53 protein-coding genes (2 of these 53 cut by a window edge) are annotated in these 55,267 nt (G+C 67.6%); 24 read left to right on the forward strand and 29 right to left on the reverse strand.

Going from position 1 to position 55,267, the window contains the following annotated elements; translation table 11 throughout:
- The 5 genes from ACSYAO_RS12310 to ACSYAO_RS12330 all read right to left on the reverse strand — a co-directional run.
- On the reverse strand, nucleotides 1–280 hold the 5' portion of the coding sequence (locus ACSYAO_RS12310) for an amidohydrolase (protein WP_180844381.1). The gene continues 1,568 nt to the left of window position 1, outside the view; the window shows 280 of its 1,848 coding nt (coding positions 1–280); its start codon is at nucleotides 278–280; the stop codon falls past the left edge of the window.
- Nucleotides 281–399: 119 nt separating this feature from the next.
- The gene (locus ACSYAO_RS12315; RefSeq protein WP_049398467.1) at nucleotides 400–825 is read right to left on the reverse strand and encodes a DoxX family protein; all 426 of its coding nucleotides are present in this window, start codon (nucleotides 823–825) and stop codon (nucleotides 400–402) included.
- Between the two features lie 2 nt (nucleotides 826–827).
- Complete coding sequence (locus tag ACSYAO_RS12320; RefSeq protein ID WP_014037536.1) at nucleotides 828–1,484, reverse strand: hydrolase; 657 nt, start codon at nucleotides 1,482–1,484, stop codon at nucleotides 828–830.
- Complete coding sequence (locus ACSYAO_RS12325) at nucleotides 1,481–1,924, reverse strand: helix-turn-helix transcriptional regulator (protein WP_053091059.1); 444 nt, start codon at nucleotides 1,922–1,924, stop codon at nucleotides 1,481–1,483. Before ACSYAO_RS12325 ends, ACSYAO_RS12320 begins: the two co-directional genes overlap by 4 nt.
- A 50-nt stretch (nucleotides 1,925–1,974) precedes the next feature.
- Nucleotides 1,975–2,307 carry a hypothetical protein gene (locus ACSYAO_RS12330; RefSeq protein ID WP_032128091.1) on the reverse strand — a complete coding sequence of 111 codons (333 nt, stop codon included), beginning with the start codon at nucleotides 2,305–2,307 and terminating at the stop codon, nucleotides 1,975–1,977.
- A 96-nt stretch (nucleotides 2,308–2,403) separates the two neighbouring features.
- On the opposite strand from ACSYAO_RS12330, the gene ACSYAO_RS12335 reads away from it, so the two are divergent.
- Both ACSYAO_RS12335 and ACSYAO_RS12340 read left to right on the forward strand, forming a co-directional pair.
- Entirely contained in the window at nucleotides 2,404–5,433 is a 3,030-nt protein-coding gene (locus ACSYAO_RS12335) for a sensor histidine kinase (RefSeq protein ID WP_049462859.1), read from the forward strand.
- Nucleotides 5,426–6,079, forward strand: coding sequence for a response regulator (locus ACSYAO_RS12340; protein ID WP_049462858.1), 654 nt, complete (start codon nucleotides 5,426–5,428; stop codon nucleotides 6,077–6,079). The genes ACSYAO_RS12335 and ACSYAO_RS12340 overlap by 8 nt, the downstream gene beginning before the upstream one ends.
- A 726-nt stretch (nucleotides 6,080–6,805) precedes the next feature.
- On the opposite strand, the gene ACSYAO_RS12345 is transcribed toward ACSYAO_RS12340, so the two are convergent.
- A complete protein-coding gene (locus tag ACSYAO_RS12345; RefSeq protein ID WP_049463082.1) occupies nucleotides 6,806–7,999 on the reverse strand; it encodes an MFS transporter in 1,194 nt (397 codons plus the stop codon).
- A gap of 93 nt (nucleotides 8,000–8,092) precedes the next feature.
- On the opposite strand from ACSYAO_RS12345, the gene ACSYAO_RS12350 reads away from it, so the two are divergent.
- Nucleotides 8,093–9,022, forward strand: coding sequence for a LysR family transcriptional regulator (locus tag ACSYAO_RS12350; protein ID WP_049463083.1), 930 nt, complete (start codon nucleotides 8,093–8,095; stop codon nucleotides 9,020–9,022).
- A gap of 89 nt (nucleotides 9,023–9,111) precedes the next feature.
- On the opposite strand, the gene ACSYAO_RS12355 is transcribed toward ACSYAO_RS12350, so the two are convergent.
- The gene (locus tag ACSYAO_RS12355) at nucleotides 9,112–10,569 is read right to left on the reverse strand and encodes an amidohydrolase family protein (RefSeq protein WP_049463084.1); all 1,458 of its coding nucleotides are present in this window, start codon (nucleotides 10,567–10,569) and stop codon (nucleotides 9,112–9,114) included.
- Between the two features lie 51 nt (nucleotides 10,570–10,620).
- Nucleotides 10,621–11,322 carry an ankyrin repeat domain-containing protein gene (locus tag ACSYAO_RS12360; RefSeq protein WP_049463085.1) on the reverse strand — a complete coding sequence of 234 codons (702 nt, stop codon included), beginning with the start codon at nucleotides 11,320–11,322 and terminating at the stop codon, nucleotides 10,621–10,623.
- A 122-nt stretch (nucleotides 11,323–11,444) separates the two neighbouring features.
- On the opposite strand from ACSYAO_RS12360, the gene ACSYAO_RS12365 reads away from it, so the two are divergent.
- Entirely contained in the window at nucleotides 11,445–12,326 is an 882-nt protein-coding gene (locus ACSYAO_RS12365; RefSeq protein ID WP_149908553.1) for a LysR substrate-binding domain-containing protein, read from the forward strand.
- A gap of 131 nt (nucleotides 12,327–12,457) precedes the next feature.
- Nucleotides 12,458–12,895, forward strand: a complete 438-nt coding sequence (locus ACSYAO_RS12370) for a DUF3806 domain-containing protein (RefSeq protein WP_149908554.1) — start codon at nucleotides 12,458–12,460, stop codon at nucleotides 12,893–12,895.
- Between the two features lie 77 nt (nucleotides 12,896–12,972).
- On the opposite strand, the gene ACSYAO_RS12375 is transcribed toward ACSYAO_RS12370, so the two are convergent.
- Nucleotides 12,973–14,133: an amidohydrolase family protein gene (locus tag ACSYAO_RS12375; protein ID WP_049463087.1), complete on the reverse strand. Its 1,161-nt coding sequence runs from the start codon at nucleotides 14,131–14,133 to the stop codon at nucleotides 12,973–12,975.
- A 182-nt stretch (nucleotides 14,134–14,315) separates the two neighbouring features.
- On the opposite strand from ACSYAO_RS12375, the gene ACSYAO_RS12380 reads away from it, so the two are divergent.
- Entirely contained in the window at nucleotides 14,316–14,957 is a 642-nt protein-coding gene (locus tag ACSYAO_RS12380) for a hypothetical protein (RefSeq protein ID WP_049463088.1), read from the forward strand.
- A 29-nt stretch (nucleotides 14,958–14,986) separates the two neighbouring features.
- Here the strand turns inward: ACSYAO_RS12380 and ACSYAO_RS12385 are convergent, their stop codons facing one another.
- Entirely contained in the window at nucleotides 14,987–15,613 is a 627-nt protein-coding gene (locus ACSYAO_RS12385; RefSeq protein WP_049463089.1) for a hypothetical protein, read from the reverse strand.
- A gap of 110 nt (nucleotides 15,614–15,723) precedes the next feature.
- Complete coding sequence (locus tag ACSYAO_RS12390) at nucleotides 15,724–18,450, reverse strand: TonB-dependent receptor plug domain-containing protein (RefSeq protein WP_049463090.1); 2,727 nt, start codon at nucleotides 18,448–18,450, stop codon at nucleotides 15,724–15,726.
- A gap of 219 nt (nucleotides 18,451–18,669) precedes the next feature.
- Here ACSYAO_RS12390 and ACSYAO_RS12395 point away from each other — a divergent pair, with 219 nt between their 5' ends.
- Entirely contained in the window at nucleotides 18,670–19,269 is a 600-nt protein-coding gene (locus ACSYAO_RS12395; protein WP_049463091.1) for a GNAT family N-acetyltransferase, read from the forward strand.
- Here ACSYAO_RS12395 and ACSYAO_RS12400 read toward each other — a convergent pair.
- Together ACSYAO_RS12400 and ACSYAO_RS12405 are read right to left on the reverse strand one after the other, a co-directional pair.
- On the reverse strand, nucleotides 19,266–20,042 hold the full coding sequence (locus ACSYAO_RS12400; protein WP_049463101.1) for a CDP-diacylglycerol diphosphatase: 777 nt from the start codon (nucleotides 20,040–20,042) through the stop codon (nucleotides 19,266–19,268). The genes ACSYAO_RS12395 and ACSYAO_RS12400 overlap by 4 nt on opposite strands.
- 67 nt (nucleotides 20,043–20,109) lie before the next feature.
- Nucleotides 20,110–20,766, reverse strand: coding sequence for a hypothetical protein (locus tag ACSYAO_RS12405; protein WP_049463092.1), 657 nt, complete (start codon nucleotides 20,764–20,766; stop codon nucleotides 20,110–20,112).
- 171 nt (nucleotides 20,767–20,937) lie between these two features.
- On the opposite strand from ACSYAO_RS12405, the gene ACSYAO_RS12410 reads away from it, so the two are divergent.
- Nucleotides 20,938–21,234 carry an I78 family peptidase inhibitor gene (locus ACSYAO_RS12410; RefSeq protein WP_006373100.1) on the forward strand — a complete coding sequence of 99 codons (297 nt, stop codon included), beginning with the start codon at nucleotides 20,938–20,940 and terminating at the stop codon, nucleotides 21,232–21,234.
- 95 nt (nucleotides 21,235–21,329) lie between these two features.
- On the opposite strand, the gene ACSYAO_RS12415 is transcribed toward ACSYAO_RS12410, so the two are convergent.
- From ACSYAO_RS12415 to ACSYAO_RS12460, 10 genes are all read right to left on the reverse strand, one after another.
- Nucleotides 21,330–22,214: a hypothetical protein gene (locus ACSYAO_RS12415; protein WP_049463093.1), complete on the reverse strand. Its 885-nt coding sequence runs from the start codon at nucleotides 22,212–22,214 to the stop codon at nucleotides 21,330–21,332.
- Between the two features lie 117 nt (nucleotides 22,215–22,331).
- A complete protein-coding gene (locus ACSYAO_RS12420; protein WP_258013837.1) occupies nucleotides 22,332–22,610 on the reverse strand; it encodes an SMI1/KNR4 family protein in 279 nt (92 codons plus the stop codon).
- Complete coding sequence (locus ACSYAO_RS12425) at nucleotides 22,528–22,941, reverse strand: SMI1/KNR4 family protein (protein ID WP_258013836.1); 414 nt, start codon at nucleotides 22,939–22,941, stop codon at nucleotides 22,528–22,530. Before ACSYAO_RS12425 ends, ACSYAO_RS12420 begins: the two co-directional genes overlap by 83 nt.
- Before the next feature lie 92 nt (nucleotides 22,942–23,033).
- A complete protein-coding gene (dld, locus tag ACSYAO_RS12430; RefSeq protein WP_049463094.1) occupies nucleotides 23,034–24,740 on the reverse strand; it encodes a D-lactate dehydrogenase in 1,707 nt (568 codons plus the stop codon).
- Nucleotides 24,737–25,876 carry an FMN-dependent L-lactate dehydrogenase LldD gene (gene lldD / locus ACSYAO_RS12435; protein ID WP_014037557.1) on the reverse strand — a complete coding sequence of 380 codons (1,140 nt, stop codon included), beginning with the start codon at nucleotides 25,874–25,876 and terminating at the stop codon, nucleotides 24,737–24,739. The genes dld and lldD overlap by 4 nt, the downstream gene beginning before the upstream one ends.
- A 4-nt stretch (nucleotides 25,877–25,880) precedes the next feature.
- The gene (gene lldR, locus ACSYAO_RS12440; RefSeq protein ID WP_005410034.1) at nucleotides 25,881–26,645 is read right to left on the reverse strand and encodes a transcriptional regulator LldR; all 765 of its coding nucleotides are present in this window, start codon (nucleotides 26,643–26,645) and stop codon (nucleotides 25,881–25,883) included.
- A 53-nt stretch (nucleotides 26,646–26,698) separates the two neighbouring features.
- Nucleotides 26,699–28,357, reverse strand: coding sequence for an L-lactate permease (lldP, locus tag ACSYAO_RS12445; protein WP_049463095.1), 1,659 nt, complete (start codon nucleotides 28,355–28,357; stop codon nucleotides 26,699–26,701).
- A 221-nt stretch (nucleotides 28,358–28,578) separates the two neighbouring features.
- Nucleotides 28,579–29,031: an MgtC/SapB family protein gene (locus ACSYAO_RS12450; protein WP_005410036.1), complete on the reverse strand. Its 453-nt coding sequence runs from the start codon at nucleotides 29,029–29,031 to the stop codon at nucleotides 28,579–28,581.
- A gap of 159 nt (nucleotides 29,032–29,190) precedes the next feature.
- On the reverse strand, nucleotides 29,191–29,949 hold the full coding sequence (locus ACSYAO_RS12455; RefSeq protein WP_049398446.1) for an SDR family NAD(P)-dependent oxidoreductase: 759 nt from the start codon (nucleotides 29,947–29,949) through the stop codon (nucleotides 29,191–29,193).
- A gap of 95 nt (nucleotides 29,950–30,044) precedes the next feature.
- Nucleotides 30,045–30,338 (reverse strand): hypothetical protein, encoded by a 294-nt coding sequence (locus ACSYAO_RS12460; protein ID WP_125894599.1) that lies wholly within the window; start codon nucleotides 30,336–30,338, stop codon nucleotides 30,045–30,047.
- Between the two features lie 57 nt (nucleotides 30,339–30,395).
- Between ACSYAO_RS12460 and ACSYAO_RS12465 the strand changes: the two genes are divergently transcribed.
- The gene (locus ACSYAO_RS12465) at nucleotides 30,396–31,349 is read left to right on the forward strand and encodes a helix-turn-helix transcriptional regulator (RefSeq protein ID WP_049463096.1); all 954 of its coding nucleotides are present in this window, start codon (nucleotides 30,396–30,398) and stop codon (nucleotides 31,347–31,349) included.
- 220 nt (nucleotides 31,350–31,569) lie between these two features.
- Here the strand turns inward: ACSYAO_RS12465 and ACSYAO_RS12470 are convergent, their stop codons facing one another.
- The 3 genes from ACSYAO_RS12470 to ACSYAO_RS12480 form a co-directional block, all read right to left on the reverse strand.
- The gene (locus tag ACSYAO_RS12470; protein ID WP_049463097.1) at nucleotides 31,570–33,480 is read right to left on the reverse strand and encodes a CocE/NonD family hydrolase; all 1,911 of its coding nucleotides are present in this window, start codon (nucleotides 33,478–33,480) and stop codon (nucleotides 31,570–31,572) included.
- A gap of 219 nt (nucleotides 33,481–33,699) precedes the next feature.
- Complete coding sequence (locus tag ACSYAO_RS12475) at nucleotides 33,700–34,086, reverse strand: DUF4440 domain-containing protein (protein ID WP_049463098.1); 387 nt, start codon at nucleotides 34,084–34,086, stop codon at nucleotides 33,700–33,702.
- Nucleotides 34,086–35,444, reverse strand: coding sequence for an MFS transporter (locus ACSYAO_RS12480; protein WP_049463099.1), 1,359 nt, complete (start codon nucleotides 35,442–35,444; stop codon nucleotides 34,086–34,088). Before ACSYAO_RS12480 ends, ACSYAO_RS12475 begins: the two co-directional genes overlap by 1 nt.
- Before the next feature lie 105 nt (nucleotides 35,445–35,549).
- Between ACSYAO_RS12480 and ACSYAO_RS12485 the strand changes: the two genes are divergently transcribed.
- Nucleotides 35,550–36,446 (forward strand): LysR family transcriptional regulator, encoded by an 897-nt coding sequence (locus ACSYAO_RS12485; RefSeq protein ID WP_049463100.1) that lies wholly within the window; start codon nucleotides 35,550–35,552, stop codon nucleotides 36,444–36,446.
- A gap of 99 nt (nucleotides 36,447–36,545) precedes the next feature.
- Here the strand turns inward: ACSYAO_RS12485 and ACSYAO_RS12490 are convergent, their stop codons facing one another.
- Nucleotides 36,546–39,341 carry a beta-glucosidase family protein gene (locus ACSYAO_RS12490; RefSeq protein ID WP_080356546.1) on the reverse strand — a complete coding sequence of 932 codons (2,796 nt, stop codon included), beginning with the start codon at nucleotides 39,339–39,341 and terminating at the stop codon, nucleotides 36,546–36,548.
- A gap of 337 nt (nucleotides 39,342–39,678) precedes the next feature.
- On the opposite strand from ACSYAO_RS12490, the gene ACSYAO_RS12495 reads away from it, so the two are divergent.
- Both ACSYAO_RS12495 and ACSYAO_RS12500 read left to right on the forward strand, forming a co-directional pair.
- The gene (locus tag ACSYAO_RS12495) at nucleotides 39,679–40,113 is read left to right on the forward strand and encodes a VOC family protein (RefSeq protein WP_021204492.1); all 435 of its coding nucleotides are present in this window, start codon (nucleotides 39,679–39,681) and stop codon (nucleotides 40,111–40,113) included.
- Nucleotides 40,114–40,420: 307 nt separating this feature from the next.
- A complete protein-coding gene (locus ACSYAO_RS12500; RefSeq protein ID WP_049461584.1) occupies nucleotides 40,421–41,140 on the forward strand; it encodes an AraC family transcriptional regulator in 720 nt (239 codons plus the stop codon).
- Between the two features lie 9 nt (nucleotides 41,141–41,149).
- On the opposite strand, the gene ACSYAO_RS12505 is transcribed toward ACSYAO_RS12500, so the two are convergent.
- Entirely contained in the window at nucleotides 41,150–42,040 is an 891-nt protein-coding gene (locus tag ACSYAO_RS12505) for a sterol desaturase family protein (RefSeq protein WP_049461585.1), read from the reverse strand.
- A gap of 131 nt (nucleotides 42,041–42,171) precedes the next feature.
- Between ACSYAO_RS12505 and ACSYAO_RS12510 the strand changes: the two genes are divergently transcribed.
- The 7 genes from ACSYAO_RS12510 (at nucleotide 42,172) to ACSYAO_RS12540 (ending at nucleotide 50,943) form a co-directional block, all read left to right on the forward strand.
- Nucleotides 42,172–43,122: a LysR family transcriptional regulator gene (locus ACSYAO_RS12510; protein ID WP_180862776.1), complete on the forward strand. Its 951-nt coding sequence runs from the start codon at nucleotides 42,172–42,174 to the stop codon at nucleotides 43,120–43,122.
- 92 nt (nucleotides 43,123–43,214) lie between these two features.
- Nucleotides 43,215–43,865, forward strand: a complete 651-nt coding sequence (locus tag ACSYAO_RS12515; RefSeq protein ID WP_049461586.1) for a DsbA family oxidoreductase — start codon at nucleotides 43,215–43,217, stop codon at nucleotides 43,863–43,865.
- A 35-nt stretch (nucleotides 43,866–43,900) separates the two neighbouring features.
- A complete protein-coding gene (locus ACSYAO_RS12520) occupies nucleotides 43,901–44,908 on the forward strand; it encodes a cyclase family protein (protein WP_121503546.1) in 1,008 nt (335 codons plus the stop codon).
- A gap of 296 nt (nucleotides 44,909–45,204) precedes the next feature.
- Nucleotides 45,205–45,819 (forward strand): translesion DNA synthesis-associated protein ImuA, encoded by a 615-nt coding sequence (gene imuA, locus ACSYAO_RS12525; protein ID WP_012511391.1) that lies wholly within the window; start codon nucleotides 45,205–45,207, stop codon nucleotides 45,817–45,819.
- Nucleotides 45,820–45,828: 9 nt separating this feature from the next.
- Entirely contained in the window at nucleotides 45,829–47,238 is a 1,410-nt protein-coding gene (locus ACSYAO_RS12530) for a Y-family DNA polymerase (RefSeq protein WP_049422826.1), read from the forward strand.
- 6 nt (nucleotides 47,239–47,244) lie between these two features.
- On the forward strand, nucleotides 47,245–50,355 hold the full coding sequence (locus tag ACSYAO_RS12535) for an error-prone DNA polymerase (protein WP_149908555.1): 3,111 nt from the start codon (nucleotides 47,245–47,247) through the stop codon (nucleotides 50,353–50,355).
- Between the two features lie 81 nt (nucleotides 50,356–50,436).
- The gene (locus ACSYAO_RS12540) at nucleotides 50,437–50,943 is read left to right on the forward strand and encodes a hypothetical protein (protein WP_012511394.1); all 507 of its coding nucleotides are present in this window, start codon (nucleotides 50,437–50,439) and stop codon (nucleotides 50,941–50,943) included.
- Between the two features lie 134 nt (nucleotides 50,944–51,077).
- Here ACSYAO_RS12540 and ptsJ read toward each other — a convergent pair whose 3' ends face one another.
- Nucleotides 51,078–52,364, reverse strand: coding sequence for a MocR-like B6 salvage transcription factor PtsJ (gene ptsJ / locus ACSYAO_RS12545; RefSeq protein ID WP_149908556.1), 1,287 nt, complete (start codon nucleotides 52,362–52,364; stop codon nucleotides 51,078–51,080).
- A gap of 76 nt (nucleotides 52,365–52,440) precedes the next feature.
- Here ptsJ and ACSYAO_RS12550 point away from each other — a divergent pair, with 76 nt between their 5' ends.
- From ACSYAO_RS12550 to ACSYAO_RS12570, 5 genes are all read left to right on the forward strand, one after another.
- Nucleotides 52,441–53,214 carry a YggS family pyridoxal phosphate-dependent enzyme gene (locus tag ACSYAO_RS12550; RefSeq protein WP_149908557.1) on the forward strand — a complete coding sequence of 258 codons (774 nt, stop codon included), beginning with the start codon at nucleotides 52,441–52,443 and terminating at the stop codon, nucleotides 53,212–53,214.
- Nucleotides 53,211–53,912, forward strand: a complete 702-nt coding sequence (locus tag ACSYAO_RS12555) for a glutamine amidotransferase (protein WP_049398431.1) — start codon at nucleotides 53,211–53,213, stop codon at nucleotides 53,910–53,912. Before ACSYAO_RS12550 ends, ACSYAO_RS12555 begins: the two co-directional genes overlap by 4 nt.
- Nucleotides 53,909–54,133, forward strand: coding sequence for a hypothetical protein (locus tag ACSYAO_RS12560; RefSeq protein ID WP_149908558.1), 225 nt, complete (start codon nucleotides 53,909–53,911; stop codon nucleotides 54,131–54,133). Before ACSYAO_RS12555 ends, ACSYAO_RS12560 begins: the two co-directional genes overlap by 4 nt.
- Nucleotides 54,134–54,231: 98 nt before the next feature.
- Nucleotides 54,232–54,738, forward strand: a complete 507-nt coding sequence (locus ACSYAO_RS12565; RefSeq protein WP_149908559.1) for a hypothetical protein — start codon at nucleotides 54,232–54,234, stop codon at nucleotides 54,736–54,738.
- Between the two features lie 127 nt (nucleotides 54,739–54,865).
- Nucleotides 54,866–55,267: the 5' portion of an RNA polymerase sigma factor gene (locus tag ACSYAO_RS12570; RefSeq protein ID WP_149908560.1), read on the forward strand. Its footprint extends 108 nt past the window's final position; the window shows 402 of its 510 coding nt (coding positions 1–402); it begins with the start codon at nucleotides 54,866–54,868; its stop codon lies beyond the right edge, outside the window.

Below are 55,267 nucleotides of genomic sequence, written 5' to 3' on the forward strand. Positions count from 1 at the left end.
TGTCCAAGGCATCGCCCAGCGAACGCAGGCCGTCCCAGCGCAGTTCCAGGTTGTAGTTCAGGCCACCACGTATCAGGTGGGTATGGCTGTCGTTGAGGCCGGGCAGCAGGCGCCGGCCTTGGGCGTCGATCAGGGTCGCTTCATTGCCCCAGCCACGCATGATCTCCTCGTCGCTGCCGACGGCGACGATGCGCCCTTCCTGCACGGCCAGTGCCTGTGCATGCGGCTGCTGTGGGTCAAGGGTGGTGATGCGGGCATTGCGGATGACCAGCGTGCTCATGCGACGCTCCTTGGAAGTGGAATCGAGTGCGGCACCGGCACGGCCGGCCAGGCCCAGCGCCACCGCGGCGCTGCCGGCCAGCACCACGTTGCGGCGGCCGTGATCGAGTGGATCGTGACTCATGCGAGATCTCCCGGAAGGCGTTGGCCGTCCAGTGCCCAGGCGCCGGGCCCGGTCAGCGCGAGGGCCAGCAGTACCGTGGTCCACATCAACGGGTACTCACTGCCACCGCGCATCCAGAACCAGCCCTTGGGCAGGGCCAACAGAACGGTGAAGCCGATGAAGGCCGCCGCTGCAAGCGCGGCGACGCGGGTCTGCCAGCCCAGCAGCACGGCCAGCCCTGACAGCACCTGCAGCAGGGCCAGCAGCAGCGGCAGCGGTGCCACCGCTGGCAGGCCGAAGCCGCGCAGTTCGGTGGCGAAGCCGGCCAGCCCAGGACCGCCGAACCAACCGAACAGCTTGCCCAGCGCGTGTGGCAGCAGGAATCCCCCGGCTGCCACGCGCAGCATCAGCAGGGCCAGGTCGAGGCCATGGCCAGCCAGCATGCTCAGTGCCCGCCTTCCTGCGCGCCGAACATGCGCTTGGCGTACTGGATGCCGATGCCATAGCCACCGGCGTGGTCGCGGGCGATGCCGGTGGTCAGCTCGTAGGTCTCGCCACGCGCCCAGTCACGCTGCAGCTCCAGCAGGTACTGCACGCTGGTCATCGGCACCGCACCGGCCTGCACCATGCGGGTGATCGCACGCTCGTGCGCTTCTTCGCTGACATCGCCGCAGGCATCGGTGATCACATACACCTCGAAGCCCTGTGCCAGCGCCGACAGCGCCGGTCCCACGATGCAGACGCTGGTCCACAGGCCGGCAACAACCAGGCGACGCTTGCCGATGCGGTTGATCTCGTCGATCACCGCCTGGTCTTCCCAGGTGTTCATCGAGGTGCGGTCGAACACCGTCTGGCCCGGGAAGATCTCCGGCAGTTCCGGGAACATCGGGCCGGAGAACGACGCTTCGGCGACGGTGGTCAGCAGCACCGGCACGTTGAAGCCCTTGGCGCCCTTGCTGATCAACGACACGTTGTTGCGCAGCGCGGAGATATCGATGGTGTGGGTGGCGAATGCCATCTGCGACTGGAAGTCGATCAGCACCAGGGCATGGTCGGTGGGCGACAACAGGGCCGGGGCGGGCGTGGCGGTGGCAAGGCTCATGGTTGGACTCCGTTGGAAACACGATCAGGGGGAAGCAACAGGGCTGCATCGCCGGCCAGGTACTGGCCGGGGCTGCAGCCGGTCTCGGCGCGGAAGCTGCGGACGAAATGGCTCTGGTCGAAGAAGCCCAGCTGCTGCGCCAGGCAGGACATCGGCAGCTGCGCGACCGGCAACAACTGGCGCGCACGTTCGATGCGGCGACGGCGCACGTAGCGCAGCGGGCTGGCGCCGGTACCGGTCCGGAACAGGCGCACCAGATGGAAGCGGCTGACGCAGGCGGCTGCGGCCAGCTCGGTCACCCGCAGCGGCTGCGACAGGTGCTCATCGACATAGCGCAGGGCGCGCTGCAATGCGGCGGCCTGCTGCGGTGCCAGCGCCACGGCGGGCGGATCGGGCGAAAAGACGGTGGCCATGCGGGACGCCGCGAGGGGGTGCCCCATGGTGCGTGGCCGCCGTACGATGCCCTACCCCCGTCGGTCGAGGCCAGCACCTACCCGAATGGGGGAGGCCGACGCCCGAGCAGGCGACGACCGAACAACCGCGCATCCAGTGAATAGGCGCCAGGGCCCAACATCAACAGCGCCAAGGGCAGCACCACCTGTGACCACGGCGCCTGCTGCGCGAACAGGCCCACGGCCGCCATCAGCACGGCCAGTGGCGTCAACACACCCAGCGTGAGCATCGGCACTGCCAGCAGGCACAGCGCCGACCACCCGCCCGCATGCGTGCCGGGCGTGCACAGTGCCGCGGACAGGCACAGCCGCAGCCACAGCAGGCCGATGCCCGGCCCGCGGTCGGGGAACATCACGAACAGGCGCTGCATGGCCGGGCTCCACAGGACATGCCGGCGTGATAGCCGACCGCGGCGGCGACCGCCTACCCCGTTCGGGTCACCCCGGACTGCCCCGCACCTGCCAGAATGCGCGCCATGCGTGGCCGCCCCTTCCCGTTCCTGCGTCGCCTGCCGACGCTGCTGACGTGCCTGCTGCTGTGGACCGCCCTGCCCGCTTTTGCCGTGCAGCGCCCGTCGGTGAGCGGCGGGCTGCCCGGTTACGAGCACACCGCGTGGCGGGTCGGCCAGGGTGCACCCGGCGATATCTGGGACATCACCCAGGACCGCGACGGCCTGCTGTGGCTGGCCACCGGCTCGGGCCTGTACCGCTTCGATGGCCGTCGCTTCGAACGGCAGGCAGCGCCCGTCGGCAGCCAGTTCCCGTCCACCAACATGGTCACGCTGGCGCATGCCGCCGACGGTGCCCTGTGGATCGGCTACTTCCAGGCCGGCATCAGCCGGTTCGCGCAGGGGAGGCTGCACAACTACGGCCGCGAGCAGGGGGTACCGGTCGGCGTGGTCCCACGCTTCAGCCAGGATCGCCAGGGCCAGCTGTGGGCGGCGATCAATGGCGGGCTGCGCCGCTTTGATGGACAGCGCTGGCAGCCATTGCCGGCCGCAGCCGGCCTGCCCGAACGCCGTGTGCAGTGGGTGCTGCACGACAGCCGGGGCAGGTTCTGGGTGCTGGCCGACCTGAAGATCTGGATGCGTGCGCCCGGCCAGACCACGTTCGAGGACACCGGCATCGCGGTCTCGCAGATGGCAACGCTGGCCGAAAGCCCGCAGGGTGAAGTGTGGTTGGCCGACCGGGTGCGCGGCACCTCACCCCTGGCCAACGCGCAGGGCCTGTTGGCGGCCAGCGAACGTGAAGCGCGGCGTCTTCCGGAACTGGTTGCTGCACGCCTGCAGTTCACTGCCGATGGCGCGCTGTGGGCCACGATGAGCCCGCACGGCGGCGTCGCCCGCATCACCTTCGACGGCAGCCGCGCCGTGCGCATGGAGCGTTTCGATTCGCCGCACGGGCTGACCGCCACCTCCGCGGTGCCGATCATCGTCGATCGCGAAGGCAATCTCTGGGTCGGCACCAACCTCGGCCTCAACCGCTTCCGCGCACGCAGCGTGCACACCCTGGCAGTGGGCCCGAGTGATCCCTACCGCTCGCTGGTGCGGGCCAGCGATGGCCGCGTGTATGGCTATGGCGAAGACCTCAAACCCTACGATCTGCGGCGCACTCTGCTGGATGGCAGTGCCCCGCAGCTGCAGGCCGCCGCGCGCCAGGCGCCCACGCCGATCTGGCAGTTCGACTGGGTCAATCTTGCGCGCACGGTCGCCGGCCACACCTCGTTGATCCCGCTGCCGGCCCCGTTCACCGGGCAACCGCTGCACGCCCTGCTGTTCCCCGACGACGCGCAGGCCTGGGTATGCACGGGTGAACGCGGCGTCCTGCACTACCTGCATGGCCAATGGCAGCGCGAGGTCCGCCTGCCCGAGCAGGCCTGCTCATCGCTGGCGCTGGATGCCCATGGCCAGCTGCTGCTCGGCTATGCCGACGGCCGCCTGCGCCGGATGAGCGCGGGCCACATCGAGAGCTTCGATGCCAGCCAGGGCCTGTCGGTCGGGCCGATCACCGCAATGCTGCATCACCAGGACCTGCTGCTGGTCGCCGGCGAAGCCGGTCTGGCTGCGCGCGTTGGCAACGGTCGTTTCGTTCCGGTGCGTACCGACATGGCCGGCGTGCTGGAAGGCATCACCGGCATCGTGGCCGATCCGAACGGACACCTCTGGTTCAATGGCAGCCGTGGCCTGGTCCGGCTGGGGAGCCATCAGCTGCGACGGGCGCTGCGCACCGGGCAGCCGGTGACGCCACGCCTGTTCGATGCGGTCGATGGCATGCCGGGCATCGCCCTGCAGAGCGGACCGATCGCCACCGCCACGCTGGCCGATGACGGACTGCTGTGGCTGGCCACCAACCAGGGCCTGGCCTGGCTGGACACCACCCGCTCGCACGTCAACACCATGGCGCCCAGCGTGCGCATCGGCGAAGTACTGTATGGCAGTGAGCACGAGCCACTGCGCGATGGCCTGCGCCTTCCGGCCGGCACCAGCCAATTGCAGATCGATTACGTGGCGCTGTCGCTGGCACGTCCGGAGCGCAACCGCTACCGCTATCGCCTGTCCGGCGTCGACGACGGCTGGCAGGATGCCGGCAGCAGCACGCGGGCGTACTACACCAACCTCGCCCCGGGCAATTACCGGTTCGAGGTGGAAGCCGCCAACGAAGACGGCATCTGGAGCACTGCACCGGCCAGTCGCAGCTTCCGCATCGCCCCCACTTTCATGCAGACGGTGTGGTTCAAGCTGCTGTGTGCGGCCGCGATCCTCGCACTGCTGGTGATGGCGGTCCGCATCCGCAGCGGGCAGCTGGCCGCGCTGTTCCGCGCGCGCCTGCAGGAACGCAATGGCGAACGCGAACGCATCGCACGCGACCTGCACGACACCCTGCTGCAGGGCAGCCAGGGCCTGATCCTGCGCCTGCACGCGATCAGCCAGTCGCCGCAGACCCCGGAGCCGGTACGCGGCCAGCTGGAATCGGCGATGCAACTGGCCGAGCGCAACCTGGCCGAGGGCCGCGAGCGGGTCAATGCCCTGCGTGAGGGACCGTTCGCTGGCCGCGACCTCGCTTCGGCACTGGCCGATGTGCACGCCGAGTACGCCGGGCATGGCACCAACCCACTGCGCCTGACCGTGGAAGGTGCAACGCCACCGCTGCAGGCCGACGCGGCCGAAGAAGTGTTCCTGATCGGGCGTGAGGCGATCCGCAATGCGTTGCGTCACGCCAACGCCAGCGCCATCGAAGTGGAGCTGTCCTATGGCACGCGGTGCTTCCTGCTGCACGTGCGCGACGATGGCGTCGGCATCGCCGACGACAATGCCGGCCATGGTCATTGGGGCCTGCAGGGCATGCGTGAGCGCGCGCAGCGCCTCGGTGCGGAACTACAGCTGTGGACCCGCGCCGGACTGGGAACCGAAGTCGCGCTGGCGGTTCCCGCCCGGCGCCTGTATCACCGCCGCCCATCGCGCTGGCGCTGGCCCTGGAGTAAAGCAAACCATGACTGAGTCCCCTGCCCTGATCGGCGTGCTGGTGGTCGACGACCACCCGCTGCTGCGTGACGGCCTGGCGGCGCTGCTGGGCGCACAACCCGATCTGCGCCTGCTCGGCGAAGCCGCCGATGGCGAGGAAGCCATCGCCTGCTACCAGCAGCTGCAGCCCGACGTGGTGCTGATGGACCTGCAGATGCCACGGCTGGATGGCGTCGAAGCGATCGTGCGGATCCGCGCGATGGACCCGCGCGCGCGCATCATCGTGCTGACCACCTACCGTGGTGACGTACGCGCGGTAAGGGCACTGCAGGCCGGCGCCAGCGCCTATCTGCTGAAGGACATGCTGCGCCATGAGCTGGTCGATACGATCCGCATGGTCGCTGGCGGCCGCCGCGCACCTATTCCCCCGGCGGTGGCGGCCAGCATCGCCGCGCATGTGGTGGAAGACCGGTTGTCGCCGCGCGAAACCGAGGTACTGAGGCATGTGGCCGGGGGCCTGTCGAACAAGCGCATCGGCGAGCGCATGCAGATTTCCGAGCAGACGGTGAAGGCGCACATGAAGAGCCTGATGGACAAGCTGGGCGTGGGTGATCGCACGCATGCGGTGACCCAGGCGCTGCGGCGCGGGATCATCAGCCTGGACGACAGCGGTCACGATTAGGGAGTTGTTCGGCAGGGCTTGCAGCCTTGCACCTGCGGTAGTGCCGGCCGCTGGCCGGCAACCTCTACAGCAACAGCAAAAGCGGGGTTTCCATGGGATGGCGGGGTGGGGCCGGTTGCGGGGGGCGCTGCAAGTCCCCCTCCGGGGCCCGGCCCAGCCGCTGGCGGCTGTGCGTTCGGGCGCTTGCGAAGCAATGCTTCGCAAGCAAAGCGCCCTCACCCATGTAAGCTCGGTCGCCGCTTGCTCGTGTGCGCAGTCCTGCGCACACGGCAAGACCGGGGTTGGGCGTCCTGCCCAACCCGCCCAAGGCATGCCTCGGGCCCATGCGGCTCACGCCCCCGCAACCGGACCCACCCCGCCTTCGACAGTTGGCCGCGATCTGTCGGAACGGCGTATTGCCCTGGTGGGTGTCGACCTTGGTCGACACAGTAGATCCACGCCATGCGTGGATGACTCATTCGATATCTGACAGATATTTCGACCAAGGTCGACACCTACCAACAGCCACCGGAATCTGTCAGAGGTGGGGCGGTGTCGGAGTGCGGGGTGTCAGCCGCATGGATGCGGCTGCCAAGCCTACAAGGACGTACTTGCGGCGTCCCCGCACTCCGACACCGCCCCACCACCCCACAGGAAACCCGCCGTTGCTGTTGCTGTTGCTGTTGCTGTTGCTGTTGCTCCAGCTTCCAGCAGGTGCAGGGCTGCAAGCCCTGCCGAACACCATCCTTACCTCAAACGCAGCAGCAGGCTGCCACCCGCGCACACCACCGCCAGCCAGGCCACGCCGTTCCAACCCCACTGCGCCAGCGCCAGGCTGCCCAGCGCACCACCGGCGGCCATGCCGATGAACATGCCCGTGAACAGCAACGCATTGAGCCGGCTGCGTGCCGGCGGCACCAGTCCGTAGACCAACGTCTGGTGCGCCACCAGCGCCGACTGGAAGCCGAAGTCGAACAGCAGCGCGCTCACCACCAGCAGCGGTAGCAGCGCAGCGGCCGGCAGCCACGACTCGGTCAACAGCAGGCCAAAGCCCAGCAGCGCCACCGCGATCGCCAGCCGCGCCACGGCGTGGCAACCCAAGCGATCGGCGAATCGACCCGCAAACGGCGCGGCCAATGCGCCGGCCGCACCGGCAATGCCGAATGCACCCGCTGCGGCACTACCCAGCCCCAACCGTGCATGCAGCATCAGCGCGAGGGTTGACCAGAACGCGCTGAAGCCCACCGCCAGCAGCGACTGGCTGGCCACCGCACGGCGCAGCTGTGGCTGCTCCCGCCACAACGCCAGCAACGAACCCAACAACGCCGGATAGCGCAGTGTGCTGGTCGGTGCGAAGCGCGGCAGCGCACGCGCCATCACCGCGCCCATCGACGCCACTGATACCGCGGCCAGCACGAACTGCGTGCGCCAACCCCACGCTTCGGCCACTACGCCACTGACCACCCGTGACAACAGGATGCCGAGCAGCAGGCCGGTCATCACCCGGCCGACGATCTGGCCGCGCTGCACATCCGGCGCCAGCACCGCTGCAGCCGGCACGATGTCCTGCGCCAGCGTGGCCATCAGCCCGACCAGCAGGCTGGCCATCAGCAGGCCCGGCAGGTGCCCGGCCATCGCTGCGGCGCCCAGTGCCAGCGCCAGCAATGCGGACTTCAGCAGAATGAGGTTGCGGCGGTCGAAGCGGTCGCCCAGCGGTGCCAGCAGCAGGATACCCAGCGCATAGCCGAGCTGGGTCAGGGTCGGCACCAGGCCGGCGGCGCGCTCACCTGCGCCGAGGCCCTGGGCGATCAGGCCCAGCATCGGCTGGCTGTAGTACAGCGAGGCGACCGAGAAGCCGGCGCCGGCCGCCATCGCCAGCACCAACGGGGTGGAAGGCGCGGTCGTTGGTGCCGCAGCGACGGACAGCGAGGGGGTAGACATGGGAGAGTCCGATGGGGGAAGTGGGCGTATCCTGCCGGTATTCGCGAGGCGTCTGTAGTAGGCTTCCGCACATACACTTCATACGTAAAGCGCATGAATGACCTCGCCACCGGCGCCGATCGTCTGGATCTGCTTCGCACCTTCCTGCGCATCGTCGATGCCGGCAGCCTGTCTGCTGCGGCCGTGCAGCTGGGCACCACCCAGCCGACGGTCAGCCGCCGCCTTCAGGCCCTGGAGCGGCAGTTAGGCCTGCGCCTTCTGCAGCGCTCCACCCACGGCCTGCAGCTGACCGAGGATGGCCTGCGCTGCCAGCGCCATGCGCAACGCGTGGTCGACGAATGGGAGTCGCTACAGGCCGAACTGCACGGCGAACCGGAAACGCTGCGTGGACGCCTGCGGGTGATGGTGCCGCACGCGTTCGGCCAGGCGCAGCTGCTGCCGACCATGCTCGCGTTCCTTGCCCAGCACCCGCAGCTGAGCCTGGAGTGGATCCTTGAAGATCGTCGCCCGGATTTCATCGCAGAAGGCATCGACTGCGCGGTGCGGGTGGGTCCGGTCGACGAACCGCGCATGGTCGCACTGCCGCTCGCCGAAGTGCCGCGCATCGTCGTGGCAGCGCCCTCGTTGGTGGACGCCACAGCAGTCAGTACGCCGGAACAGGCGCAGACACTGCCGTGGATCTCGCTGGTCACCTACTACCGCGAACGCCTGCTGCTGCATGACGCACAGGGCCGCGCGCATACGCTGTCGATCAGCCCGCGCCTGCTCAGCGACAACCTGTTCGTGGTGCAGCAGGCCGCATGTGCGGGGCTGGGCGCAGCGGTGGTCTCGGCCTGGCTGGTGGCCGACGATCTCGCACAAGGGCGGCTGGTGCAGCTGCTGCCGGACTGGCAGGCGCCGGCACTGCCGGTACACGTGGTGTTTCCCGCCGCGCGCCAGCAGCCGCCGCGGCTGCGCGCCTTCATCGATGCGATGAAGGCCGCGCTGCCGCAATTGCATGGAATGCGGCCGGCGCCGCGTTAGGTCATCGGCCGCATCATCCACGCATGGCGTGGATCTACTGATGGTACGGGTAGATCCACGCCATGCGTGGATTCTGCCCCGCCCCGCAATCAGTTGGCCTTGGCCGCCTCGGCATTCCACGCTGCGACCCTGGCCTTGGTGTCGGCCAGCATCTTGTCCAGCGCGGCGCGGTCATACACGTTGCCGCGCAGGATCACGCTGTCGATCTTTTCGGTGGCAGCAATGTCCTGCAGCGGGTTGGCGGTCAGCAGCACCAGATCGGCGGCCTTGCCCTGCGCGACACCACCGTAGCGGTCCATCTGGCCGAACCAGGCCGGGCCGGAACGGGTTGCGGCCGACAGCGCCTGCGGTGCGCTCAGGCCTTCCTTCACGAACAGCTGCAGTTCCTGATGCAGGGCGATGCCCGGGAAGTTGAACGAGTTGAGGAAGCCCGCATCGGTGCCCGCAATGATCGTCACACCGGCTTCCTGCAGCATCGGCAGCACCGCCGCGACCTGGTGGTACTGCGCGTGACGCGCTTCGATCTGTGCCGGCGTGGCCTTCGCCGCGCGGTCCACGCGCCACTGGTAGGTCGCACGCAGGCCAGGGCCGATGTAGGCCAGGTACGGATCGTTGGCGTGGTCATCCTGGTCAAGGAAATCGAGGATGCGGCCACCGTTGAGGGTCGGGGTCACGAACACACCACGCTTGGCGAAATCACGGTAGGCGTGCATCGCCGTGTCGCGGTCGAAGCTGGCGTCGAGGCGCCGGTTGGCTTCGGCGCGGTCGATGCGACCGGCACCGAAGTCGGCGGCGATCTGCGCTTCGTCCTTGCTGCCGGCCTTGAATGCGTAATCCAGATGCTCGATCGAGGCCAGGCCCGCATCGACCGCCTGCTCCACGGTCAGTGCCATCGGAATATGCCCCGAGGCCTTGAAACCGGCCTTGCGCGTAGCACTGGCCGAGTACAGGAACAGGTCCGGCTTCAGCGTGCTGTCGGTGATCTTCACGAAATCAACCTTGTCGTGCTGCAGGCGGGTGATCGCCTTGTCGGCGTCAGCCTCGCTACCCACCTCGATCGTGCCCTTCCAGACCGGCTTGATGCCTTCGATCTTCGCGCCCGAGCTGAGCAGGCGCGGGCCGAACAGCGTGCCCTTGGCGATCTCGCCACGCCACTGCAGCACCTGCTCGGGCAGATCGCCGGAACAGTCACGCACGGTGGTGATGCCATGCGCGATGTACAGCGGCAGCAGCGCCTTGTTCTCTTCGATCAGCGCCGGACCACCACCGAAGTGCACGTGCATGTCCCACAGGCCCGGAATCAGGTACTTGCCCTTGGCATCGATCTGGCGGGCCGCACTCCATTGGCTGCGCAGCTGCGCGTCCGGGCCGACGGCGACGATGTCCTCGCCACGGATCACCACGCTCTGCCCGGCCAGGGTGCTGGCGTGCTCGACATCGACCACGGTGGCATTGCGGATCAGCAGGTCGGCGCGCTCAGCGGCAAACGCCGACAGCGGTGCCACCGCAAGGAGGATGGCAAGGGACAACGGACGGGAACGGAACATGGACAGCATCCTGATTGGCACGCCCAGCGTGCGGGTGGAAGGGAACAGTCTTCAGCGCACCGCGCCGTGCTGGCGCAGCAGGGTTTCAATTCCGGTATAGCCGCGCTGGCGCGCGTGCGCCAGCGGCGTCACACCGTCGCCGTCGGCCAGCTCGGGGTCGGCGCCGGCCTCCAGCAGCAGCTGCACGATCTGCACGTGGCGCGCGCCGCCGTCACCGAGCAGGATCGCTTCCAGCAGCGCGGTCCAGTGCAGGCGGTTGACATGGTCTACAGCGACGCCGGCACGCAGCAGCGTGCGCACGGTGGCGACGTGGCCGCGCTCGGCGGCGGGAATCAAGGCGGTGCCGCCGTAGCGGTTGGTGCTGCGCAGGTCGGCGCCATGCGCCAGGGTCATCGCCAGGATCTCGTCCAGTCCACGCGCGCCGGCGTACAGGTAGGCGCTGTCCTGCAACGCGTCCTTGGCGTTGACGTCTGCCCCGGCCTCGATCAGCTCACGCGCGGCATCCACGTTGTTGCCATGCGCAGCCAGCAGCAGCGCGGTGCGGCCCTGGCCATCGCGCGCCTCCAGCGTGGCGCCATCCTCAATCGCCTGTCGCACCGCATCGGCGTCGCCGCGGCTGGCAGCATCCCGCAGGCGCGCGTCTGCGTCGGCCCTGGACGTGGCGGTGCAGGCGGGGGTGACCATGGCCAGCAGGCACAACAGCAGCACGCGCGTGAACGGCGCAGGCCAGCCAGCGGAATGATGGACGCGCATGACAGTGTCTCCTCATGTCCGTCGCCACGGAACGCCGTGCGACGGTAGCAACAGCCGGGCATTGCCGGCCCCTGCCCTGCATGGTAGAAGTCGCCCTGGGTATCCAGAAGTGAAATGTTCAAATGCAAGACAGTGCCAAATCGAATAGAACCCTGTTCGAACTGGACCTGCTGCGGGCGCTGGTGATGGTGGCCGACTGCGGCAGCTTCACCACGGCGGCCACGCGCCTGCATTCGACCCAGTCCACGGTCAGCCAGAAGGCGCGCCGGCTGGAGGAACTGGCCGGGCATCGCCTGCTCGAACGCGGCCATCGCGACGTGCACCCCACTGACGCCGGCCACACCCTGCTCGGCTACGCGCGGCGCATGCTCGACCTGAACGAGGAAATGGCGCAGGCGCTGGCCGGTGCGACGGTGGAGACCGCGGTCCGCATCGGCGTGCCCGAGGATTTCGTCAACGCGCAGACCACGCGCATGCTGGCCGCCTTCAGCCGTCGCCACCCGCAGGTGAAGCTGGAGATCAGCAGCGGCCTCAGCCGCGACCTGGCGCAGGGCTTCGACCACGGTGAGCTGGACCTGGTGCTGGTCAAGCAACGCCGCAACAGCCGCCAGGCGGTGCATTGCCGGCGCGAGCCGATGCACTGGATCGACAGCCTGCGCAGCAGCTGCCTGCAGCAGGACCCGCTGCCGCTGGTCACCTTCCCGCCGCGCGGGCTGTACCGCGACGAGATGATCCATGCCGTGGAAGCGCTGGGCCTGCGCTGGCGCATCGCCTTCACCAGCTCGTCGCTGAGCGGCATCCAGGGCGCGGTGGCCGATGGCATCGGCATCAGCCTGCTGCCGCGCCGCGCGGTCAGCCGCGAGCACCGCATCATCGATGGAGAGCGCGAGCTGCCGGTGATCGACAACTACGAGATCGGCCTGCTGCATCGCGCGGACGCCGATGATGCCGTGCGCGCACTGGCCAGCGAGCTGTGGCGGCAGGTGCAGCGCGAACCGGACTGAGCACGGTAGATCCACGCCATGCGTGGATGCCTTTCGCGCATCAAGCATCGAAACTTGGCCAATCCGGCCGCACGGCGGGCAACATCGCCTCGTAGAGTGCCCGTTGTTTCCGTGCCCCACGGCGCCTCGCCATGTCCGATGAAATCCCCACCCGCTTCGATCCCCTGCCCGCTGCACTGCAGACGCATCTGCAGCACCAGCGCTCGCTGATCGCCGCGCGCGTGGCGGCCGGCTTCCCGACGTTGCCGGTGCAATGGCCGCTGGCGGCCAGCACACTGCAGCGCGTGGTCGATGCCGAGCTGATCGACCGTGCCGACTGCGATGGCTGGGAAGCGCTGGGCGTGGCGTTCGGTGACACCCTGGCCCAGCGCGTGCCGGGCCTGGCCTGGATGCAGGTCACCGATGCCTGGGGCATCGACGCGGTGCTGCGTTATGCCAACAGCAGCCTGCAGATCGGCGCCAGCACGCTGCTGCTCAAGCGCGTCGAGCAGGGCGAGATCATCGACATCGCCCACCTGCTTGCGTGGCTTGAGGAATTCGTCGCCACCCGCGCCGACGATTACGCCTGACGGCACATCGGGGTAGATCCACGCCATGCGTGGATGAATGAGACCACGCGATGGCGCATCCACGCCATGACGTAGATCTACAGCCAGCGGCCGTCGACCACCACGCGGCGCTCCACCGGCACTCCGGCCACGGCGGCCGGGCCGTGGTCGGCACGCACGGCCACGAACGTCGCCGGCCGGCCTTCGGCAATGCCATGCTGCGGCAGGCCGATCACCTGCGCGGCGTGGGTGGTGACCATGTCCAGCGCCAGCATCAGGTCGGCGTCGGTGTAGAACCCGGAACGGTAGCCCAGCAACATCGCGCGCTGCAGCAGGTCGCCGTTGCCATACGGCCACCAGCAGTCGCGGATGTTGTCATTGCCTGCGAACACGCGCACACCGGCATCATGCAGCGCGCGCAGCGGCGGGAACGGATGATCGCCCGGCGCGTTGCTCATGATCGCCACACCCGCCGTGGCCAATGCTTCGCCCACTTGAAGCGCGCGCGCCAGCGGGACGTCGCCCAGCGCATAGGCATGGCTGACCGCAACACGCCCCTGCAGGCCGGCGGCCCGGGTACGCGCAGCGATGCGCAGCAGCTGGGCCAGGCCGGTTTCGCCGGGCTCGTGCAGGTGGATGTCCAGCTGCACGCCGTAACGCTCGGCCAGGCCGAACAGCAGCGCCAGCTGGCCTTCGGCATCACCATCGAGCGTGGTCGGGTCAATGCCGCCGAGCACCTCCACGCCCGCAGCAAGCGCCTGCTCCAGTACGGCGGCGGTGCCGGAACAGGAGATCACCCCGGCCTGCGGAAACGCCACCAGCTGGATCCGCATGATGTCGGCGCAGCGCAGTGCCGCCTCGCGCACCGCTTCGAGATGGCCGAGACCGGTGCTGCCGTCGATATCGACATGGCAGCGCATCGCCACCGTACCGAAAGCACTGCATTGGCGGATCAGCGCCTCGGCACGGTCCACCATCGGTGCCGCACCCGCCACCGCCGCCTTCTCCACCGCCAGCCGCTCACGCAGGCTGTTCACCGGCTGGTGCGGGTGCCAACGGTCGCCGACGAAGCTCTTGTCGAGGTGAATGTGGCCGTCAACCAGCCCGGGCAGCACCGCGAAGCCCTGCAGGTCGACGCATTCCGCCCCGTCGACCGGCGCCGCCTCGCCATTAAACCCGCTGATGCGGCCATCACGGATATGGAAATGCAATGGCGCACCGTCGCGGTCGACACCGCCATGGACGAACTGGAGGGTCATCGGGAACTCCCGGAATGCCAAGAATGGCGCCATCGTGCGCCTCGCCGCAGCCATCGGCCAACGAAATATCTGGATGGCACGCATTCACCAGAACGATGACTGCCCTGCGACAACCGGTCGCAGCCACGCCGTGCACACCCCTGAACGGGTAACATGGGCGCCTGTTTCCGCTGTGATGCCGCATGGGCCCGTCCGACCGCCACGATCGTCTCCGCCGCTGGCAGGCCGCGTCCCTGCTTGCCGCCGCCCCGATCGCCAGCCTGTCCGCCACTGATGCGGCGGCCGCTGCGCCGCTGCAGTCGCCGCCGGGCCAGCAGCGCATTGCCCCGGCTGCACTGGTCGAGCGCCTGCACCAGCGCGTGCTGTCCGGGCAGAGCGCCACTGCCACGCTGGAACACTGGTGCGCCGAGCACGGCCTGGCCGAACAGGCGCGGGTGCGTGCAGTGCGCGTACACGGCCAGGACAAGCCTGCCCCCGCCGACGTGCTGCAGGCGCTGGGCGTGAAGCCGGGTACCGACCTGCGCTATCGCCGCGTGCAGCTGGTCTGCGGCAGCCGCGTGCTGTCCGAGGCCGACAACTGGTACCTGCCCGGCCACCTCAGCCCGGCCATGAACCAGGTGCTGGACAGCACCGATGAACCGTTCGGTCGCGTGGTCGGCCCGCTCGGTTTCCAGCGCCAGACCTTGGCTGACCAGACGTTCTGGCCGCCGCGGGGCGAAGGCGACCGCGGCGTGATCCTTGAAGTGCGCGCCCTGCTGCGCGACCGCCAGCAGCAGCCTTTCAGCTACGTCATCGAGTCATACCTGCAACAGGCGCTTCCGTAACGCGCCGTGGCGCCGGGCATCCGCCGGCGCTACGGGCCCGTGATGCCGTTGGCGGCCGGATCCACCGAGAACACGAAGCGCCCACCATGCTGGTCCCTGCCCCATGTCATCGGCGCCGTGGCCAGGCTGTAGACCGGGGCCGCCTTGTCCGTGCCGATCGCCTCGGACCAGGCACTGAAATCCTCATCGGTACGGCTTCGGATCTCGCCAACACACAGGCTGTAGCCACAGGCGAAAGACACCAGCGTGCCGTCGCTGCCGATGAGCCGGGACGCGGCCGTCCTGTAGAGCCGGGTCGGGTCCTGCACTTCCGGGTGGCCAGCCGCATCGCGCTCGAACTGGCTGATCGCCTGCGCGAAAGCCTTGTCGGAACCCAGCAGCGCCTCACTCTTCTGCACGGACACCGCACCCTCGCTCAGCAGCATGCGCTCGCCCTCGAGGAAGTGCCCCTCCGGTTGCGCGAGCCCAGCGGCAGCCGTCGTGGCACTCGATGCCGTTGCCGCGCGCGATGGCCCAGCGTGCTCCGCTGGCTGCGCGTGAGACTGCGCAGGCGCGGCATTGGCCACCTCCGCGGCATCCTCCACGCTGGCCGCCTGCCTGCCACTGCAACCTGCAATGGCCACCACTGCAATCACACTCCACACCCTGACATCCATGCGCATCCTCCTCCGGGTAGCGCCGCAGCATGCCACGCGCGCAGCGGCAACACGGGTGCACTGCATAAAGAAAAGCCCAGCAATGCTGGGCCTTTCGTTCGCCTGCGGAATCAGCGGAACCGGTAGTCCAGCTGCACCCAGTACTGGCGGCCATACGGGTCGTAGTTGCCGACCGGGTAGAACGGCCAGCCGCCACCGTTCTTGTCCGCCGGCGGGCGGCTGTCACGCAGGTTGTTGACGATCACACCCACCGACAGGTTCTCGCCGAACTGGCGGAACACGCTGGCGTTGTAGGTCATGTACGGCGCGATGCGGCCACTGCCATCGGTCTTCGGCAGCGAGCCGAAGCGGTTGCCGTACAGCGTGGTGGTCCAGTCACCCTGGTTCCAGGTGATGCTGCCGTTGGCCTTGCTGCGCCACTGGTAGTCATCCAGCGAATTGCGGATGTCACGCTCCGGATCATCGGAGAACTGTCGGTATTTGTGCTCCAGCACCACGGTGTAGGCCAGGCGCGTGGTGAAGCGGCCATAGCGGCCGGCATCGAAACGCCAGTTGCCCTTCAGGTCCAGGCCGCGAACCGATTCGGAGGCCGCGTTGATCGGATTGATCAGCACACGGGTCACCTGGTCTGGCTGCACGGTTGCATTGGACGGGTTGCGGATCACCCGCGACAGCGCGTCCTGGCACAGCGGCGAACCGATATCGCGCGCTTCGCCGCCCAGCGTCCGGCCCAGGCGGCAATCGGCCTCATCACGCAGGATGCGGCTGGTATCGAGGCTGGTCACTTCGTTGTCGATGCGGATGTCGTAGTAGTCAGCGCTGAAATCCAGGCCGGACAGCGGCGACCAGACCACGCCGAAACCATACGACTTGGCCGATTCCGGCTGCAGCTGCGCATTGGCGCGGTTGCTGTAATCAATCGACAGGCCGTTGTAATCGCAGTTGTCGTACGACTGGCCCGCAGTGCGGCAGCGCCAGTAATCGGTCATGCCCGGGTTGTAGCCGCGGGTTTCGGTGGCAAACACGTAGTTCATGTCCGGCGCACGGAAGCTGGTCGCCGCCGTACCACGGATCAGCAGGCTCTCGATCGGACGGAACTCGACGCCGAAACTCCAGGTGGCCTTGCCGATGTGCTCGCCACCGGCACGGTACTGGTCATAACGACCGGCCAGGGTGGTGGTCAGCGACTGCAGCAGCGGCAATTGCAGCTCCACACCTGCAGCGTAGCGGTCACGCTCGCCACCGGCGCCGACGCCTGCACTGGTGTTCCAGAACTCGCCGCTGCCCAGGCGCGGGTCCGGTCGGTTGCGATAGCCCTGGCTGCCGGCCTCGACCACCGCTGCCAACGCCGCATCGCCCCCAGGCAGCGCGAACAGGCGGCCATTGACGCTGCCGCTGAAGGTCTGCAGCCATGCCGCGTTACGGCTTTCCTGGTAGTCGGACAGCCCCTCGTACTCGTTCGGGGTCAACGGCTGGAACAGGCGCGCCGGATCCGGCGCATAGACCTCAACGCCGTTGCGCACACCCAGCTTGGGGCCGAGCAGGTATTCGTTGATGCCGGCCAGCAGTACCGGGCGGCGGGTGCGGTTCTCGTATCGCGAGCGGCTGTAGACCGCCTCATAGTCCCAGTCGCTGTCGCCGATCTGGCCTCGTGCACCGACGTTGAACGACCACGAGTTTTCCAGGAAGCGGTTGGCATTGCGCGGCAGGCCGCCGATTTCCTCCGGCGCGAAGCGGCGGTACCAGCTTTCCAGGTTGCCGGTGGTCTGGTTGTAGAAGTAGTTGCGGGCCGAGGTCCAGGTCGGCGCACGCGTGTTGTTGTAGATCCGCGCGCTGCCCACGGCGACATCGGCGAACAGGTCAGTGGTCTCGTTGACGTGGAAGGTCAGCAGGCCATAGCCATTGAGGTTGCGCTTCTGGGTCTGCACGGTCCAGTAGCTGGCGGCGGCCTCGTTGCTGCCGCAGTACCATCCCTGGCGAGGGTTGAAGGCGCGGAACACGCTGCCGCCATAGATGTCAGACGCCCCGTCGCAGCCAGTGACGCCCGGATCGATGTTGCGGCCGGTGGCGGCATTGCGGCGATAGGCGATCGCGGTCGCCTGCGGTGCCTTGCCGGCCGGATCATCGTCCAGCGAATCCATGAAATCGCGCTGGCGCGCGTGGATCGCCTTGCGCACATCGAACTCGAAGCCGAACAGCGCATCCCAACGCTCGCCGGAACTACCACCGACCACCTGCGCGCGCTGGTTGTCGCCGCCGCCCTGCTGGGTGCCACCGGCGCGCACGTTCACATCCACGCCCTCAAAGCGGTCCTTGAGGATGATGTTGACCACGCCGGCGATCGCATCGGAGCCGTATACCGCAGACGCACCTGCCGCCAGGACCTCGATGCGCTCGATCAGCGCACTGGGAATGTTGGCCAGGTTGACCACGTTCACCGACCCTTCGTAGGCCAGCGGGTAGTCGGCCTGGCGGCGGCCGTTGACCAGCACCAGCGTGCGGTTCGGGCCCAGCCCGCGCAGGTTGATGGTGTTGGCGGCCGGGGTGAAGGTGTTGCCGAAGTCCTCGCCCTGTACGTTGCCGGTGTTCTCGGTCAGCGCGCTCAGTGCGTCGAAGGCATTGCGGTAGCCCTGCGCATCGATCTGCTCGCGGCTGATCACCGTCACCGGCGACGGGCCCTCGACACTGGCGCGTGGAATGCGCGAGCCGGTGACCTTCACTTCCTGCAATGTGGTGGGTGCGCTTTCCTGCGCGAAGGCCGGCATCGAGACCAGCATCAGGGACGACAGTGCGAGCACCAGCGGACGCGGGCGCAGCGCCTTGTGGGAGGCGGACATGGGCTTCCTGGGGAGTTGGGCGGGTGGTGGTACGGGGGCAGCGGCCTGTACGGCGCATAACGATCCCGTAACGAAAGTGTCCTGAATGGGGGGTTTCAACGGAAATGACCAGGCCTGATGGGCTTATGCCTGAACCGAATCAGACCCGCAGTGCCATCCACCACACTTTTGCAATGTTTTGAATGGTGCAGGGCTGCAGGCACGGCCATCGTGCCGGGGATGATGACCCCGTACCCCACTTCCCTCCTTCCCCCATTGCGCCCGGTGCTGCGCCGTCACCTGCTGCAGCTGCAGGCCGCACCGGTCACCCTGCGCCCTTTCCAGCGTGCCGACCTGCCGCGCTGGCGCCTGTTCGATGACCGCCGCCGGCGCGGCCGCCGCGATCCGTCCGTCATCGATGAGGAAGCGCGCTTCCTCGCCCACATGCATCGCTCACGCCTGGAACAGGACAACGACCAGCTGCTGCTGGGGGTGTTCGATGACGAGCACGGCAACGTACTGGACCAGCTGCACGTACGGCTGCAATCACTACAGGCGCGCAGCGCCGAACTGCTGTCGCTGCAGCATTGGCACCCGCATGCCGACGCGGCGCTGCAGGCGCTGTGCCCGTTCCTGTTCGAGGACGTCGGCCTGCATCGCCTGTTCGTGATGCTGCCACCGGACTGCAGTGATCCGTTCGCCACCGCGCTGCGGGCCTTCGGCTTCGAGCAGGAAGGCCTGCTGCGCGACCATCATCTGGATCTGGATGGCTGGCAGGATCGCCAGCTGCTGGCGCTGACCGCACCCATGTGGCGGAGCAAGCACAGGATGCTGGACTAGCGCACCCGCTCCAGCGCGTTGCCGGCACCGGTCAGCACCGAGCAGGCGTGGTCCTGCAGCTCTTCGGCGCTGGCCTCGTTGCCGGTGCCCGCGTCCACACGGGTGGCCAGCAGGATGAAGCCCGGGCCGCCCTGCACGGCGTCCCGGCCCGCCACAACCAGGCTCCACTGGCCGACGTCGTCCACGCCTGCGAGGTCGTAGGCCAGCAGATTGAGCGGATTGGCGGTCAGTTCTGCGCCCGGCAGCAGGCGTGCCTGGTACTGATGGCCGCGCAGCAGCACCGGCAGCGGTGTCCACTGGCTGCCCAGAGCGGCAGCATGCGTGTCCAGCGCCTGCAGCACGTCGGCACGCAGGCAATCCACGTGAATATGCAGCTGGTGCTGCGAGCGGCCATGCGGTGAATTCAGCGCCAGGCTGGCGACGTTGCGCGGCAGCGGTTGGCCCAGCGCCCGTTCGGTGTGGGTGCGGGCCAGCCAGGCCGCGCCGAAGTAGTTGGGTGCACCACGCTGGTACAGGCTGCGGCTCTCGATGCCGCTGACCTTGTCCAGCGGCATCAGCAGGAACTGGTAGTCGCCGTGCGCGTCCTTGACCAGCACATCGCGGCGGTCTGCTGCCGTCTCCACCCGCAGGCAATCGCCACGCGGGCCTTCGGCGCCCTGGCAGTCACGTTCAATCAATCGCCACAATGCATCGGAATGGGCCGGCGGCGGAGGCGCGCTGGCACAGGCAGACAACAGCAGCAGGGACGACAGCAGGAAGGGGCGCAAGGACACGGCACGACTCACGGAGCAGGCACGGCAGACAGCGCCGCGCTGCATTCTAGCCAGTGCAACGCTGCAATCAGTAGGTGCCGAACGGCACTTCAACCACGATCGGGGCGGCACCCTCGCCGGCCTGCAGGCTGTAGCGGTCCAGCGCGCCATCGTCATCGGCGTGCGGCTGGCGCTGGAAATGCAGCGGGTAGCGGCTGTCCCCCAGGCGCACGGCACTGCCGTCGGCCTCCAGCGCGGCACCTTCCGGAATCAGCAGACCGCCCAGGTCGCTGTAGGCGCCAGGTACATCGGCGAAGCTGTAGTCGGCCAGCTCGTCCACCCGCTGCATCGCATAGACGTGCGGCACATAGGGTCGTGCAGGGCTACGGCCATTGCTCAGGTCCGTCACCCAGGCCTGCGGCAGGTGGTACTCCCCGCGCAGCGCAGCGACGCCCAGCGAGGGGCTGGCCACCTGCAGGCAGCACACCGCCCGCTTGCCCTCGCGGTCGAGGATGGCGAAACGGTCGCCGCGGGTGGCCGCCTGCGGCAGCATGGCGAAGGCCAGGTTACGCTGCGCCGGCGCGTAGCCGGATTCGGTCTGCAGGTTGCGCCAGGCGCCGAATACCGGGGATTGGACCTGCTCGGGTTCCGGATCGGCAGCGGAGGCGGCAAACGCCACGCCCAGCAACGACAACATCAGGGCCGTCATCGTCTTGTCCTTGCCGCGGAAACTGCCTGCCGTCATACCGTATCCAACACCTGCGCCGGAAAGGCCCGGCCTGCCCGCTGGCGTACTGCCAGCTATTCCTCCCACTATGCAATGACCACGCTGTGCCGGCAATGACCGGGGCGCTGACGCCTTTCGCACGCTCGGTGCTATCGTTCCCGCCATCGTCCCCTGCGCAGGAGCGCTCACATGTCTGCATTCCGTCTGTCCCTGTTGCTGCCGGCCTCCGCCCTGCTGCTGTCGGCCTGCGTCAGCACCCCTGGCCCGGAAGTCAAAGGCAGTGGCCGCTGCGACGCCAGCCAGCTGGGCTGGGCGATCGGCCAGCCGGCCAACGAGCCCAACATCCGCCGCCTGTCCCGCGAGAGCGGTGCCGGCCTGGTCAACCCGATCGGCCCCAGCACCATCACCACCAAGGACATCCGCCCGGACCGCCTGCGCGTGTTCGTGGACAAGGACAACATCATCACGTCCACCCGCTGCGAGTAAGCGCGGCAGCAGGCTTTTGTAGAGTCGAGCCATGCTCGACTGGTTTTCGGATGGGTCGCGCAGAAAACCAGTCGAGCATGGCTCGACTCTACATTTCAGGGTTCGGTATACCCCGCGCAATCCGGCAGCGCCTGGTCGGGGTGGAATACCCCATCGCTGAAGCGGAACAGCCGCGTGTAGGTGCACGCCGGGTCCTGCTCGGTGCGCAGATCCTGCTTCTTCAACGGCCCCTTGGCCAGCGAATCCTCGAAGCGCGAAACACCGGCCGGGAACCGGGTCGCCACGGTCTGGTAGCGCAGCACCGGCATGCCCTCGGCGACCGTATCCAGCGCCAGCTTCGCCGAGAAGCCGTATTCGTCATGGCAGGCACCTGCGCGCTGCTTGATGTCCTGTTCGCTGAAACAGGCGCGGATCATCGCATTGCCCAGCCATGGCACGGTCAACACGTCGTCGTCCACCTGGATGTCGTCCTGCAGGTGGCGCACGCGTGCCAGTTGCAGCGTGGACGCGTCGGCACCTCCACCGGAGTACATGGCGCTGAACGTGACGATGCCACCCACCAGCACATTCTGGCGGGCGCGCTGCTGCGGGTCGGTCACCGGTTCATCGCTGCCCACGCCAGGTGCCAGCCGCACGATCCACGGCCACAGCGACAGCTCGCTTTCCTGCGGCACGTCGATGCTGACGTGGTAGGTGTGTGGCGTGCCCTGGCCCGGTTCCTTCTCAAGTACTTCCAGCACGGTCGGCCGATCACTATCTTTGGCAACCGGCTGCACGCGCACGCACCAGTTGCCGTCCCGCGTGCAGTCATAGAGCCCCGCCGGCCCCGTCTCATGGGCGATCAGCACCTGCCCCAATGGCTCCATCACGTTGCCCGCAGCGTCACGCTGCTGCGGCAGGATCGAGCCCTGCGCCAGCGCCAGCATCGGGGTGGCCAGCAGTGCAACGCACACGGTCGTGCGGGCAAGGACGGGGGGCATGGATGAGATTCCTGCTCGTGGAATCAAGATGGTAGCGCAGGAATAACGGAACGATCGCGACCAGCCCGGTCAACCGGAACCCAAGCGGCGCACTACCTGTCAGAACGGCGCTCCCAACTACGCCCCTCCAGCAGTACGGAGAATGGCCGGGGGAGCGAAGCCGTCATAAGTTGACGACTCGAGATTCTCACCATCCCAGCTTGCCTGAGTGATCCACTCCACAGCCTTCTCAGCGAAGTCAGCGAAAGTGGGAGCAAGAAGGTACTTGGTGTCTTCATCCGCACCAAAGGCAATCATCTGTCCTTCAGCACCGTCAATGTCGGGGTCGAAATCCAATCCCATGTGATTGCCGCCACCATCGTGAGTCAGCGGTATCCAACGCGCATTGGTATACATCGGCTTCACCCCCCCCCGCAGGACTGGACTTCATGAACTCCGCGCAGTCCTCGTTCATGCCGTCGGCCTCGATCTCACGCCAACCCTGCCACTGCCGTCTGACCTCCATGGACGAGAGCATCTGAGTGCCGAACAGAAGCCCGGCCCCATCCTGCCCGTCGTGAATCATCAGCAGCTGCCTGAGCAGATCTGGCAAAGCGACTCCAAGCTGAGCTTCCAGTTCAACCAACTCGCTTTCGGAAGCTCCCGGCCGCAACTGCACTTCATCCAGACAATTCTTCTCGTGAAGCGACGCTTTGATGGACGCCCATATCTGATCCGCACTCTGCATTGGTTCTGTATCCGTTTCAGCCAAGACCTCAGCCTAGTGCGAACCCGATCAGTGATGAATGCAAGAGATCCGAATTTTCAGAGAGTGCGCCGCTAATGCCCACTACAGTCGCAGCCACCCCACCCTTTCGCCTTCGACGTCTGGCCGATACCCGGGTTGAAGGTATTGCTCGGGTCCAACTGCCTGTAGAACCCGGCCAGCGCAGGCTTGGCCGGGTACAGGTGGCCGACGTTGTGCTCGGCTGGATACTCGGCGCCACGCTGGTCCAGCAACGCCCACATCGCATGCTCGATCGCCATCGGGTCTTCGCCTTTGCGCGCGATGTAGTCCTGGTGGAACACGTGGCACAGGAAGTGCCCGTAATACAGCTTGTGCAGCAGGCGGCCATCGATATCGACCGGCAACTGCTCGAACCAGTCGGCATCATCGCGGCGCAGGGCGATGTCCAGCGCGACGATGTCCTGCACCTGGTCGCGGTGTACCTCGCGGTAGCGCACCGCGGCGCCGGCCACAGCGAAGCGATGCAGGAACGCCTTGCGCCCCTCATCGGCCGTGCAGTGGAAGTAGCCGCCCTCATGGTCGGCGAAGAAGCCGCGCAGCCAGGCCTCGGTTTCCGCGGCGTCCTGCGCGGAGACCTTCAGCAACAGGTGATGCTCATAGCGCTGGCGGAACTCGCCCATGCGCTTGGGCAGGTGCGAGGGCAGCAGGCCGGTCAGCACCTGCATCACCCGGTCGGTCACCCCGCGCAGGCCCAACCGCTCGAACCAGCCATCGACGCGGCTCTTCAGTGCGAAGGCGGCCGGCACGCGGGCGGTGCCGAGGCGGTCGATCAGCAGAAAACTGTCCTTGCCGTAGCGCTCGCCGATGTCATAGGCATCGCGGTGGATGTATTCGCCGGCAATCGGCAAGCGTTCGAAGCCGGTCAGCAGCTGGCGCCGGATCGCGGTGAGGCTGTCGGTGCGGTTGCTGCCGATGTAGAAGACTTCGGCGGCCTCCTTCTCGAAGGTATCCAGGCGCACCGCGAATACTGCCAGCTTGCCGGCAGACCCCGCTGCCTCGAAGTGGCGGCTGGGGTCGGCATTGAAGCGTGCCGGCGTATCGGCATCGACCCGGCGCACTTCCTCGGCGTAGCGTGGATCGGAGGCGGCGCGGCCATCGCCGTCCCCAACGTCGGCAGCAGCATAGTCGCCGGCCTGCAGGCGCTGCAGGATCTGCTCGGGCGTATCACCCAGCGCGATGCCCAGATGGTTGACCAGCTGCAGCTGGCCCTGCGCATCGACCTGCGCGTACAGTGCCAGTTCGGTGTAGGCCGGGCCACGGCGCACCAGCGCGCCGCCGGAGTTGTTGCAGATGCCACCGAGTACCGACGCACCGATGCAGGACGAGCCGATGACCGAATGCGGTTCGCGGCCGAGCGGTGCCAGCGTCTGCTCCAGGCGGTCCAGCGTCGCGCCAGGCAGGCACAGCACCTGGCGGCCTTCGTTCAACAGCTGGATGCCGGTCAGGCGCAGCGTGCTGACCAGCACGATCGGACGCCCATAGTCGCTGCCATCCGGGGTCGAGCCACCGGTCAGGCCGGTGTTGGCCGCCTGCAGGATGATCGCCGCTCCGCCCTGCACCGCCGCCTGCAGCACACGCCACAGCTCCAGCAGCGTCCCCGGGCGCACCACCGCCAGCACCGGGCCGTCGCCGAAACGGTAGCCACGGCGAAAACGGCGGGTGGCCTTGTCGCCGGTCAATACATGGCGGTTGCCGACCGCATCGCGCAACTGCGCCAGCACGGCATCGTGGCCACTCATGGCAGGCTGACCAGCGAATCGCGACCGATGTCGGCGATGCGGCGCGCACCGGTCAGTGTCATCGCCACGCGCATTTCCTTCGCGATCAGGTCCAGCAGGTTGGCCACGCCCGCCTCACCCTGCGCTGCAAGTGCATAGACGAAGGCACGGCCCAGCAGCACGGTATCTGCACCCAACGCCAGCATGCGCACCACGTCCAGGCCAGTGCGGATGCCGGAATCGGCGAGGATCTTCAGATCGCCCTGTACCGCATCGGCAATCGCCGGCAGTGCGCGTGCGGTGGACAGCACGCCGTCCAACTGGCGGCCACCGTGATTGGAGACCACGATGCCATCGGCGCCGAACTTGACCGCATCACGTGCGTCATCCGGGTCGAGGATGCCCTTGATCACCATTGGGCCCTTCCAGAACTCGCGGATCCACTCCAGGTCCTTCCACGAAATGGAAGGATCGAAGTTGCTGCCGAGCCAGCCGATGTAATCCTCCAGCCCGGTCGGGTTGCCGCGGTAGGTGGAGATGTTGCCCAGATCATGCGGGCGGCCGAACAGGCCGACGTCCCACGCCCAGTGCGGGTGGGTGATGGCCTGGCCGATGCGGCGCAGCGAGGCGTTCGGACCGCTCATGCCGGAGTGGGCATCGCGGTAGCGCGCACCCGGCACCGGCATGTCCACGGTGAACACCAGGGTGGTCACGCCCGCAGCCTGCGCGCGCTCCAGCGCATTGCGCATGAAGCCACGATCGCGCAGCACGTACAGCTGGAACCACATCGGCCGCTGGATGGCCGGTGCCACTTCCTCGATCGGGCACACCGATACGGTGGACAGGGTGAACGGGATGCCTCGGCTGTCGGCCGCGCGCGCCGCCTGTACCTCACCGCGCCGGGCATACATGCCGGTCAGGCCGACCGGGGCGAGCGCCACCGGCATTGCCAGCGTTTCGCCGAACAGCTCGGTTTCCAGGCTCAGGTCGGACATGTTGCGCAGGATGCGCTGGCGCAGCGCGATGTCGGACAGGTCGGAAACGTTGCGCTTCAGCGTGTGCTCGGCATACGCGCCGCCATCGATGTAGTGGAACAGGAACGGCGGCAGCCGGCGTTGCGCTGCGGCACGGTAATCGGTGGAGGCGGAGATGATCATGGGGTCAACCGTGTGGGGAAGGTAGACGCGAGGCCCGCGCACGCCGGGCTTCGTTGTCATCGAGGGTGCGCAGCGTGGTGTGCACGAACTCGAGGTGGGCATGCGCGGCGGCGCGCGCGCGTTCGGGGTCGCCGGCAAGCACCGCGTCCATCATCTCGCGGTGCTGGTCAGACAACGGCGAGAAGGTCCTCGCCGAGGTGTAGAGCTTTTCGCGGCTCTGCGAGATGTTGGTCTGCAGCAGTTCGAACAGCCCGCGCATCACCTGCAGCAGCACGAGGTTGTGCGAGGCCTCCGCGATGGACAGGTGGAAGGCCGCGTCGGCCTCCGCTTCACCGGTGGGGTCGTTCTTGCCGTGCGCGTCCATCATGGTCTGGAAGGCCTGCGCGATGCGCGTGCGGTCCTCGTCGGTGGCTCGCAGCGCCGCATGCCAGGCGGTGGCACCTTCCAGCGCGTGGCGGATCTCCAGCACGTCGAAGCGGTATTCCGGGTCGCCCTGGAACAGCGGCAGGTACGGCGCCAGCGGTTCATCCAGCGCCTGCCGCGCGCGCGCCGCCGGTTCGGCCACGTAGGTGCCGCCACCGACCCGTGCGGTCAGCAGGCCCTGGCTGGCCAGCTGCGCGATGGCCTCGCGCAACGCCGTTCGCGAGACCCCCAGCTGCACCGCCAGGGTGCGTTCGGCCGGCAGCCGGTCGCCCGGCTGCAGCCGCTGTTCCTGCACCAGGCCGCGCAGCTGTGCGGCCACCTTGTCCGAAATACGTTGCGTGCTCATGGCGTCATTGTGGCCCGAAGCGCGCAGCGGGTGGTCGGCTGACCGTGCATGGCTCAGGGAATCATCCAGGTCAGCCAGTAAGCCTGGGCCAGGGTGATCAGGCCGACCATCGTGGTGAAGATCAGGCTGTGCTTGACCGTGAAACGGAACAGGTCCGATTCCTTGCCGGCCAGGCCGACCGCCGCGCAGGCAATGGCGATCGACTGCGGCGAGATCATCTTGCCGGTAACGCCACCAGTGGTATTGGCCGCCACCAGCAGCACGTCGGACACGCCGATCTGCTGCGCGGTGGTCGCCTGCAGTGCCGAGAACAAGGCATTGGACGAAGTATCCGAGCCGGTCAGGAACACGCCCAACCAGCCCAGGAACGGCGAGAAGAACGGGAACGCATCACCGGTGTGCGCCAGTGCCAGCGCCAGCGTCGCCGAAAGGCCCGAGTAATTGGCGATGAAGGCGAAGGCCAGCACCATGCCGATCGAGTAGATCGGCATGCGCAGCTCACGCACGGTCTCACCGAAGGTCTGCAGCGCCGAACGGGCCGGCATGCGCAGCGCGATGATGGCGATCACAGCGGCGAGGATGATCGAGGTGCCGGTGGCCGAGAACCAGTCGAACTTGTAGATCGCCTCGTAGCTGAGCGGTGCATCCACGATCGGCGGCATCTTCTGCACCCTCTGGTCCAGGCCCGGCACCGGGAGCTTCAGCACCCAGCTTTCCAGCGGGCCGTCCGCCGCGAACAGCGACTTGAACGGTTTGATGCTCCACAGCGTGACCATCGCGGTGAGGATCAGGAACGGCGACCATGCCTTGGCGATCTGGCCGACGCTGTAGCGCGGCGCCTCCAGCGCCTGTGCGGCCGCCTCGGCGCTGGTTTCGGTATCGAAACGGAAGATCCGCACCGGCTTCCAGCGGCGCAGGAACAGCGTCAGGCAGACCAGCGAGGCCAGCGACGCGGTGATGTCCGGCAGCTCCGGGCCGATGAAGTTGGAGGTCAGGTACTGCGCGATGGCGAACGAGCCACCGGCCACCAGCACTGCCGGCCAGGTTTCCTTGATGCCGCGCCAGCCATCCATGATCGCCATGATCCAGAACAGCACGATGATCGTAAGGAACGGCAGCTGGCGCCCAGCCATCTGGCCGATCTCGAATGCATCCAGGCCGGTGACCTGCCCGGCCACGATGATCGGAATGCCCATCGCACCAAAGGCGACCGGCGCGGTGTTGACGATCAGGCACAGGCCGGCGGCATACAGCGGTTTGAAGCCCAACCCGACCAGCAGTGCCGCGGTGATCGCCACCGGTGCACCAAAACCGGCTGCACCCTCCAGGAAGGCACCGAAGGCGAAGCCGACCATCAGCATCTGCAGGCGCTGGTCCTCGGTGACCGACAGGATCGAGGCGCGAATGATGTCGAACTGCCCGGTCTTGACCGAGACTTTGTAGAGGAATACCGCGCCGATGATGATCCAGGCGATCGGCCACAGGCCGTAGACGAAGCCGAAACCGGCCGCGCCCAGCGCCTGGCTCAGCGGCATGCGGTAGAACAGCAGGGCGACGCCGAGCGCGATGGCCACGGTGATCGTGCCGGCCAGCCAGCCCTTCATGCGCAGCACGGCCAGGGCGACGAAGAAGAACGCGATCGGCAGCAGCGCGATCAGGCTGGACAACCACAGGTTGCCGGCGGGGTCGTACAGGTGTTGCCAGGGCTGCATGGGGGCTCTCGACTGGGGCGGGATGTGCTCCACCGCAGGCGGTGGGTCGCCATGGTCGTCGATTATTGGTATTACCAATAATGATTCGATCAGACCACTTGCAGCGGATTTAACCGCCGCTCCGACGAAGCGCCTATTAGACCATAGGGCTAGATGCCATATTGGTCCGACCATTAAGGTCCCGTGATAGTGCCGACCGCTGGCCGGCAATTCGAGATTCCCTACGAAATCCGCTTCTCCAACCGCCGCATCACCGCCAGCACCAGCACGCACAGCACGCTCACCCCGATGGCAATCACGTACTTGCCGATGCCCACGGCGATGCCGATGGCCGCCGCCATGATCAGCGAGCTTGCCGTGGTCAGGCCGCTGACCTGATCCTCGCGTGACCCACGCAGAATGGTGCCGGCGGCAACGAAGCCGACGCAGGCGACCACGGCTTCGATCAGGCGCACCGGGTCGACCTGCAGCAGGTCGCGGTAACGCTCCTGCTGGAAATGCTCTGCCACTGAATCGCCGAGTCCAACAATCAGCGCAGCAGCGCCGGCAATCAGCATGTGGGTGCGCAGGCCCGCAGCGTGCTTGCCCATCTCGCGCTCGACACCGAGCACGCCGCCGAACAGCATTGCTGCGGCCACGCGCAGCAGGATCGAGACATCCTGGGTGAGTTCCATGGGCAGGCTCCGGGCGTTTCCCGGAGCGTTGCTCGGCAGCCGTGGGATGGCGGTGAAGACGATGGCACGCCCTCTTCACCGCATGCTTCACCGCATGCGCTCATCCACGCATGGCCTGGATCTACTGGCCATCGCCATGCGTAACCTTCACGCACTCGATCATTGCGCCAGATAACCACCATCGATCGCATAGTATGTGCCGGTCGCGAACGAGGCGTCGTCGCTGGCCAGCCAGGCAACCAGCGCCGCCACTTCCTCGGCGGTGCCCAGCCGCTTCAACGCGTGGCGGCCTTCCAGCGTGGCGCGCACCTTGGGGTCCATCTTCTCCAGCAGTGGTGTGCTGATGAAGCCCGGGCCGACCGCGTTGACACGGATGCCGTCGGCCGCATGCTCCCAGGCGGCGGTCTGGGTCAGCCCGACCACGCCGTGCTTGGCCGCCACGTACGCGGTGGAACCGGCATAGCCCACCTGGCCCAGGATCGAGGCCATGTTGATGATGCTGCCACCGGTTCCGGCCGTGCGCATCGCCTGGATCTGCGCACGCTGGCACAGGAACACACTGGTGAGGTTGACGTCGATTACCCGCTGCCAGCCATCGATCGGATAGTCACCGCTGCTTGCGGCCGGCCCGCCGATACCGGCGTTGTTGACTGCCACATGCAGGCCGTCGAGTTCCTTGATCGTGCGCTGCACCGCCGCCTCCACGGCCGCGTCGTCTGTAACGTCCAGCGCAATGCCGATGGCCTGTGCACCGGCACTGCGCAGCTGCGTCACGGTGGCATCGACTGCATCCTGCTTCAGGTCCCAGACCGAAATACGGGCACCGGATGCGGCCAGCGTCTGCGCCACGGCCAGGCCGATACCGGACACGCCGCCGGTCACGATCGCGGTCTTGCCGGTGAGCTGGTAGTCAATCATCTGCGTTCTCCATCAGTGGGGGTATCGATGTGACCTGCAATGGCCAACCGCCCCACCCTACGCGCCCGCTCGTGATGGCCCGGCCGACATCGCGTCTACGGGTGATCGTTCCAGCCATGAAACCTCAACTCAAGTTGATGTATGGAATTGCGTACGGATATGCATGCAAAACGCTGGCGTATGTTCGGCGGCATTTTCACTTTGGCCGTAATCGTCAATCGTTTTGACCATATTGAAATCAAAAGCGCGCGAATCAAGGCGACAATGGGAAACGTTTCCAGTTTCTTCGACACATTCCATTCAACCTGGTGTTCCCCCACCATCCAGCGTGCCCACGCCCCTGCTTCCCAGCATGTCTGCACGGGTAACGACGGGATCTGCATCTGCATTGCAGAGCGCGTGGGCGAGGTAATGCCAGCGTCCACCTCCAAAGCACGTGCCGAGCGATGTCCCGATATTTCACTTTTGCTGATTACCGCCGCTTCGGCCACCGCCATGGCTTCGATTACCGCGCCGACCCGGAACACCTGCGTGACGACCAGTGGGCCGGCCATGGCGAGGTCAACGAGCAGTTCCTGCGCGGCGGCATGAGCCTGATTGCCTCCGACGTCCATAATCGCTTCCCTTATGTCGCCACCGCCCAGCAGAGTCCCGGCCTGGCCATCCGCGTGATGCTGCAGGGCCAGGTCGATGTGCGCATTCCGCGACGTGGTGGTTTCACCCTGCGTGCTGGTACGGCGATGACCGCGCACCACCGCGAACAGGTTGAGATGACCGGTACGCATCCTGGCGAAACGCGCATGCGCGGCGTCAGCGTGATGGTGCCCGGCCAGATCGATCCGGACCTGTTCCAGCTGCCACAGTTGGAGACCGCGCTCAACACCCACCTGGAATGCCGCCACTGGGCCATTCCGCATACCCTGCTGCCGGTGCTGGGCCAGCTGTTCGAAAGCCCATGGGAGGACGGCATCGACGCGTTGTGGCGCGAAGGCGTCGCACTGCAGCTGCTGGCCGTTGGGCTGAAGGCCGAGGATCTGCAGACCGACCATGTACGAACGCTGCGGGCTGGCCAGCGCGAGCGCCTGGAGCGCGTGCGTGCCTACCTGCATGACGATCCCAGCCACGCCCATAGTCTGATCGAACTGGCCCAGCTGGCCTGCATGAGCCCAAGCTCGCTTCGCCGTCATTTCGCCCAGCAGTACGGCTGCTCGGTGTTCGACTACCTGCACGAACAACGCATGCGCCACGCCGAGCAGGGCCTGCGCGAAGACGGCTGGACTGTCGAGCAGGCTGCGGCCGCCAGTGGCTACCGTCACCCCAGCAACTTCGCGGCTGCGTTCCGCAAGCGTTTCGGCCTGGTACCCAGCCGCTGGCGCACCGGCCCATCGAAAGTGGGCTGAAGGCCTCGGTAGGTGTCGACCTTGGTCGACACGCTTTGGCACCATCGCGGATGCCGGCCAGCGGCCGGCACGACCGCAGCCGCCTAATCGACCTGCAATGGCTTCGCTCTGGTAGGTGTCGACCTTGGTCGACACGCTCTCACACCATCACGGATGCCGGCCAGCGGCCGGCACGATCGCGCACCGCCGGGTATCGCGCACCCGGCGCACCTCATCAACCTCAATACACCGGCAGATCGATGTAACTGGCCTGCGCCGCGCTGTGCCAGACCCGCTGCGTGGCCTTCTGGTAATCGCCGGGCTTGGCCAGGTAGACGTTCGGCACGTAGGTCTGCGGGTTGCGGTCATACAGCGGGAACAGACTGGACTGCACCTGCACCATCACCCGGTGCCCCTTCTGGAAAGTGTGGTTGGCGTTGGGCAGGTCGAAGCGGTACGGCAGCACCTCGTTGGCGGTCAGCGGCTTCGGATCGCTGAAGCTCTCGCGATAGCGACCACGGAAGATCGCCAGCGACACCGGCAGCTCGTAACCGCCCATCTCCGGCGTCGACGCTTCCTGGTCCGGATACACGTCGATCAGCTTCACCACCCAGTCGCTGTCGGTGCCACTGGTCGACGCCTGCAGGTGCACCACCGGTGCGCCGCCGATGCGCAGCGGCGCGGTCAGCGGCTCGGTGATGAAGGTCAGCACGTCCGGGCGGCCATCAACGAAACGCTGATCCTTGACCAGCCAGGTGGTCCACATGTCGCGGTCACCGAAACGGACCGGGCGCGGCACGAACGGCACCGGCTTGGCCGGGTCGGACACGTATTCCTCGAAGTCGCCCTCGCCCGCCGCCGGTGCCTGGAACGCCAGCTTGCCGCCAGCACGCAGGTACAGCGGCTTGCTGCTGGCAGCACAACCCTTGTCGCAGCTGCGTGGCCAGCCCTTCAGGCGATCCCAGTGGTTCTCGCCGGTGTTGTAGATCAGCACCGGCGGCGTATCCGCCTTCGGCGCACCGTCCACCAGGTACTGGTCAAAGAACGGCTTGAGCACATCACGGCGGAACTGCAGCGCGGTATCACCATCGAACTTCAGCGCGCCCAGCTCGCTGCCACTGTAGTTCACCTGGCTGTGCCGCCACGGCCCCATCACCAGATAGTTGCGATTGTTGCCGCTGTCGCGCCCTTCCATTGCCTGGTAGGCGTGGTTGGCACCCCACATGTCCTCCTGATCCCACAGACCCTGCAGCCACATGGTCGGCACCTTCAATGGCGTCTTCGCCATCACCGCGTCCAGCGCCTGGCCCTGCCAGAAGCCGTCATAGGCCGGGTGCTCCACCAGTTTCTTCCACCAGGTCAGCTGATCCACGCCGGTGAAACGCGCGTAGTCGCCAGCCGAACCGATACGCAGGAAGGTGCTGTAGTCATCGTAGCCGAGGCTGGGCAGCGGCGTGCCCTTGCCGCGCTTCTCGGTCTGCATCGCGAAGTAGTTGAAATTGACCTGGCGGAACGCGCCGTAGTTGAGCCAGTCGTCGCCCATCCAGCCATCCACCATCGGGCTCTGCGGCGCGGCCACCTTCAGCGCCGGGTGCGGGTCGGTCAGCGCCATCACCACGGTGAAGCCCTCGTACGACGAGCCGAGCATACCGACCTTGCCGTTGCTCTCCGGCACGTTCTTCACCAGCCAGTCGATGGTGTCCCAGGCGTCGGTGGAGTGGTCCACCTTGGTGTTGTTCAACGGTCCGCGCAGCGGCCGGGTCATCACGTAATCGCCCTCGGAGCCGTACTTGCCGCGGATGTCCTGGAATACGCGGATGTAACCGCCATCGACAAATACCTCGTCGCCCTGCGGCAGCAGGTCGCGCATGCGCGGCGAATCACTGCGGCTGGCGCGACCGGCAGCATCGTAAGGCGTGCGGGTGAGCAGGATCGGGGCATTGCGCGCACCCTTGGGCACCACGATCACCGTATACAGCTTGGTGCCATCGCGCATCGGCACCATCACCACGCGCTTGTCGTAGTCACGACCGACATCAGGGGCAACGAAAGGCTTGCCGCTGATATCCGGGGTCATCGGCGGGGTTTCGGCGGCCAGCACGGTGCTGGACAGGCAAAGGGCAATGGCTACAGCGACGGCACGCACACGCATGGACAACCCCTCCCGGCAGGAAAGCCTCAAGCCTACTCCTGCCTCGTGCCGTGAAGTGTGTGCGTGCTTTGCATTCTGCGGTGGATGCAGGCAGGACTGATGGCACATGTGCGACCAGCTGCTGCGCTCGTCGGCAACCGGTAGTGCCGGCCGCTGGCCGGCAACTTCATCCACCTCGGGCACGGTACGCGGTTGCCGGCCAGCGGCCGGCACTACCGATCAGGCTGCCGTTACCTCATGCAGCGCCAGCCAGCGCCAACGCCCCTCTTCCTGCCGCAGCACCGCCAGCGATTCCCGCCATACGGGCTCGCCGCCATCGATCGCATGCCCTTCGCGATAGCGCAGCACCGCCAGCGGTGAAGGTGCTTCCACCGCCTGCAGTGCGTCGATGGAAATCTGCAGCCCTGGACGCGCGCCATGACCACCCGCGAACAGTGCCTGCACGGCCTTCCGGTCCAGCCTGCGACCCGCGATGCCGACCATGCTGAAGTCCGCGCAGAAATGCGCCATCAGGTCCTCCAGCGCGTCGGTGCCGGCGTCGGCGCGGAACCAGGCCTGCAGCTTGTCGTGCAGGCGGTGGACTTCGTGTTCTGCGGTGGTATCCATCAGGTGTTCTCCGGTTGTGAAAGGGTGAGCAACTGCGGCCGGCGCAGCAGCGCCATCGGCAACAGTGTCAGTACGGCGGCCAGACCCAGCGCCACGCCGGTGGCGCGGGCCGGCAGCCACTGCATGGCCAAGGCCAGCAGCAGCGCGATGGCCGCGGTGCCCAGGCAGAAGCTGAGCTGGCGATTGAGGTTCCAGAGCGCACTGGCATCGCCCAATGCTTTGCCCTCGACCCCATGGAAGGCCAGCGTCTGCGCCGTGCTGCTGCACAGGCTGCCGCCGGCGCCCATCAAGGCAAACAGCAATGCGGCAATGACAAAGACCGGGTGTGGCAGCAGCGCCATCAACAACAGGCCGCAGGCCTGCAGGAGCATGCCCGCACGCAGCACCGAGGCTGGTCCGAAGCGAGCCAGCAGGCGCTTGCTGGCCGTGATCGCAATGGCCGAGGCCAGCGCCCACGGCAGCATCAGCGCGCCGATGCGCGCGGCACTATAGCCGGCCTGGTGCAACTGCAGGGTACTGACCAGCTGGCTGCCGATGAACACACCGGGTACGGCCAGGTAGATCAGCATCGCCAGGCGCAGCCCGCGATGGGACAGCAGCGACCAGCGCAGCAGGGGCTGCGCCTGCTGCCGTGCATGCCGCAGGTGGGCCGCCGCCAGCAGCAGTGCAATCAACAGCAGTACGGCACCGGCGGTCCGATGGCCGGGTTCGCCCAGCCAGGTCAAAGCCAGCAGCAGCGCGCCCAGCGCCAGCATCGCGGTGGACAGCGCATAGGCCTGCAGGCGTGGCGCACTACGCGCGCCGTCGGCCGGCATCCACGCCAGCACCAGTCCAATCGCCACCACGGCCAGCGGCAGGCTGGCCCAGAGCACGCCGCGCCAGGACAACCACTGCACCAGCAGCCCGCCGAGCGCAGGCGCCAGTGCCGGCACCAGCAGCGCCACCAGCAGGATGCGGCGGGTCAGCGCGCCACGCTGGTCCGGCGTGCACTGTCGGTACGCTGCCGCCTGTGCCACCGGAATCAGCAGGCCACCGGCCAGGCCCTGCAGCAGGCGCCAGCCCAACAGCCAGGCGATACCCGGTGCTGCGCCGGCCAGCGCAGCGGCAGCCGCGAACAACAGCAACGCCACCAGCAGCAGGCGACGCTCACCACAGCGCGCGGCCAGCCAGGGCGCCAGCGGAATCACCACGCTCAGGCCCAGCATGTAGGCGGTGCCCACCCAGGCCAGGGTGCTGATATCGGCGTGCATCTCCGCTGCCAATGCCGGATAGGCCACCGTGGCGATGAACATGTTGACCAGATCCAGGGCGAACACCAGCAGGAAGATCGCCTCATGGCGCAGGCGGGGGGACGGCATCGGCGGCGCTCCAGCAGGGAAGCGGCCAGCATGCCGTGCGGGCCTTGTTGGAAAAACACGACAGCAACTGCAACACTGTCAAATCTACTTTGACAATGAATTGCCATGGTCAGCCTCGATCGCTTCGATATCTTCCGCGCCGTGGTCGAGGCCGGCAGCCTGACCGCAGCAGCCGATCGGCTCGGCCTCAGCCGCGCGGTGGTCAGCTTCAACCTGAAGCGGCTGGAGCAGGAGCTCGGCGTGACCCTGCTGTCGCGCAGTACCCGCCACCTGGCCCTGACCGAGGCCGGCGAACAGTTCCTGCAGCACTGCGTGCAGGCGTTGGACGCCGCACAGGCAGCGATCGATGCCGCCCGCCGCGACCAGCACCAGCTTCAGGGCGTGCTGCGCCTGACCACCACGCCGGAGTACGCCCAGCTACGCTTGATTCCTGCGTTGGAGGCGTTCCGTGCGCGGCACCCGGCGCTGCAGCTGCACCTGTCGACCTCACCGGCACCGGCCGACCTGATTCCCGAGCGCTTCGACCTGGCGATCCGCCTCGGCCGCCTGCCGGATTCAGGGCTGCATGCCAGCGAGCTGGAACGCCATCCACTGTGCGCGGTGGCGGCTCCGTCCCTGCTGGCACGCCTGCCCTCTGCCGATGCGGCCAATGACCCGGCCCAGCTGGGCACCCTGCCCCGCCTCGGCTACCCGCGCCTGGCCGACGTGCCGGTGGTCGCGCCCGACGGCAGCGACGCCTTGTTTGCCACCAACCCGGGCAATGCAGTGGTGCGCGTGGATGGTGCCAGCAGCCTGCGCGGCTTCGCCGTGGCCGGCGCCGGGGTCACCGTGCTGCCACGTTGGCTGATCGAGGACGACCTGGCCCAGGACCGCCTGCGCCCGGTGCTGCGCCAGCACCGTTTCCCGCAGCAGAGCGTATACGCGGTCTACCCGCACAGCACGCAGCCCTCACCGAAGGTGCGGCAGCTGATCGATTTCCTGCGCGGGTGGTTTGTCACCTGAAAAAAGGGGACGGAGGGGATTAAGTCGTTTATGCATAAACGACTTAATCCCCTCCGTCCCCTTTTTGCATGGCCCCTTGCGGGGCCATGCCTTCAGGCATCAGCGCAGCACCTGCTCCACCAGCTGCACATCCACCGTCTGCAGCGGTTCGGCGGCGTTGCGCGACAGCTGCACCTGGTAGGTGCCGCCATCGATCTTCCACTGGCGGGCCTGCGCATCGTAGTGAGCCAGGGTCTTCGGCTCGGCTTCGATGCGGATGCGGCGCTGTTCGCCCGGCTGCAGGGTCACCTTGTCGTAGCCGATCAGGCGGATCGGCGTGGTGCTGCCAGCCGGCAGCTTCAGGTACAGCTGGGCGACGTCGGCGCCGGCGCGCTTGCCGGTGTTGCGGATGTCGACACTGGCGACCAGGCGCGAGCCTTCCACGCTCACCTTCAGGTTTTCATAGGCGAACGAGGTGTAGGACAGGCCATGGCCGAAGGCGAAGGTCGGGGTCAGGCCCTTGGCCGCCATCCACTTGTAGCCGACGTTGGCGCCTTCGATATCGAAATCGAACACATCACCGAACGGCTTGGCCGGCTTGAAGCCGAGGCCGTCGATGTGCGGGCGCGGCAACTGCGATTCGTCCACCACCCAGGTCACGGGCAGGCGGCCGGACGGATTGACCTGGCCGGTCAGCAGCGCGGCAATGCCTTCGCCACCGCGGATGCCCGGGTACCAGGCCTGCAGCATCGCCGGCACCTGCGCCAGCCACGGCGTGCGCACCGGGCCGTTGGTTTCCAGCACCAGCACGGTCTTCGGGTTGGCCTTGGCCACCGCCGAGATCAGGGCGTCCTGGTTGTCCGGCAACTGCATGTCCGGCAGGTCCACCGATTCGGCCGCCCACTGGGTGGCGAACACGATGGCCACATCGGCCTGCGCGGCGGCCTTGGCCGCAGCGGCGGCATTGGTGCCATCCACATACTCGAAAGTTGCATCCGGACGCGCCGCACGCAGCGACTCCAGCGGCGAGGACGGGTGGAAGATCACCGGGCCCGGCCAGGTGGTCGGCAGCACGCCCGGCACCGCGTTGGTGCCCTTGGCGGTCACGCCCACCATCGACGAACCACCGCCACCGATCACCCCCTTGTCGGCGTGGCCACCGATGATGACGATGCGCTTCACGCTGTCGGCCAGCGGCAGCAGGTTGCCTTCATTGCGCAGCAGCACGCTGCCTTCTTCCACCGTGCGCTGGGCGACGGCGAAACCGGCCTCGGCGTCGACCTTCTGGTGCTGCGGCGGGTTGTCGAAGTTGCCGTGCAGGAACATCGTGCGCAGGATGCGCGCCACCATGTCGTTCAGGCGTTCCTGCGGCACCACGCCACCATGCACGGCCAGGCGCAGCGGCTCATCGAAGAACACCGCCGCATCGAACACTTCACCGGCCGACTGCTGGTCCAGGCCGGCCAGCGCTGCCTTGGAACCGCTGTGCACGCCGCCCCAGTCGGACATCACGAAACCGGGGAACTTCCATTCCTGCTTCAGCACCTGGTTCATCAGGTAGCCGTTCTCGCAGCCGTAGGTACCGTTGATCTTGTTGTACGAGCACATCGCCACGCCCGGGCGGCCGGCGTCCAGCGCGATCTCGAAGGCCAGCAGGTCCGACTCGTGCATGGCCTGTTCGCCGATGCGCACGTCGTGGAAGTTGCGGCGGGTCTCCATGTCGTTCAGCGCGAAGTGCTTCATCGAGGAGATCACGTGCTGGCTCTGCACGCCCTGGATCAGCGCGCCGACCATCGAACCGGCCAGCAGCGGGTCTTCGCCGGCGTACTCGAAATTGCGGCCGTTGCGCGGGTCGCGCTGCAGGTTGACGCTGCCCGACAGCAGGATGTTGAAACGCTGCTGCCACGCCTCACGGCCCATCGTTGCGCCGCCGGCGAAGGCGACCGCACGGTTCCAGCTGGAGGCGGTGGACGGGCCCGACGGCATCGCCGTGGCGAAGTCGCCCGGGCGGATGCCGCCTGGATTGGTCACGCCGACGCCGGCATCGGCCGACTGCTGCGATGGAATGCCCAGCCGCGCCACGCCCGGCACGAAACCGGCCGAGCCGACCGCACCTTCCGGCAGCGGGCCACCATCCTTGCCCAGCCCGAAGTAGCTGTGCAGCATCTGGAACTTCTCATCCTCGGTCATCGCCTTCAGCAGCAGCGCAGCGCGCGCATCGGCGTTGAGGGTGGTGTCCATCCACGGCGTTTCGCCGTGCTTGTCGGCGGCATAGGCCAGGGTCAGCAGCGTGGCACGCAGGGCGCTGCCTTCCACCTTGAACGGTGCACTGCTGGCGGCCTGGAAGCCGTCGCTGAAATAGCTGGCATCGGCTTCCAGCGCCACACGCGCCGGATCAAAGCCTGCCGCCTTGGCCGATTCACCGGCCACCGCGCCAAGCAGCACCGCCGGTGCGCCGAGCCGCGAGCGCGTGACCAGCGCCGGCAGCTGCGCGGCACCTGCACCAGCATCGGTGTACACCGCCACGGTGTGGCGACCATCGTCCAGGCGCAGGTAGTTCAGGCCCGGCTGGTCCGGGCCGGACTCAGCGGCAATCGGCAGCCGGGTCAGCACGGCCTGACCGCGCTGGGTCTGGCCATCGTCCTTGCCCGCCGCAATGAAGCGGTACTCGTAGCCCAGGCCGTCGGCCAGCACCTGCAACGGATCGACCTGGCCGATGCCGCGCTGCACCTGGCGCACGCTCACCGCGTCCACCTGCAGGGTCTTCAGCTGGGCGGCCAGGGCCGGCATGGCCTCGGCGGTCGGGGCCTGTTCCAGGGTCAGCACAGTGAACGCGGCGGGGTCGGCCCAGGCCGGGGCGGCCAGTGCGGCTGACAGGGCCAGGGACAGTGCAAGCGGCTTTGTAAACGTTTTCATCGGCAGGCGTAATTCCGTTGCCAAGGCAATCGGTCCAGGGAAAGTGCCGCCGAAGGGTGCAGCGTTCATGCCGCGCAGGGGTTGCCAGGCAACGCCCCGCAGGCCGAAGGACGGGCCGGTCTGCGCCTGGGACCCTCCTCCCGGCGTGACAACCTGCCTGCCCGGGCCGCGCAGGGCGGCCCAATCATGTGAAGATTGTGCGAGGGCGTTCACACCTGTCAACAGGACCTAAGTCACAGGCCGACCCCAGCCACTGGTTATCAGGCCATCACCGGCGGTCATCAGCGCGCCGCGCGAGGCTGCTGATAATGGAGATCCCTGGCCACGAATCGAGCCCATGACCGTACACCGCGACTTCGATCATCTCTGGCGCGACCGCTGTGATACCTCCAGCCAGCGCGCGCCGCGCGTGCTGATCCGGGTGTTCGTGGCCCCCGGTGAGCTGGAGCGCAGCGTGGCGTTCTACGAGCAGTTGCAGGGCGTGGTGGCCGATGCCGGGTTCCCGTTTCCGGAGGCCGGCCTGCGCCTGGCGATGGTCGGTGCGTTCCTGTTGATCGAGGGCAGCGAGGCGGCGCTGGCGCCGTTCACTTCGACCACGGGGACGCTGCTGGTCGATGACGTTCGGCCCTATCACGACAAGCTGGTGGCGGCTGGCGCTGAAATCATCTTCCCGCTGCAGGTGGTACCGACCGGGGCGGCGTTCAATGCGGTGCATCCCGATGGCACCGTGGTCGAGTACGTGCATCACCGGCCGGATCCGCACGGGCGGTGAGGGTGCGCGCGGCCGGGCTGCGCCCGGCACCCGCGGTAGTGCCGGCCGCTGGCCGGCAACCTCAGAAGCAACAGCCGAAGCAACAGCGGGCTTCCTGTGGGGTGGCGGGGTGGGTCCGGTTGCGGGGGCCGCTGCAAGTACGTCCATGTAAGCTCGGTCGCCGCATCCATGCGGCTCACGCCCCCGCAACCGGACCCACCCCGCCTTCGACAATTCCCTGCACGGCCTGCTGTAGAGCCGAGCCCATGCTCGGCTGCTCTTCATTCAACTGTCGGAATATTCAATTTCGATGGAGATTCATCCACGCATGGCGTGGATCTACAATTCCTCCATGTCCTCTCCCGCCCTGCCCTGGAATGGCACGCTGCTGCTGGAGGCTCACGTGGCCGTGCTGCAGGGCCACGCCGGTGGCAGCGATACGCACGCGCACTACGCCCATCAACTGTTGCTGAGCGACGGCGCGCTCTGGCAGGTCGAGGTTGATGGGGTGCGGCAGCAGGGCCAACGGCTGTGGCTGCCGTCATTCCAGCCGCACGCAATCCTGTCGGCGCCGGAAGCGGGCTGTACGGTGTTCCTCGAACCAGCGCATGCCGATCCCGAACAGATCCAGCAGCACCTGCACGCGCTGCCGGGCAACGCGCTGCCGGGCAACGCGCTGGCGCTGCACGACTGGCTGCCACGGCTGAGCCGCCCGCAACCGCTGGACCGCCGCGTGCAAGCCGCGCTGTCCCGTATCGCCCAGCACCTGCCCGGGCCGGTGCCAGCCGCCGATATCGCCGAGGCGGCACATCTGTCGACCAGCCAGCTGCATCGACGCTTCCAGTCCGATCTGGCGGTGACCCTGCGCGGCTGGGTGCTGTGGCAACGGCTGCGCAGCGCACTGATGCATCATCTGCGCGGGCACAGCCTGACCGACAGCGCGCACGCGGCCGGATTCGCTGACCTGGCCCATCTGTCGCGCAGCCTGCGCCGCATGTTCGGCATCAGTGCCGCGCAGCTGCAGGGCCTGCAGCTGCACGCGGCCTGACACGCCCCATCATCCGCGCCTGCGCAGACCTTCCGGCAGCTCCGGCACCTCGCCATGCGGCAGTTCGCGGAACGGCGCCAGCAGCTGTCCGGGATAATCGCGCGGATAGTCCGGCTGGCTGCCGATGCCGAGGTCGCGTTGCTGCAGCCGATAGCCGGGCGCATCGAAGGCGGTCCCCAGCAGGTGATCCCAGACAGTCAGGAACAGGCCGAAGTTGACGTCGCCGGCGGTGCCGTAACGCATGTGGTGGAAGCGGTGCAGCGGCGCCCAGGCCATCACCCGGCCCAGCACGCCGGGGCGCATGTCCACGTTGGAATGCTGCAGCAGCAGCTGGATGGCAATGGCGAACGCCAGCACCGCGGCCACCGGCATCGGCAGGCCCAACAGCAGCAGCGGCAGCACGCCGCCGACTGCTTCGGCCGCCTGGTGCAACGGGTGCTTCATCAGGCCATTGAAGCCGTACATGCGGGTGACGCTGTGATGTACCGCGTGCAGCCGCCACAGCCAGCCGATGCGATGGCTGGCGTAGTGCACCAGGGTGATACCGAGATCCGCGCAGATGATGGCCACCAGCACCTGCAGCGCGAATGGCCACTGCAGCGGCCAGGCCTGCCACGGAATGATGGCTGCCAGCAGCGGCACCGCCGCGATCGACAGCAGATTCAGGCTCTCGTTGACCAGCGCATGCAGGGTGTCACGCAGGCTGTCGCCGTGGTCATGGTTGAACGCAGGGTCATAGGGCCACACGCGTTCGGCGGCGAACGAAATCGCGATGGCGACCGCCAGCAAGGCCAGCAGCCATAGCGGATCACCGTGCAGGTGGCCGACCCAGACGACGGCAGCAGCGACGAAGCCCAGCAGGAACAACGGGGCATACAGGCGGAGCATCCAGTGCTTCATGGGCAATCCGGAAAGTAAGGGGCCTGCATGCTGGCGCCGCGTATGGGCCGCCGGCTTGAACAAACGGCGCAACCCGGCGCGCTCCCCGGTGGATGACCATCATGGACGCACCACGTTTCCCACATCCATGCATGGCGTGGATCTACAATGGCGCCCTCATCGCGCCCGGGACCGGCATGGATTCCTTCAACCTGATGCGTGCCTTCCGCCGCATCGTCGAACGCGGCGGGCTGGCCCGCGCCGCCGAAGACCTGGGCATGTCGCCGGCCGGCCTGAGCAAGCAGCTGCGCACGCTGGAAGCGCACCTGGGCGTGGTGCTGCTGCAGCGGACCACGCGGCGCATGAGCCTGACCGAGACCGGCCACGCCTATTACCGCGAATGCTGCCGGCTGCTCGACGAGCTGGATGCATTGGAACGCGGCATCGCCGAACAGCGCGGCGACGTGGCCGGGCGCCTGCGCGTCAATGCACCGCAATCATTCGCGCTGAGCACGCTGTCGCCGCTGCTGCCACGCTTCCTGCAGCAGCATCCGCAACTGTCGCTGGACCTTGTGATGGAAGACCGCCTGCTTGATGCGGTGGGCGAAGGTTTCGATGTGTCGCTGCGGTTGCGTGCCGAGCTGGACGACTCGCGACTGGTAGCGCGCCGCCTGGCCTCGTTGCAGCAGGTGCTGTGCGCGGCTCCGTCCTACCTTCAGCAGCATCCGGCACCGCAGGCAGTGGACGATCTGCAGGCGCACAGCGTGCTGGCCTACAGCCTGTCCGACTCGCCCGGCAGCTGGCCGCTGCTCGGCCCCGACGGCCAGGTGACGATCACCCTGCCGGCGCGCGTCACCGTCAACAACAGCCTGCTGCTGCGCGACCTGCTGGTGGCCGGCATGGGCATCGGCGCCCTGCCCTCGTTCCTGGCGGCACCGGCGCTGGCCCGTGGCGAGCTGCAGCAGGTGCTGCCCGACCATCGCTATCCGCCACGTTTCGTGCATGCGGTCTATCCCACCTCGCGCCACCTGCAGCCCAAGGTGCGTGCCTTCATCGATTTCCTGCACGCCGAGCTGCCCGGCTGCGCCGGCCTGGATTCGTAACCGCCAGCGAAAACTGAGCTGCCCGCGACGTGCTGTTTCAGCCATGCCGCGCTGCCTAATCTGCCGCCTCCCCTCTCACCGATGGCAGGCAGATGTCTTCCGTTCCTTCCCCCGCCACCGCCGCGCCGGTGGTCGATTTCTTCCACGACGTGGTCTGCGGCTGGTGCTTCGTGCTGGCCCCGCGCCTGCAGCAGGTCTCCGCCGAACTCGGCATCCAGGTGCGTCACCGCAGCTTCGTGCTGCAGGACTCGCGCGCGCAGATGGTCGAGGTGTTCGGCTCGATGGAGCGCGCCAAGGCGATCATCCTGCGCCACTGGACCGACTGCGCCGCGCATGAAGACACCGCGCGCATCGATATCGAAGGCATGCGCGCACAGGACTTCGAGTATCCGTCCGGCTGGCTCGGCGCACTGGCCTGCCAGGCCGCCGGCATGCTCGGTGGCAACGACGCCCATGGCGCGATGTTCGATGCCGTGCAGTGGGCGCACCTGCACCAGCACCGCAACATCGGCGACGCCGAAGTACTGCTGGATATCGCCGAAGCACTGGGCCACCCGCGTGGCGCCTTCGCTGACCACATGCGCAGCGACGCAGCAGCCCGGCGCGTGCAGGCCGACCGTGCCGAAGCCGCGGCCCTCGGCATCCGCTCCATTCCCACCGTGATCGGCGGCAACGGCCTGCGCCTGCAGACCCTGCCGCTGCCGCAACTGCGCCAGGCCCTGGCGCACCTGGTCGCGGCCTGAGCCGCACCGTCCCCCACCCTGCAAGGAGATTCCCCATGACCTCACGTACCCTGGCCACCGCGCTGGCCCTGCTGCTGGCCGGCACCGCCGCTTCCACCACCGTATCCGCGCACGAACGCGTTCCCTCCGGCCAGCAGGTCGGCACCAGCCCCTGGGGGCCGAAGGACGAGATCGGCCGCCTCAACCTGATCACCGACGCCTCGCGCGCAGCGATCCTGTCGCGGGTCAGTGGCGGCAAGGCCTATGACCTGGCCACCGAATACTACGTCGGCATGCCCAGCTGGCAGGATGCCGGCGACCCGCACTACCAGTTCTGGATGACCCACACCCCGCGCGGCACGGTGATGGATGATCCGATGGGCGTGGGCGAGACCATGAACCTCACCCGCAGCTACACCGGCACCGCATTCTCGATGTACAGCCACACCGGCACCCACATCGATGCGCTGAACCACTTCGGCATCCACGGAAAGATCTGGAACGGCTTCGAGGCCGACAAGCACCTCGGTGACCGTGGCTGGAACGTCACCGGCATCGAGAAATTCCCGCCGCTGATCGCGCGTGGCGTGCTGATCGACGTGGCCGGCGCCAAGGGCGTGGACATGCTGCCGGACAGCTACCGCGTCACCCGCCAGGACCTGAAGGATGCGCTGGCACGCCAGCAGGTGAAACTGCAGCAGGGCGACGTGGTGCTGATCCGCACCGGCCGCATGCGCCTGTTCGAACAGCCCAAGGCCTACATGGCCAACCCGCCGGGCATGGGCCTGGACGCGGCGCGCTTCCTGGTGGAGGACAGCGGCGCGATGATCGTCGGCGCCGACAACCTCAGCTTCGAGACCTTCCCCTCGGAGGTGTCCGACGACTACGTGCCGCTGCACACCTACCTGCTGGCCCAGCAGGGCGCGCCGATCATCGAGCTGGTGGCGCTGGACGAACTGGCCCGCGACAAGGTCTATGAGTTCGCCTTCATCGGCGGCCCGCTGAAGATCCGCGGCGGCGATGCCGCGCCGCTGCGCCCGGTGGCGCTGCCGGTGCGCCCGTAACCGGGAGTGCCCGTGCCTGTAGGTGCCGACCCTGGTCGGCACCGTTTTCCCATCCACGCATGGCGTGGATCTACTGGAGAGAACCCTGGTAGATCCACGCCATGCGTGGATGCTTTAGCCCTTCAGCAACCTGAAACCCGACCTTCCGATTTCATTAGTAATTCTACTCACAAGGCGAGTAGCATGTCCGGTCTCAGCCCCTGATACCGGCTCGTCGATACTCGCGCCATGCCCGCCGTTTCCGCCCGTTCCTGCCGCTTCCAGCCCGCTCGGCGCCTCCCTTGGAGGACCGGCTGATGGGTGCTGTCGTCGCCCTCGACCGGCTGCTGGACGGGCGCCAGCTGTGGCGCGGCCCAGCCCGCCAGGGGCCGGCCAGCGACCACCTGGCCAGTGGCCATCCGGCGCTGGACGCACGCCTGCCCGGCGGTGGCTGGCCGGCCAGCGGGCTGTGCGAGGTGCTGCAGGCCGCGCCCGGCGTCGGCGAGCTGGCCCTGGTCTGGCCGGCGCTGGCGAAGCTGAGCCAGCGCGACCGCCCGATCGTGCTGGTCGCCCCGCCCTACCGCCCGCATGCCCCGGCCTGGGCGGCGGCCGGGCTGGACCTGGCCCAGCTGCAGATCATCCACGCCGCACCGAAACAGGCGCTGTGGGCCGCCGAACAGTGCCTGCGCTCTGCGGCCTGCGCGGCGGTGCTGTGTTGGCCACACCAGGCCGACGACCGCTCACTGCGCCGCCTGCAGGTGGCTGCCGACAGCGGCCAGTGCCTGGGCTTCGTGTTCCGCGAGGCGCAGGCGGCGCGTAATCCCTCCCCGGCCAGCCTGCGCCTGCAGCTCGACCACGGCCAGGTACGGGTGCTGAAGTGCCGTGGCGGCCTGCCACCGGCGCAGCCGTTGCCACTGGCCATCGCCCACTGAGGCCGCGTCATGCATTGGGCCTGCCTGTTGTTGCCGCAGCTGGCGCTGGACAGCGTGCTGCGCCTGCAGCCGGACCCGCAGCGGCCACTGGTGCTGCTGCAGGGGCCGGCGCAGCGTCGCGTGCTGCGAGCGGTCAGCCCGTCGGCACGCGCAGCGGGACTGCGCCCGGGCATGCTGCTGTCGGCCGCACAGGTGCTGGTGCAGGACATGCACCTGCACGACTACGACCCGAACGCCGAACAGCACACCCGGCAGCTGCTGGCCAGTTGGGCCTACGCCTACAGCTCGCAGGTCAGCCTCGATTTTCCGCACGCGCTGGTCATGGAGATCGGCGCCAGTCGCGCCCTGTTCGGTGACTGGCTGACGATCGAAAAGCGCCTGCGCGGCGAACTGCATGAACTCGGTTTCCGCCACCGCCTGGTGGCCGCGCCCACCGCGCATGCCGCGCGCGTGCTGGCCAACGTCCACGACGGCCTCGGCATCGATGCGCAGCAGCTGCCAGCGGCACTGGCGCAGCTGCCGTTGCCGCGCTGCGGCCTGCCCAGCGAAGCGGTGACCGTGCTCGGTCGTTCCGGTCTGCGCACGCTGGGTGCGGTGCTCGAACTGCCGCGCGACAGCCTGGCCCGGCGCTTCTCACCCGAGGTGCTGCAGCAACTGGATGCGCTGCGCGGCCTGCCCACCGCGCCACTGCGCTACTACCAGCCACCGGACCGTTTCGATGCACGCATCGAATTCGAATACGAGATCGAATCCAGCCAGGCCCTGCTGTTCCCGCTGCGTCGCCTGCTGCTGGACCTGGCCGCATTCCTGTGTTCGCGCGATGGCGGCGTGCAGCGCTTCGACCTGCATTTCGAGCATGACCTGCTGCCGGCCAGCGTGCTGACCATCGGCCTGCTGGCACCCGAGCGCGATCCCGCGCTGCTGTTCGAGATCGCGCGCAACCGCATGGAAGCGTTCGCCCTGCCCGCTGGCAGCCGCGCACTGCGCCTGCAGGCCGAACAGCTGCCACCGTTCGTGCCCGCCGCGCGTGACCTGTTCGATACCCGGCCGGCACAGGCGATGCCCTGGAACCAGCTGCGCGAGCGCCTGCGGGCGCGGCTGGGCGATGACGCCGTGCAGCCGCTGGCGGTGCAGGCCGACCATCGCCCCGAACGCGCCAGTGGCACCCAGCCCGCGGTCAAGCCTCCGTCGTACTGGCCGCTGCGTCCGGGCTGGCTGCTGGACACGCCGCAACCGCTGCGTGATCCCCGCCTGCGCATCGTCACCGGGCCGGAGCGGATCGAATCGGGCTGGTGGGACCAGGCCGATGCGCGGCGCGATTACTACGTGGTGGAAACCGCGCATGGCCAGCGCGGCTGGGCTTTCCGTGAGCGCAATGATCCGCATGCGCCGTGGATGCTGCACGGCTGGTTCGGCTGAGCCGCCATGCACAGCGAACTGCCCGGCTACGCCGAACTGCACTGCCTGTCGGCCTTCAGTTTCCAGCGTGGCGCCTCGATCGCCGAGGAACTGTTCGCGCGCGCCGCCGGCCAGGGCTACCGCGCGTTGGCGATCACCGACGAATGCTCGCTGGCCGGCATCGTGCGCGCCTGGCAGGCCGCCAAGACGCATGGCGTGGCGCTGATCGTCGGTGCCGAATTCCAGGTCGAGGACGGCCCGAAACTGGCCCTGCTGTGCACCGACCAGGCCGCCTACGCCGGCTTGTGCCAGTTGATCACCACCTGCCGGCGGCGCGCGGCCAAGGGCGAATACCGCTGCCTGCGCGAGGACCTGCTCGGCCTGCCGGAGGGCCTGCTGTGCCTGTGGCTGGACCGGCAACCGGCCGCCACCGATCTGGAACTGCTGCGCGCCGGCTTCGATGATCGCCTGTGGCTGGCGGTGGAGCTGCACCATGAGCATGACGACGCGCGTCGCCTGCAGCAGCTGCAGGCCTTCGGCGAACGCCACCACCTGCCGCTGGTGGCCAGTGGTGATGTGCACATGCACGTGCGCCGCCGCCGCGCCCTGCAGGACACACTGACCGCCATCCGCCACCGCTGCAGCGTGGCCGAGGCCGGCTGGCGCCTGTTTCCCAACGGCGAGCGCCACCTGCGCCCGCGTACCGCGCTGGCCCAACTGTATCCGCCCGAACTGCTGGCCGAGACCCTGCGCATCGCCGAGCGCTGCCACTTCACCCTGGAGCAGCTGCAGTACACCTATCCGCGCGAACTGGTACCCGAGGGCCACGACCCGGACAGCTGGCTGCGCGTGCTGGTCGAGCGCGGCATCCCGTGGCGCTGGAAAGGCGGCATCGAACCGGCACAACGCAAACAGATCGAGCACGAACTGGCATTGATCCGGGAAAAGAACTACGCCTCGTACTTCCTCACCGTGCAGGACATCGTGCGCTTCGCGCGCAGCCAGGACATCCTCTGCCAGGGTCGTGGCTCGGCGGCCAACTCCGCGGTGTGCTTCGTACTGGGCGTGACCGAGATCGACCCGGCACGCAGCAACCTGCTGTTCGAGCGCTTCATCTCCGCCGAGCGCGACGAACCACCGGATATCGACATCGACTTCGAGCACGAGCGCCGCGAGGAAGTGCTGCAGTATGTATTCAAGCGCTATGGCCGCGAGCGCGCCGCCCTGACTGCGGTGGCGATCAGCTACCGTGGCCGCAGCGCGATCCGCGACGTGGCCCGTGCACTCGGCCTGCCGATGGACCAGGTCAACGAACTGGGCGCGGCGATGGACCACTGGGGCGGCCATGTGCCGCTGCCGGAGACCCTGCGCGAGCGCGGCTTCGATCCGGAAACCCCGCTGATGCGGCGACTGCTGGCACTGACCACCGAACTGATCGACTTCCCGCGCCACCTGTCGCAGCACCCGGGCGGCTTCGTGATTTCCGAGCATCCGCTGTCAACCCTGGTGCCGGTGGAGAACGCGGCGATGGCCGACCGCACCGTCATCCAGTGGGACAAGGACGATCTGGATGCCACTGGCCTGATGAAGGTCGACTGCCTGGCGCTGGGCATGCTCACCGCCATCCGCAAATGCCTGGCGATGCTGCAGCAGCATGGCCTGCACGAAGGACGCATGGATGCGATTCCTCCCAAGGATACGAAGACCTACGACATGATCTGCGCCGCCGACACCATCGGCGTATTCCAGATCGAGTCGCGCGCGCAGATGGCGATGCTGCCGCGCCTGCAGCCGCGCACCTTCTACGACCTGGTGATCGAAGTGGCGATCGTGCGCCCTGGCCCGATCCAGGGTGACATGGTGCACCCCTACCTGGAACGGCGAAGGATCCTGCGCGAGCAGGGTCCTGACGCGTTGAACGATCCAGACAATCCACTCTATCCAGCGCGGCTGGAACGCGTGTTCGCGCGCACCCTCGGCGTGCCACTGTTCCAGGAACAGGTGATGCAGTTGGCGGTGGAAGCGGCCGGCTACACGCCGGGCCAGGCCGATGCCCTGCGCCGCTCGATGGCGGCGTGGAAGCGCCGTGGCGGCCTGGAACCGCATCGCGAGAAGCTGCTGGCCGGCATGCTCAAGAACGGCTTCAGCCGCGAGTACGGCGAGCACCTGTTCGAACAGATCAAGGGCTTCGGTGACTACGGTTTTCCGGAAAGTCACGCCGCCAGTTTCGCCCTGCTGACCTATAACAGTTGCTGGCTGAAGTGCCATCACCCGGCCGCGTTCACCGCCAGCCTGATCAACAGCCAGCCATTGGGTTTCTACAGCCCCGACCAGCTGCTGCAGGATGCGCGCCGGCATGGCATCCGCGTGCTGCCGGTGGACGTGCGCCACAGCGACTGGGACTGCACGCTGGATTTCAGCAAGGGGCCGGCCGCGATCCGGCTCGGCCTGCGCCTGGTCGATGGCTGCAACGAGCCCGCCGTGCAGGCCATCATGCGTGAACGTGCGCGGCGCCCGTTCGACGATGTGGGTGACCTGTGCCAGCGTACCGCTCTGGACCGCCGCCAGCAGGGCCTGCTGGCCGATGCCGGGGCGCTGCGTGGGCTCAGCGGCCATCGCCATCGTGCGCGCTGGGATATCTCCGGTGTGGAAAACCGGTTGCCGCTGTTCGACCAGACCCGCGCCACCACCGAAGCCCGCGTGCCGCTGCCGCTGCCCAGTGCCTGGGAAGACATGCAGGCCGATTACCGCAGCACCGGCACCACGCTGGGCCGCCATCCGATCTCGTTCCTGCGCGCGCAACTGCGTAGCCGTGGCTGCCTGGATGCCGCACAACTGGCTGCCCACGGCCATGGCCGGCGCGTGCGCATCGCCGGCCTGGTGCGCATGCGCCAGCGCCCGCAGACCGCCAGCGGCGTCACCTTCCTCACGCTCGAGGACGAGACCGGCATGGTCAACGCCGTGGTCTGGCGGCACCTGGCTGATCGCCAGCACCGGGTGCTGGTCGATACCCAGCTGATGCAGATCGATGGCCGCCTGGAACGCGTCGATGGCGTGCAGCACGTCATCGTGCAGCGCATGCACTGCCTGGATGAACTGCTGCAGGGACTGCGCAGCCACAGTCGCGATTTCCACTGACGATACACAACGTCACACAACGAACTGGCCATTGCCGGTCCGCATCCGCTATCGTCGGCACATCCAAGGAAGGACGACCCGATGTCCCGTGCGCTGCTGCTGACCACCCTGGTGGTCTCGACCCTCGCCCTGCTTGTTTCCGGCTGGACCGCCTGGAACCTGCATCGCAGCCAATCGCCACAGCGCATCATCGAGGCACGCGGGCTGATCATCCACGATGCAAGCGGCCAACCGCGGGTAATCCTCGGCGCACCGGTTCCCGATCCGCTCAGCCAGGGCCGCACCCAGGGGCCGCGCGCCACCGCCCTGTCCGGCCTGATCCTGCTCGGCCCCGACGGCTCCGAACGCGGCGGCTACGGCACCAGCGACCGCGGCGGCGAAGCCCTGCTGACCCTGGACGATGCCACCGGCACCACCGAAGTGTTCAAGGTCGTCGCCAATCCGGACCGTGGCGCCAGCCTCATGGTCAAGCACCAGAACAACACCGGCGCCATGCTCACCTCCTGGCAGGGCAAGCCGGAGCTGATGTTCGTCGATGACAGCGGCCAGTCCTACTACGTGCGCCCGGGCGCCAACGCCGCGCCTTGATCTGCTTCTGTAGCGTCGAACCATGCTCGACTACCGGTCATGTAGAGTCGAGCCATGCTCGACTGCTTCTACCAACAGCAGCCGAGCATGGCTCGGCTCTACAAAGGCGAAGCAAAGCCGAGCATGGCCCGACGCTACAAACCACACACCGCCGCCAGGTCATCGGCCAGCTGCCGCAGCTGCGCCGGTCCCAGCGCCGAACACGTAATGCGCAGACCATGGCCCGGTGCCGCCACCGCGAACACTTCGCCGGCGCGCACATGCCATCCACTCGAAGCCAGCGCCAGCACCTGTGGGTGACTGTCGGCCGGTAACGGCAGCCACAGGTTCAATCCTTCCATCGGCTGCGGCGTCGGTATGCCACGCGCGCGCAGCAGCTCCTGTAGCGACTGCAGGCGCTGCTGGTAACGCTCACCCGCCGAGGCGATCTTCGCCCGCTGCGTTGCCGACGCCAGCACCGAAGTCGCTGCATCCTGCAGCAGGTGGCTGACCCAGCCGGTGCCGGACGCCAATCGCAGCCGCAACCGCGATGCGGTCTCCTCATCGCAGGCCAGCCAGGCCAGCCGCAGGTCCGGACCCAGTGGTTTGGACAACGAACGCAGCAGCGCCCAGCGCCGGCCATCCAGCGGCAGCACTGAGTGATAGGCCTGCTGCGAGAGCAGCGCGTAGTGATCGTCGATCAGCACCGCCACCTGCGGGTAGGCCGCCAGCAACTGCCGCAACGCCCGTGCCCGCTTCGCATCCAGGCTGGCCCCGGTCGGGTTGTGTGCCCGCGGGGTCAGCAGCACCGCGCGGGCGCCGGCCTCCAGCGCCTGCCGCAGCGAATCGACCTGCATGCCATGTGCATCCACCGCCACCGGCAACGGCGCGTGACCCACAGCATTGAGCACATTGAGGCTGCCGAGGAAGCATGGATCCTCCACCGCGATGCGGTCTCCTGGCAGCAACCACGCCGCCAGCAGGCGCTCGATGCCATCAACAGCGCCATGGGTCAGCTCCAGCGCATAGCCCTCCGGGCAGTCCGCATCCAGCGAGGCCCTTGCCAGAACCTGCAACCTCGGGTCGACCGTGCCTACGCCGTACAAGCGCGGCGCTGCCGGCGCCAGGCGCAGGTTCGGCAGCAGGCGCGGATCCGGATTGCCACCGGCCAGGTCCTGCAGCGCCAGCCCGGGCGTACTGCCCTCGCGCGCCAGCGTCGGCGGCAATCCGCGCACCACCGTGCCACGGCGGCCCGCCGTGCTGGCCAGGCCCGCCGCATCCAGGCGCTTGTAGGCAGCGGCCACGGTGTTGCGGTTCACGCCCAGTTGCTCGGCCAGTTCACGCACCGGCGGCAGCACGCTGCCGGCCGGCAGGCGGCCCTTGCCGATGCCGTCGCGGATGCTGTCGAAGATCGACTCGGCGCTATGTCCGGTGATTTTCATTTTGTCCTATGCCAAAATATCTCTTGTCCTGTGCCAGTGTATCCCACCCTGGCCATCCTGCATTGGAGGTGCCCGCATGCCCCTTGCCGCTGCCGACTGGCCCGTCGCCCAGTCCGTTGAACAGATCGCCGCCAACCTGGTCACGGTGCGCCAACGCATCGCCGATGCCTGCGCGCGCGCCGGCCGGGACCCGGCCAGCGTGCGCCTGCTGCCGGTCAGCAAGACCGTCGATGACGCCCGCATCCGCATGGCGGTGGCCGCCGGTTGCCACGAACTGGGCGAGAACAAGGTGCAGGAGGCGCAGCGCAAAGCCGAAACGATGGCCGACCTGGGCGTGCACTGGTCGGTGATCGGCCATCTGCAGACCAACAAGGCGCGCTACGTAGCGCGCTTTGCCAGCGAGTTCCAGGCGCTGGACAGCCTGCGCGTGGCCGAGGCCCTGCAGCAGCGCCTGCAACTGGAAGACCGCACGCTGGATGTGTTCGTGCAGGTCAACACCTCGGCCGAGCCGAGCAAGTACGGACTGGAACCCGACGCCGTCGAGGCCTTCGTCCAGCAGCTGCCGGCCTTCGATCGCCTGCGTGTGCGCGGCCTGATGACCCTGGCCATCTTCACCCCCGACGTCGAGCGCGTGCGCGCCTGCTTCGTGCGCCTGCGCGAACTGCGCGACCAGCTGCAACGCAATGCCCCGCCCGGCCTTGACCTGTCGCAGCTGTCGATGGGCATGTCCGGTGATTTCGAAGTGGCCATCGAGGAAGGTGCCACCGTGGTCCGCGTCGGCCAGGCCATTTTCGGCGCCCGCGCCACCCCGGACAGCTTCTACTGGCCGAACAGCGGAGCCCCGGCATGAAGCACGCGGTTGTCCTGCAACACGTTGCCTTTGAAGACCTCGGCACCCTGCAGCCTCTGCTGTTGGCACAAGGCTGGCAGTTGCAGGTGCTGCAGGCCGGCGTCGATGCGCTCGATCCCGCCGAAGTGACCGACCTGCTGGTGGTGCTGGGCGGCCCGATCAGTGCCAATGACACAGCGACCTATCCCTTCGTCACCAACAGCATCGCCCTGCTGCAGCGCCGGCTGCAGCAGCAGCGGCCAACCCTGGGCATCTGCCTGGGTGCACAACTGATGGCCCGTGCACTCGGTGCCAGTGTCGCTCCCAGTGGAGGCAAGGAGATCGGCTTTGCGCCACTGCTGCTGACCGATGAAGGCCAGCGCTCGCCGCTGCAGGCCCTGCAGGGCATTCCCGTGCTGCATTGGCATGGTGAGGCCTTCGAACTTCCGGCCGGCGCACGCCGCCTGGCCAGCACGCCGGCCTGCCGTCACCAGGCCTTCGCCATCGGCCATCACGCGCTGGCCCTGCAATGCCATCCGGAACTGGACGCGCGCCAGTTCGAGCGTTGGCTGATTGGTCACACGCTGGAGCTGGCCCAGGCCGGCATCGATCCGAATGATCTGCGCGCGCAGGCGCGTCGCTATGGCGCACCACTGGCCGCGGCCGCCACCGCGATGTTCGACCATTGGCTGCAGGACCTGCCGGAGACACCGCGATGAACTATCGATTGCAGATCCACCGCGATGGCGCCTGTTGGGGCCACTTCGACTGCAGCGGCCCTGATGCCCTGCAGCGCATGGACGCCATCGCCGCACAACTGCCTGCGGATCAGGGCTTCCAGCTGAAACGGCAGAAGGGTGTTGGCGAAGAGCGCATCCTGTCCAGCAATGCCGACGGCCTGCGCGTACTGGCTTCGCAGATCCAGTACCGCGACCTCTGATGATCGTCACGGTAGTGCCGGACGCTGGCCGGTACTCGAATCTGCCGGCAAGCGGCCGGCACTACCCCGGCTGTTCGGCCGCGTGCGAAGCTTCACCGATGCTGACCCTGCAACGCGGCAACCACCACGGACTGCTCATCGCCCCGCGCTGGCCCTCCACCCGCATCCAACTGGAAGAAGAGGTACTGCAACGCCTGCTCGACGCGCAGGCAATGCTGCCTGTGGGGCTGCGGCTACTGCTCACCCGTGGCTTCGAACCCAGCCACAGCCGTCTCGGTGGCTTCCGCCGCCTGGTGCGTGGGCTCGGCATCACCCTCTTCCGTGCCTGTTATCCGCAGCGCCAGGATGAAGTCGACGCCATCTTCGGCGCCAACGGCCACGACATCGATGGCCGTCATGTCGATGTCTCGCTGGTACTGCACGGCAAGCGGCTGCGGCTGCTGCCCCTGGGCGTGTTCACCCCGCCGCGCTGGCAGCACCGCCGCGTCGCCCGGTATGCCGAGCCAGTCGCACGAGCGAAGCGCAGCCTGCAGCACTGCGGCTTCGAGCTGCATCCCAACCCCACCGAAGCGCTGCAGATCCACTGCGATTACCTCCCACGATGACCCCCGCGGCTGGCTGTGCATCGTTCGCCGCCCGCCTCGTTGATGCAAATGATTCTCTTTTGCTGTAAGGTGCAGCCGCTGCCCTTGCCGCCGCGGGCTGTTCCCTTTCCCAGTTGTCGCCCGCCCCGTGTCCACGCCTGTCGAACCGACGGATGTCGCGCAGCTGTGCGCGGCCCATTACCGGCCGCTGCACGCCCATGTCCGCCGCAAACTCCCGCAACGCAGCGACGCCGATGACGTCGTCCAGGAAGCCTGGCTGCGTGTCGTCAAGGTCGCCGCCAGTGGCCTGCTGAGCAACGGCCGCGCGTACCTGTACCGTGTTGCCCACAACCTGATTGCCGACCATTACCGGCAACGCCAGCGCCGTCGCGAAGAAGCGCTGGATGACACGCAGTTGCATGCCATCGCCGATCCTGCGCCGCTGCCCGAGCAGCGACTGCTCGACGCCGAACAGCTGCGCCACCTCGACGCGATCATCGCCGCGCTGCCACCGCGCTCGCGCCAGGTGTTCCTGCTGGCGCGGGTTGAA

Origin of the sequence: Stenotrophomonas sp. STK16_22 (assembly GCF_051984505.1) — a bacterium.
Lineage (GTDB): Bacteria > Pseudomonadota > Gammaproteobacteria > Xanthomonadales > Xanthomonadaceae > Stenotrophomonas > Stenotrophomonas maltophilia_A.

Excerpts from the sequence above, each read along its gene's own strand:
- imuA (WP_012511391.1), top strand. The coding sequence starts at position 45,205 with ATGGGTGCTGTCGTCGCCCTCGACCGGCTGCTGGACGGGCGCCAGCTG.
- ACSYAO_RS12490 (WP_080356546.1), bottom strand. The coding sequence starts at position 39,341 with ATGAAAACGTTTACAAAGCCGCTTGCACTGTCCCTGGCCCTGTCAGCC.
- ACSYAO_RS12475 (WP_049463098.1), bottom strand. The coding sequence starts at position 34,086 with ATGGATACCACCGCAGAACACGAAGTCCACCGCCTGCACGACAAGCTG.
- ACSYAO_RS12455 (WP_049398446.1), bottom strand. The coding sequence starts at position 29,949 with ATGATTGACTACCAGCTCACCGGCAAGACCGCGATCGTGACCGGCGGC.
- dld (WP_049463094.1), bottom strand. The coding sequence starts at position 24,740 with ATGAGTGGCCACGATGCCGTGCTGGCGCAGTTGCGCGATGCGGTCGGC.
- ACSYAO_RS12365 (WP_149908553.1), top strand. The coding sequence starts at position 11,445 with ATGCAAGACAGTGCCAAATCGAATAGAACCCTGTTCGAACTGGACCTG.
- ACSYAO_RS12520 (WP_121503546.1), top strand. The coding sequence starts at position 43,901 with ATGACCTCACGTACCCTGGCCACCGCGCTGGCCCTGCTGCTGGCCGGC.
- ACSYAO_RS12515 (WP_049461586.1), top strand. The coding sequence starts at position 43,215 with ATGTCTTCCGTTCCTTCCCCCGCCACCGCCGCGCCGGTGGTCGATTTC.
- ACSYAO_RS12335 (WP_049462859.1), top strand. The coding sequence starts at position 2,404 with ATGCGCGCCATGCGTGGCCGCCCCTTCCCGTTCCTGCGTCGCCTGCCG.
- ACSYAO_RS12465 (WP_049463096.1), top strand. The coding sequence starts at position 30,396 with ATGTCCCGATATTTCACTTTTGCTGATTACCGCCGCTTCGGCCACCGC.
- ACSYAO_RS12495 (WP_021204492.1), top strand. The coding sequence starts at position 39,679 with ATGACCGTACACCGCGACTTCGATCATCTCTGGCGCGACCGCTGTGAT.
- ACSYAO_RS12345 (WP_049463082.1), bottom strand. The coding sequence starts at position 7,999 with ATGTCTACCCCCTCGCTGTCCGTCGCTGCGGCACCAACGACCGCGCCT.
- ACSYAO_RS12470 (WP_049463097.1), bottom strand. The coding sequence starts at position 33,480 with ATGCGTGTGCGTGCCGTCGCTGTAGCCATTGCCCTTTGCCTGTCCAGC.
- ACSYAO_RS12330 (WP_032128091.1), bottom strand. The coding sequence starts at position 2,307 with ATGCAGCGCCTGTTCGTGATGTTCCCCGACCGCGGGCCGGGCATCGGC.
- ACSYAO_RS12565 (WP_149908559.1), top strand. The coding sequence starts at position 54,232 with ATGCTGACCCTGCAACGCGGCAACCACCACGGACTGCTCATCGCCCCG.
- ACSYAO_RS12405 (WP_049463092.1), bottom strand. The coding sequence starts at position 20,766 with ATGACGGCAGGCAGTTTCCGCGGCAAGGACAAGACGATGACGGCCCTG.
- ACSYAO_RS12540 (WP_012511394.1), top strand. The coding sequence starts at position 50,437 with ATGTCCCGTGCGCTGCTGCTGACCACCCTGGTGGTCTCGACCCTCGCC.
- ACSYAO_RS12375 (WP_049463087.1), bottom strand. The coding sequence starts at position 14,133 with ATGACCCTCCAGTTCGTCCATGGCGGTGTCGACCGCGACGGTGCGCCA.
- ACSYAO_RS12510 (WP_180862776.1), top strand. The coding sequence starts at position 42,172 with ATGGCGTGGATCTACAATGGCGCCCTCATCGCGCCCGGGACCGGCATG.
- ACSYAO_RS12415 (WP_049463093.1), bottom strand. The coding sequence starts at position 22,214 with ATGCCCCCCGTCCTTGCCCGCACGACCGTGTGCGTTGCACTGCTGGCC.
- ACSYAO_RS12535 (WP_149908555.1), top strand. The coding sequence starts at position 47,245 with ATGCACAGCGAACTGCCCGGCTACGCCGAACTGCACTGCCTGTCGGCC.
- ACSYAO_RS12410 (WP_006373100.1), top strand. The coding sequence starts at position 20,938 with ATGTCTGCATTCCGTCTGTCCCTGTTGCTGCCGGCCTCCGCCCTGCTG.
- ACSYAO_RS12385 (WP_049463089.1), bottom strand. The coding sequence starts at position 15,613 with ATGGATGTCAGGGTGTGGAGTGTGATTGCAGTGGTGGCCATTGCAGGT.
- ACSYAO_RS12395 (WP_049463091.1), top strand. The coding sequence starts at position 18,670 with ATGATGACCCCGTACCCCACTTCCCTCCTTCCCCCATTGCGCCCGGTG.
- ACSYAO_RS12460 (WP_125894599.1), bottom strand. The coding sequence starts at position 30,338 with ATGCAGATGCAGATCCCGTCGTTACCCGTGCAGACATGCTGGGAAGCA.
- ACSYAO_RS12340 (WP_049462858.1), top strand. The coding sequence starts at position 5,426 with ATGACTGAGTCCCCTGCCCTGATCGGCGTGCTGGTGGTCGACGACCAC.
- lldD (WP_014037557.1), bottom strand. The coding sequence starts at position 25,876 with ATGATCATCTCCGCCTCCACCGATTACCGTGCCGCAGCGCAACGCCGG.
- lldP (WP_049463095.1), bottom strand. The coding sequence starts at position 28,357 with ATGCAGCCCTGGCAACACCTGTACGACCCCGCCGGCAACCTGTGGTTG.
- ACSYAO_RS12530 (WP_049422826.1), top strand. The coding sequence starts at position 45,829 with ATGCATTGGGCCTGCCTGTTGTTGCCGCAGCTGGCGCTGGACAGCGTG.
- ACSYAO_RS12555 (WP_049398431.1), top strand. The coding sequence starts at position 53,211 with ATGAAGCACGCGGTTGTCCTGCAACACGTTGCCTTTGAAGACCTCGGC.
- ACSYAO_RS12425 (WP_258013836.1), bottom strand. The coding sequence starts at position 22,941 with ATGCAGAGTGCGGATCAGATATGGGCGTCCATCAAAGCGTCGCTTCAC.
- ACSYAO_RS12505 (WP_049461585.1), bottom strand. The coding sequence starts at position 42,040 with ATGAAGCACTGGATGCTCCGCCTGTATGCCCCGTTGTTCCTGCTGGGC.
- ACSYAO_RS12320 (WP_014037536.1), bottom strand. The coding sequence starts at position 1,484 with ATGAGCCTTGCCACCGCCACGCCCGCCCCGGCCCTGTTGTCGCCCACC.
- ACSYAO_RS12315 (WP_049398467.1), bottom strand. The coding sequence starts at position 825 with ATGCTGGCTGGCCATGGCCTCGACCTGGCCCTGCTGATGCTGCGCGTG.
- ACSYAO_RS12485 (WP_049463100.1), top strand. The coding sequence starts at position 35,550 with ATGGTCAGCCTCGATCGCTTCGATATCTTCCGCGCCGTGGTCGAGGCC.
- ACSYAO_RS12370 (WP_149908554.1), top strand. The coding sequence starts at position 12,458 with ATGTCCGATGAAATCCCCACCCGCTTCGATCCCCTGCCCGCTGCACTG.
- ACSYAO_RS12355 (WP_049463084.1), bottom strand. The coding sequence starts at position 10,569 with ATGTTCCGTTCCCGTCCGTTGTCCCTTGCCATCCTCCTTGCGGTGGCA.
- ACSYAO_RS12420 (WP_258013837.1), bottom strand. The coding sequence starts at position 22,610 with ATGTATACCAATGCGCGTTGGATACCGCTGACTCACGATGGTGGCGGC.
- ptsJ (WP_149908556.1), bottom strand. The coding sequence starts at position 52,364 with ATGAAAATCACCGGACATAGCGCCGAGTCGATCTTCGACAGCATCCGC.
- ACSYAO_RS12560 (WP_149908558.1), top strand. The coding sequence starts at position 53,909 with ATGAACTATCGATTGCAGATCCACCGCGATGGCGCCTGTTGGGGCCAC.
- ACSYAO_RS12550 (WP_149908557.1), top strand. The coding sequence starts at position 52,441 with ATGCCCCTTGCCGCTGCCGACTGGCCCGTCGCCCAGTCCGTTGAACAG.
- ACSYAO_RS12390 (WP_049463090.1), bottom strand. The coding sequence starts at position 18,450 with ATGTCCGCCTCCCACAAGGCGCTGCGCCCGCGTCCGCTGGTGCTCGCA.
- ACSYAO_RS12480 (WP_049463099.1), bottom strand. The coding sequence starts at position 35,444 with ATGCCGTCCCCCCGCCTGCGCCATGAGGCGATCTTCCTGCTGGTGTTC.
- ACSYAO_RS12380 (WP_049463088.1), top strand. The coding sequence starts at position 14,316 with ATGGGCCCGTCCGACCGCCACGATCGTCTCCGCCGCTGGCAGGCCGCG.
- ACSYAO_RS12325 (WP_053091059.1), bottom strand. The coding sequence starts at position 1,924 with ATGGGGCACCCCCTCGCGGCGTCCCGCATGGCCACCGTCTTTTCGCCC.
- ACSYAO_RS12350 (WP_049463083.1), top strand. The coding sequence starts at position 8,093 with ATGAATGACCTCGCCACCGGCGCCGATCGTCTGGATCTGCTTCGCACC.
- ACSYAO_RS12360 (WP_049463085.1), bottom strand. The coding sequence starts at position 11,322 with ATGCGCGTCCATCATTCCGCTGGCTGGCCTGCGCCGTTCACGCGCGTG.
- ACSYAO_RS12450 (WP_005410036.1), bottom strand. The coding sequence starts at position 29,031 with ATGGAACTCACCCAGGATGTCTCGATCCTGCTGCGCGTGGCCGCAGCA.
- lldR (WP_005410034.1), bottom strand. The coding sequence starts at position 26,645 with ATGAGCACGCAACGTATTTCGGACAAGGTGGCCGCACAGCTGCGCGGC.
- ACSYAO_RS12500 (WP_049461584.1), top strand. The coding sequence starts at position 40,421 with ATGGCGTGGATCTACAATTCCTCCATGTCCTCTCCCGCCCTGCCCTGG.